We start from the raw sequence: 55,822 nt of genomic DNA on the forward strand, positions 1-55,822 counted from the left end.
CCTTTGAGCTTGCCGATCATGCAAATGGTCCGTTCGGTGGGTTTTCAGTGAAGATTAGCCGGCAAGCGCCGCCTGCCGCATGCGGCTGCTGCCGCGGTTATGAGCGTGGCAGATGGCGATGGCCAGCGCATCAGCCGCGTCGTTGCCCTTGAATTCGACCTTGGGCATCAGGATTTTCAGCATCATGTGGATCTGCTGCTTCTCGCCGTGGCCGACACCGATGACCGCCTTCTTGACAGCGTTTGGCGCATATTCGGCGACGGGCAAACCGGCGCGGGCAGGGACCAGCATGGCAATGCCGCGTGCCTGCCCGAGTTTCAGCGTTGCAACGGCGTCCTTGTTGACGAAGGTTTGTTCGACGGCAGCCTCGTCAGGCTGATAGCTGTGCACGACTTCCGCCAGGCCATCGTGCAGCTGGCAAAGGCGCGAGGCCAGGTCCAGGTCGCCGTCCGAGGTGACCGTACCGGACGCGACGAAGCGCAAGGAATTGCCGAGCGTGTCGATAATTCCCCAGCCCGTGCGGCGCAGGCCCGGATCAACGCCGATGATGCGAATCGTATTTTGCATGCTTCACCCTATTGCACTCGCCAAATAACTGCCATCGATATGTGAACAAAACAAAAACATTCCTTGTTTTTGCCACGCGCTGTTTACGGCAATTTAAGCTCCATAGCCGACTTTTGATCCACAAAATGTCAGAGGAACTCCCTTCTCAGGAAGGCAAGGTTCCCGTTTTCTGTTTTCAGGTCAGCCGGCAGGATGTTCCACGCTCTGCCGGTATGAGCCGTTCCGGAAGGGTTCATCGTTCATGGTTCAGAGATTTAAATCCCTGTCCTTCAAGGTCATCGCGACATTTATACTGCTGACCGCACTGTCGATTGCGGTCATCAACGTGCTTGCTTACTTCGCCAGCAGCCGCATTTCCGGTGAGCAGGCACTCAAGGCCAAGGAGAGCGTCCTGATCTTCCGCGGCGACATGCTGCAGGATCAGCTTGAGCAGTTGGAAAACCAGGCGAACTCGATTGCGCGCATCGAAGCGTTGCAGATGTCGATTACAAGCCTGAAGAGCGGTTGGAAGACAATCGAGAAGACGTCGGGTGATGCGCGCGCCGAATTGAAGAAGGTGTTCATCACCAACAATCCGAACCCGGCCGACCAGCGCGAAAAACTGGTGAAGCCGCAGGCACCAAGCGGCTTCTACTACTCCAACCATGAAACGACGCAGGGTGAAGTGGCCCGCGACCTGGAGAATACCGCCTTCAGCGACCTGCTGATCGCCGATCTCGATGGCAACGTCCTCTACTCCTACGAGAAGAACGACGATTTCGCGGAGAACCTGAAGACCGATGCATGGAAGGCGACCGGCGCCGGCCTTGCCTTCGCCAAGGCGATCGCCAACACCGCAAAGGCGACTGACGATTCCGCCCCCACCGGCTTTTCCGGTCTTCGCGTCGACGCGGCGAACGGCAAGTCGGCAATCTTCTATGCCGTGCCGATCGTCAAGCTCGGCGCGGCGAAGGGCGTGATGCTCTTCAAGGTCCGCGACAACATCATCACCAGCATTCTCGCCAAGGGCATCGTGTCCGGTAGCACGGCGCAAGCCGCTATCATCTCGGATGACGGATCGGCGATCGGCGTAAGCTCGTCCGGCCAGCTGGCAACGCTCGATACCACGCCTTTCACCTTCGCGAAGGACGCGCTGTCGGCCAAGGGCATGACGGTCGACGACTTCGATCGCGCCGATGGCTCGGCACGAGCCTATGTTCGCGGCATCGATTATCAGGGCTCCCGCTTCCTCGTCGTGGAAAGCGTCCGCATCAGCGAACTCAATGCTGGCTCGCTGGAGATCGCCACGCTCCTGACGATGATTGCGTTTGGTGTTCTGATCATCATGGCCGTGGCAACCTGGGCCATCACCAAGCTGCTGTTCTCGCCGCTTGCCCGGCTCGCGGACGTCACGCGTGACGTCGCCGACGGCAACCTCGAAGTCGAGATCGGCAGCCAGAACCGCGGCGACGAAATCGGCACGATGGCCAAGGCATTGGCGCGGTTCAAGCAGTCGCTTGTCGAGAGCCGCGACCTGGAAGCTGCCAGCAACGAAACGCGGGCTCGCGCGGAGCGGGATCGCCAGCAGCACATGGCTGAGCGCGAGGCGGAAGCACGGACCCTGCAGGAAGTCGTCCAGGCGATCGACGAGGGCCTGCATCACCTTGCCAACGGCGATCTTGCCCATCAGATCGAGACCCGCTTCCCGAACGAACTCGAAGGCCTCCGGGTCAACTTCAACGAGGCGCTGGCTACCCTCAGCGAAACGATGACGGCGATCGGCGGCAACTCCATGGCCGTGCGTTCGGGTTCCGAGGAAATGCGCACCGGTGCCGATGAGCTTGCCGGTCGGACCGAGCGGCAGGCCGCCTCTATCACCGAGACCGCGAATGCGATCGATGCGATCACCCAGTCGGTCCGCGTTCAGATCGAGCGTGCGGAGCAGGCCGAACGCATCGCCCGCGACGCCAAGCGGGAGACGACCGGCTCCAGCCAGATCATGCGCGAGACAATTGCCGCGATGGAGGCGATCCAGGCGTCGTCGCGCCAGATCAATTCGATCATCGCCGTTATCGATGCGATCGCCTTCCAGACCAACCTGCTGGCGCTCAATGCCGGCGTCGAGGCTGCACGGGCAGGCGAGTCCGGTAAGGGCTTCGCCGTGGTCGCCATGGAAGTGCGCGAACTGGCACAGCGTTCATCGAGTGCCGCAAAGGAAATCTCGAGCCTCTTGCAGAAGTCCACGCATGAAGTGGAGATGGGCGTGTCGCTCGTCGAGCGTGCCGGCGACGCGCTGACGGGGATCGGCAGCCATGTGGAGGCAATCAACGGCCAGATCAGCGAGATCATGGAAACGACGCGCGAGGAAGCCGACACCCTGCGTCAAATCAACTCCGCGGTCTCAGAGCTTGATGCGATGACGCAGCAGAATGCCGCCATGGTCGAGGAAACGACGGCTGCGATCCATCGGCTCGCGACCGAAGCGGTCGAAATGGACCGGCAGCTGGCGAATTTCACGCTGGCGCAGGCGGAACATCACCAGGGCGCCGAGGTACACCTGCTGCGACGTCGGGCTTGAACCGCGATCGGCAGATGAACGAGGGCCGGGAGACCGGCCCTTTTTCTTTCCCGCTCGTTTGGAATGGGCCGAGCGGCCACCTACATAGACCTGTCCTTCCAATTACCGACAGGCATCGTCATGGTTCCCTTCTCCATTCTCGATCTCTCTCCTGTTCCAGAAGGCGGGACGATCCGCCAGTCGCTCGAGAGTTCGGCGCGCATGGCGCAGAAGGCCGAAGGGTTCGGGTACAACCGCTTCTGGCTTGCGGAACATCACGGCATGCCGGGTATTGCCAGCGCGGCGACGGCGGTCGTGATCGGCCACGTCGGCGCGGCAACCAAGCGGATCCGCATCGGCTCGGGCGGCATCATGCTGCCGAACCACTCGCCGCTTGTCATTGCAGAGCAATTCGGAACGCTGGAAGCGCTGTTTCCGGGCCGCGTCGATCTCGGCCTGGGGCGTGCGCCCGGCACCGACATGCGGACCGCCCAGGCCCTGCGGCGCAATCTCGATGCGGGGGCCCAGAGCTTTCCGAACGACGTGGTCGAATTGCAGCAGTTGCTGGGCACGCCGATCGAGAACCAGGCGATCCTTGCGGTTCCCGGCATGAATTCCAACGTTCCGATCTGGCTTCTGGGTTCCAGCCTCTACAGCGCGCAGCTCGCCGCGATGTTGGGGCTGCCTTATGCCTTCGCCTCGCATTTTGCGCCGGACTCGCTGCTTGATGCCATTGACATCTATCGCAGCCGCTTCACACCTTCCGCCATGCTCGACAAGCCCTATGTCATGGTTGGTGTCATGGGGTCCGTTGCCGCAACGGATGAGGAGGCGCAATACCATTTCACCTCGGCCCAGCAGCAGTTCGTCAATCTGCGCCGCAATGTGCGTGGCCAGTTTCCGCGGCCGGTCGCCGATATGGGGAGCTTCTGGTCCCCGATGGAGAAGCTGACGGTCGAGCACACGCTGCGCTATGCCGTCGTCGGGTCGCCGAAGACCGCGGAGGCAAAGCTCACCGAATTCCTTGCCGAGACGCAGGCGGATGAAGTGATCATCTCCATGCCGATCCACGATATCGAGGCGAGATTGAAATCGGTCGAGCTTTTCGCCGGGCTTGGAAACTTCCTTCGCGCTGCGGCCTAATGCCGCGCATCGCGGGCGCTTCGTGGCCTACAGCCATTTGTGCGAATTGACTTAACGCAGCCGGACCATAGCTTTGCTTGATCACACATGTCGTTTACACAGCGTTGTGGCGACGCAAGTGTGATGGACGGCGCACGCCGCAAATCGCGCGCGCGGCCGGTTTCGAGCAACCTTTGGAGGATGAGGATTGCTATGCGTTACCACGGTCTTGCTGCTTTGATTTCACTGATCTGTCTTTCCGCCTCGTCTGCAATCGCCCAAGAGGGCGACGTGGCGGCCGGGGAAACGGTCTTTAAGAAGTGCGCGGTCTGTCATATTGCCGACACCGACAAGAACAAGGTCGGGCCGTCGCTGAACCACCTGTTCGGCCGAACAGCCGGGACGCATCCGGATTTTGCCTATTCAGCGGCGATGAAGGCGGCGGGCACAGCCGGGTTGGTCTGGGACGAAGCGACTCTGCGCGATTATCTTCACGACCCAAAGTTGAAGGTTAAGGGTACGAAGATGGTGTTCGTCGGGCTGAAGGACGACGGCGATATCACCAATCTGCTAGCTTATCTCAAGCAATTCTCGAAATGAAATCAGCTTATTGATGTAGAGGCAGACGGCTCGTTGGCGTCATTTCGCGCCATTGCCGTGATGTTTTGTTTATGAGATAGTCCTAACGCAAGTGCCAGCGGATTGCGGGTAATTTCCACAGCCGGCCGGGCATTGGGAGGAACGCATGGTTGTCGTGCTGGTTCTCGGTCTGATCGTCATCGGGTCGGTGGTTTTCCACCTGCTCAGCCCGTGGTGGTGGACTCCGATCGCTTCGAACTGGAACTACATCGACAATACCATCATCATTACATTCTGGATCACCGGCATCGTCTTCGTCGCGGTGATCTCCTTCATGGCCTACTGCATCTTTCGTTTCCGCCATCGGCCGGGCAATCGGGCCGCCTACGAGCCCGAGAACAAGCGTCTGGAATGGTGGCTTGCCGGCAGCACGGCCCTTGGTGTGGCAGCGATGCTGGCGCCTGGTCTCGTCGTCTGGAACCAGTTCGTGACGGTGCCGCCGGATGCTGGCGAAATCGAAGTCGTAGGGCAGCAGTGGCTGTGGAATTTCCGGTTGCCGGGCGCCGATGGCAAGCTCGGCAGGGCAGACAATCGAGCGGTGACCGCCGACAATCCGCTCGGCGTGATCAGGAACGATCCGGCTGGCCTCGACGACATCATCATCTCAGGCGCCGAACTGCACTTGCCGATCGGCAAGTCGGTCCGCGTACACCTGCGCTCGATCGATGTGCTGCATGATTTCTACGTTCCCGAGTTCCGGGCGAAGATGGACATGATCCCCGGTTCGGTCACCTATTTTTGGTTCACGCCGACGCGGACGGGCACCTTCGAAGTGCTGTGCGCGGAGCTTTGTGGCGTCGGACATCCGCAGATGCGAGGGACTGTCGTCGTCGACGAGCCGGACGCCTACCAGGCGTGGCTCGCGCAGCAGCAGACGTTTTCGCAGCTGATGGCAGCGGTTGAACCGGCCAAGTAGGCCGGCGTTGCGGCCGGGGGAGCGGCCGTAACGGGAGGAGGAAGGAAGGCATGCGATGGTTGATATTCCAACCAGTGCCGGCGATGTTATCCCACCCGCCGAGGTGGCGGATGTTGAGCTCTATCATCCGAGGAGCTGGTGGACGAAATACGTCTTCAGTCAGGATGCCAAGGTCATTGCCATTCAGTATTCGGTGACGGCCTTTTCGATCGGTCTGGTGGCGCTGGTGCTGTCGTGGCTGATCCGCCTACAGCTCGGTTTTCCCGGCTATTTTTCCTTCATCGATGCGGATCATTATTACCAGTTCATCACCATGCACGGGATGATCATGGTGATCTATCTCCTGACCGCGCTTTTCCTCGGCGGCTTCGGCAATTACCTGATTCCGTTGATGGTCGGCGCCCGCGACATGGTGTTCCCCTATGCGAACATGCTGAGCTACTGGCTTTATCTGCTGGCCGTGATCGTGCTTGTTGCGGGCTTCTTCGCCCCTGGCGGACCGACGGGGGCCGGCTGGACGCTTTACCCGCCGCAGGCACTGACGTCAGGTACGCCAGGCGGGCGCGACTGGGGTATCATCCTGATGCTCTCGTCCCTCATCATCTTCATCATCGGCTTCACGATGGGTGGCTTGAACTATGTCGTCACCGTGCTGCAAGGGCGGGCGCGCGGCATGACGCTGATGCGGATGCCATTGACAGTATGGGGCATTTTCACAGCAACCGTCATGGCGTTGCTGGCTTTCCCGGCGCTCTTCGTCGCCGCCGTCATGATGCTGTTTGACCGGCTGCTCGGCACCAGCTTCTTCATGCCTGCGATTGTCGAAATGGGAGAGCAGCTGAAATCCGATGGCGGTAGCCCGATCCTGTTCCAGCACCTCTTCTGGTTCTTTGGGCATCCGGAAGTCTACATCGTCGCGCTTCCGGCATTCGGCATCGTCTCCGATCTTATCAGCACGCATGCGCGCAAGAACATCTTCGGCTACCGCATGATGGTCTGGGCGATCGTGATTATCGGGGCGCTGAGCTTCATCGTATGGGCGCATCACATGTATGTCAGCGGCATGAACCCGAATTTCGGGTTCTTCTTCGCCACGACAACGTTGATCATCGCCGTGCCGACCGCGATCAAGGTCTACAATTGGGTGCTGACGCTGTGGCGGGGTGATATCCACCTGACGCTGCCGATGCTGTTTGCCATCGGTTTCATCGTGACCTTCGTCAATGGCGGGCTGACCGGACTGTTCCTCGGCAACGTCGTGGTGGACGTGCCACTGTCCGATACGATGTTCGTGGTAGCGCATTTCCACATGGTGATGGGCGTCGCGCCCATCATGGTGGTCTTCGGCGCAATCTATCACTGGTATCCGAAGATTACCGGGCGGATGCTCGACGAGGTTCTCGGTCGGATCCATTTCTGGGTTACCTTCATCGGCGCCTATGCGATCTTCTTCCCCATGCATTATGTAGGCCTGGTGGGCGTGCCGAGGCGCTATTTCGAGCTTGGCGACACGGTTTTCATTCCGCCTTCGGTGCATGACCTGAACATGTTCATTTCGGTCGCGGCGCTTGTCGTCGGGGCGGCGCAGATGGTGTTCCTGTTCAATGTCATTTGGAGTCTGTTCCGCGGCCGCGAGGCCGGTGGCAATCCGTGGCGAGCGACGACGCTCGAGTGGCAGACTCCTCAGACGCCGCCCGCCCATGGCAACTGGGGCAAGGAGCTTCCGATCGTCTATCGCTGGGCCTACGACTACAGTGTACCCGGCGCTCCCGAAGACTTCATACCCCAGAACCAGCCGCCTATGGCCGGAGTGTCGAGGGCGCACACATGAGTGTGGTTCTTGTCTTTCTCGCGGGAATAGCCGCAATCGTCATCTGGTGGCTGTCCGGGCAGAGGATGATGTCGAAGCCATGGATGGAGGTCGGCACGCTTGATGATATCGCGGGACCGGCGAAGCCGCCGATCCCGACCGCCAAGATCGGCCTCGGCATTTTCCTCGCGGTGGTCGGCGCGCTCTTTTCCCTGTTGGCCAGTGCTTATCTTTCGCGAATGAGCGGTGCGGATTGGTGGGCAATGCCCGTTCCTCGGCTTCTTTGGGCGAATAGCGCTGTCTTGATCGCCAGCTGCGCGGCTCTGCAATGGGCGGTGGTTGAAGCGCGCCGGGGCGCCGATGACGGCCTGCGGCTTGCGCTTGATATAGCGCTGGCGACCGCAGTGCTCTTTCTTGCCGGGCAGGTCGTCGCCTGGCTGCAGCTGGTCGCGGCCGGATATGTCCTTGCCGATAACCCGGCAAACAGTTTCTTCTACATGCTGACGGGATTGCATGGCCTGCATATCCTCGGTGGGCTGGCAGTGCTTGCGCGAACCAGATTGCGCTTGCTCGCAGGCGGCACCGCCGCTTCCGCCAGGCTGCGCCTCGGTGTCGAGCTCTGCGCCACCTACTGGCACTTCATGCTCGTCGTGTGGCTGCTTCTCTTCGCGCTTTTTACCGGCTGGGCAAACGACTTCGTCGATCTCTGCCGCCAACTCGTTTCTTAAGGGGTGGAAGATGGCCGAACTGACCCGAATGCAAACCGACGACGTCGCCATGGGGCCGCCCGCCGGCCTGCGCGGCGTGGCGGCCGACTTTGCCTCGGACCAGCGGGCGTTCAAGAACGTCTCCTGGGGCAAGGCCATGATGTGGATCTTTCTCCTCAGCGATACTTTTATCTTCGGCTGCTTCCTGCTGGCCTATATGACCGCGCGGATGTCGACGCCGGTTCCGTGGCCTAATCCGAGCGAGGTCTTCGCGCTCAATATCGGCGGCCAGGAGGTCCCGCTGATCCTCATCGCGATCATGACCTTCATCCTGATCAGCAGCAGTGGCACGATGGCCATGGCTGTCAATTTCGGTTATCGCCGCGAGCGCGGGAAAACGGCCGCTTTGCTGCTTCTGACCGCCGCGCTCGGCGCGACCTTTGTCGGAATGCAGGCTTTCGAATGGACGAAGCTCATCACCGAAGGCGTGCGCCCCTGGGAAAACCCGTGGGGCGCGGCACAGTTCGGATCATCCTTCTTCATGATCACCGGTTTTCACGGGACGCACGTGACCTTCGGCGTAATCTTCCTGCTGGTTACCGCGCGCAAGGTATGGCGCGGGGACTTCGATACGGGCCAGCGCGGCTTCTTCACAAGCCGCAGGGGCAGCTATGAGAACGTCGAGATCATGGGCCTGTACTGGCACTTCGTCGACCTCGTCTGGGTCTTCATCTTTGCCTTCTTCTATTTGTGGTGAGGTCGCATCCATGGCACAGGCACAAGCACACTCCGGCCAACAGCATCCGATCAGGCTCTACCTCGTCGTCTGGGGATTGCTGTTCGTCCTCAGCACCTTCTCCTATCTCGTCGATTATCTCGGTATCCAGGGCTATCCCCGCTGGACGCTCATCATCGTGTTCATGATGCTAAAGGCCGGACTGATCGTTGCCATTTTCATGCACATGGCCTGGGAACGGCTGGCGCTCGTCTACGCGATATTGCTGCCGCCGCTGCTCGTCCTCGTCTTCGTGGCGATGATGGCGTCGGAGTCGCACTACACGATCTTCACCCGGCTTGCCTTCCTCGGCGGGGCCGGTCCCTGAGTCGGCCGTTGCAGGGCTACATGATCTTCTCGTTCGGATAGACGCCCGATAGGGCGGACTGGCGAACGAACCCGCCGACGTCATGGCCGGTCACCTCGACATTGCACCATGTACCATCACATGAGCGGACGGCGACCCGGACGCGCGCCGCGAGCTTTGCAACGGCATTCGCCGAGGCGCGCGGTGTAGCGCGGATCGGCACCGGCGAGGCCATCCAGGGGCCGATCAGCGCACTACGGTGGCTGGATAGCAGCGCGCGATGCATGCAGCCGGAGATGCCATCGGCGGATGTCATTTGGCTGGAGAGCACGATGCCGAGCAAGCAGCCGGCAGCCAGCACGCCCAGCCGGTGTGCTGCACGGTATCGACGGCGTGCCATGGCCTAGTTGCAGGATGCCATGCGCTTCAGGGCAGCGGTCACCCCGTTCAGCGAATAAGTATAGGTGGTCGCCGTGCCGCGCTGGGAGACCGCTTCGACCGTCATGTCGCTACCGGAGCGCATGGCGCTGATGACATCATGCTCGCGCGATTCTTCAAGCACCCAGGCGGACTTGCCCCTGGTGAACATCGTAAACGTCTTGTCGCCGATTGCGATCTTGGCCCGGGAGCCGGGCTTCAGTTCGTAGTCCATGATCGCTTGCGGCTCATATCCGGCGCCCGGCGCCCGACCGATCACGAAGTAATTGCTGCCATGATCGACGCTTGCCGGTTGCTTGCTTGTCGGCACTGTCAGCAAATAGCACACCCTCTCGCCGCCCTTGCTGTAGGAATAGACGCCCCAGTCCTCGAACTGCTTGACCATTGTCGGCTGCGCATGGGCGGCAATTGCACCGGCAAGAGTGAAGGAGAGTACGAGAGCTATTCTTTTCATGGGCATTTTCCCCGCCGAAAGTGTGAGAGACGCTGGTCTTGGAAAAGACCGGCTGGAGCGAACGCGGCGCATTCAAGTCGGCGAGGGTTACCGAGACCTTAATGGCGGGCTGGGGGTAACGAACGTGTGACCGATCGATCGCCTGATGTGAATGGACGGCCAAAACGAAAGGCCGGTCATGTCTTCCATGGCCGGCCCGCAGGCCTAAGGCTCCTCTTCGCCTGATGTTCCGGATGTCAGTTGCCTGTCTGCCGCACCGTCTTCTGAGCGATCGCCTTGGCAAGATCGTCACGCTCCTCGCAGCCGTTCGGGCAAAGCGTCGTCAGTCGTGCGAGCTGGTCGTTCGCCTTGGCCATGTCGCCGGTCTCGACGTAGAGTTCGCCCAGATATTCGCGGGCGGCCTTGTGGTCGGGCTCGAGCTCCAGCGCCTTGGTGTAATAGGTCAGCGAGGTCCGGTAGTCTCCGGTCTTGCGCAGGGTAAAGCCAAGCAGATTGTAGACGTCTGCCTGCTGCGTATCCTCGGCAAGGCCGCGAAGCTCGTCCCGCGCCCCCTGATAATCCCCGGCAGCGATCTTGGCGCGCACCGACGTCAAATCTGGCGCGTTGGTGGATTCGATATTGTCGATGGCGAAGGCCGGAACGGCTTGGATCGCGGGAAGGGCAGCGGTTGCCGCGATCAAGGCGATCGTGCCTGCCAGAACATGTCTCTTCATGATCGTTTCTCCTTCAGTTTCTCATGCCTGGATCTTGGGGGTGAAGCCGTAGACGTTGCCGTCCTTGACGAAGGTGCCGGAGCCCGGGAACGGAAAATGCGAGCCGCAGATCGCGATCTTGTCTGCGATGACGCGGTCGATCAGCTTGCGGCGCGTCTCGATCGCCATCGGCCCGTCCTGGTCGTAGGCGCCCTGCCATTCCGGATGCGGGGCGAGCAAGGCGGGCACGTACATGATGTCGGCCGACACCATCAGCTGTTCGTTTCCGCCGTCGACGAGATAGACGGAGTGGCCGGGCGTATGTCCCGGCGCTGATATCATGCGGATGCCGGGCGCTACCTCGGCGCCGTCCTCGACGAGTTTCCAGTTCTGCCATTTCGGGAAAACATTGGCGATGCGCTGGCCGGCGGCCTTACGGCTTTCCGCAAGCTTTTCGACTCGGCCAGACTCCGTCCACCAGCTATACTCGGCTGCGTTGACGATCAGTTCGGCATCGGGAAAGACGGCCGCATTGGTGCCCTTGTCCATCAGGCCCCAGACGTGGTCCGGATGGAAATGTGAGAGCATGACCGTGTTGATCTTCCTGTAGTCGATGCCCGCCGCCGCCATGTTGGCGGGTAGGTGTGTCGCATTCGCCTGCCACTGGCCGACGCCCGATCCGGCATCCATCATGATCAGCCGGTCGCCCATCTTGAGGACGACGACGGTGAGGGGGATCGGCATGAAACCGGTCGGCAGGCCGGCCTTGGCAAGCGCCTCCTTGGTGTCTTCGATTGAGGCGTTCTTGATGAAGCCTGGGTCGTGCGGCTTTCGCCAGATACCGTCATAGATGGCGGTGACCTCGACCGATCCGACCCTATATCTGTAGAAGCCGACGCTCGGCTCGTCGGGCGTTTCGGCAAAGACGGGTGAAACGAATTCCAGTTTCGAGGCAAGGCCGAAGGCGGCGCCTGCGGCGGCGGTGCCGAGAACGGTACGGCGTGTCATGGTGAACATCGCAAGTCTCCTCTTGTCGGGTGCTATGATGCAGCGGCAACCCGACAATGGGTGCCGCCGCTGCCAGACAAGATCGAGGCCGGCCGGCAGTTATTCCCGGCATGCCGGGCAATCTTCCTAAGCCGATGAAACCGATGAGAGATTTTTCGCGACGGCATCCAGAACCCTTCCCGTGAACGCTTTTCCTCGAAAAAAATCGCGCCGGGACGGAATAAAATGACGGTCAGGACGATCTATCTTGCGGAAGGCATAAGGGCGATCCGATGCGGTCGGCCGAACCCGGGGAAGACGATGACAGAGGCTGAGATCGCGGATTTCCTTTCATTCGAATGCCAGCGCACGCCATTAGGTGCCGATCGGGCGATTGCCGGTACCGGGCGGATGGCGGCTCGCCTTCTGAAAGCCCTCTCCGCCATGATCGGCATGTCGTTGGCGATGACGCGGCCGCTGCTCGACCCGCAAGCGGCCACGATGGGGACGCCTGCCGCATCGGCCGAAACGATGCAACGCTTCCAGAAGGCCATCCTTCCGCAGCTGGACGACGCCTACAATTTCGCCCGCTTCCTCAGTCGCGATCCCGATGCTGCTGGAGATATCGTCCAGGAAGCCTTCCTGCGCGCCTATCGGAGCTTCGAAGGCTATCGCGGCGGCGATCCGCGCGCCTGGATGTTTTCGATCGTCAGAAATTGCTACCGCGCCTGGCTACTCGACGGCCGCCGGAAGGCGCATTTCGAAGTGCCGATGGCCGAGGACGTCTCGACCGGTGAAGCGGATATCGCGACTTGCCAGATCGCGTCCGACGACGACACGCCGGAAGCGTCCGTGATCCGCAAGAGCGAGTCCGAGCGCGTACGGCGGGTCATCGGCGATCTTTCCGACCCGATGCGGGAGGTGCTGGTGCTGCGGGAACTCGAGAGCCTGTCCTATCGGCAGATCGCCGAAATCATCGACGCGCCGATCGGCACCGTCATGTCCAGGCTCGCGCGGGCACGGGAGGAGTTCGGCAAAGCCTGGCTGGCCCTGGAAAAGAGCGGGGTGGCGCCATGAGCGATGAAAGCCATAGAGCCTGTCCCGAATGGAGCGACATGCTGCACGGTTTCGTCGACGGTGAGCTCGATTCGGTCCATTCGGCGCAATTCGAGGCGCATCTTGCCGGTTGCGCCTCCTGCAGCGCCGCGCTGGCAAGGGTGACTGCCATGCGGAAGGTCATCGGTGGAAACGGGGTCAAATGGCGCGCGCCGGAAGAAGTGCGTTCTCGGGTCCTAAGTAGCCTGTCCCTCGAGACTGCCGCCACCGTGGATCCGGAGAAGGCAGCTGCGGCCGAAAACGGCATCTGGCCGCGGATCTTCGCGTTCATCCGGCAATGGAGCCTTGTGCCGTCGCTTGCTGCGCTGGCCGCAAGTCTCTTCCTGTTCGTCAATCTGCCGCGTGGGATAGATATCCAAGATCAGATCGTCGCCAGCCATGTCCGCTCGCTGCTTGCCGATCACCTGGCTGATGTGCAGACCTCGGATCGACACACCGTCAAGCCCTGGTTCAACGGCAAGATCGACTTCTCTCCGCCAGTCGTCGATCTCGCGGCCCAGGGGTTTCCCCTGATCGGGGGCAGGGTCGACTACGTTGGCGGACGGGTCGTCGCGGCTCTGATCTATCGGCTCCGCGGACACGTGATTAATCTCTTTATATGGCCGGGTACGTCGACGGCACCGGGCAGCGCGGAACGCGAGGGATACAATATTAGTCGATGGTCGAGCGGCGGACTGGTGTTCTGGGCGATAACCGATGCCAGCGCCGAAGATCTTGCCGCATTCCGCAAGAATTTTATAGCGCAGGCCGGCTTGGCGCCCGAGGAAGAGCGTCCTTGAAACGAAAGCGCCGGCGGGAACAATCCGGCCGGCGCGATAACATGATGCTTCCTTGCAGGTCTCAGGCCGAAAGCTTGGCCAGAACCTCTTCGTCGACTTCGAAATTCGAGTAGACGTTCTGGACATCGTCATCGTCTTCCAGGCTGTCGATCAGCTTCAGCAGCGACTGGGCACGTTCTTCGTCGACGGGCACGTTGTTCTGGGCGCGCCAGACCGCCTTGACGGTTTCGGCTTCACCGAGCGAGCCTTCGAGGGCCTTGGCGACTTCGCCGAGGGATTCAAAGGCGCAGGTGATGTAGTGGCCTTCTTCGTCGGTCTCGACGTCGTCGGCACCGGCTTCGATCGCCGCTTCCATCATCTTGTCGGCATCGCCAGCGGACAGCTTGTAGGTGATCTCGCCAACGTGGTCGAAGGAGAAGGATACCGAGCCCGTTTCGCCAAGTGCGCCGCCGGCCTTCGTAAAGATCGAGCGGACGTTGGAGGCAGTGCGGTTGCGGTTGTCGGTCAGGGCTTCGACGATGATCGCCGTGCCGCCCGGGCCGTAACCTTCGTAACGGACTTCATCGTAGTTCTCGGCGTCGGCGCCAGCAGCCTTCTTGATGGCGCGGTCGATGTTATCCTTCGGCATGGACTGCGCCTTGGCGTTCTGGATTGCCAGACGCAGGCGGGCGTTCATCGCAGGGTCGGGCAGACCGGCCTTGGCCGCAACCGTGATTTCACGTGCGAGCTTGGAGAACATTTTCGATCGCACGGCATCCTGACGGCCCTTGCGATGCATGATGTTTTTAAACTGTGAATGGCCAGCCATGGCACCCCTGTTCACGTCGTATTGTTAGGAATGGGCCGCCTTATAAGAGCGAAATTGGCTGCATTCAAGGGAAAACGGCTCTGTCGCGCCGGTCGCCCGTGTATCCGGAATGGCGGAACAAACCCCAGGAAGTTGACGTTTCACCCACGGACCCTCGAAATGGAAGGAAGTGCTATGGCTAGTTTCAACGAGGCGCGAGAACACCCGGCACGCCAGCTCTGGGACCAGGTGAACGACATTCATGCCGGTATGCTCGGCGTGGACGGGGCCGACATGCACATGCAGCCGATGGCGCCGAACGCCGATCCGAAGACCAACACGATCTGGTTCTATACGAAATCCGATGCGGCGATCGTACGTGCGATCAAGCCGGGGACTCGGGCGCATTTCTGCGTGGTCGGCAAGGATCACGACTACCATGCCTGCCTTGCCGGCAAGATCGAGGTGCGGCCCGACCAGTCAAAGGTAGACGAGTATTGGAACTCGCTCGTCGCCGCCTGGTATGACGACGGCAAGAAGGATCCGAAGCTCACGATGCTCGCCATGCATGTCGACGACGCCGAGATCTGGGTTTCGACAGGCAATAAGCTGAAGTTCGGCTGGGAGATCGCCAAGGCCAACCTCGACGATGACAAGATGCCCGATGTCGGCATCAGGCAGCACTTGCAGTTCGCCTGAGGAGAATAGGCCCGGTGCAGTCCGGGTCTTTTACTGCATGCCCTTCGCGACATAGATCAGCGGCTTTTTCGGCAAGGCGCGCAGCGAGACGGAGATCGTGTTCGTCGGCGCGTAGCTGATGTCGAAATCGGGTCCGAACATCGACAGGAAGCTTTGCAGTGGGCGCGGCTGATGCATCGGCAGGATCAGCGAGGCGCGCAGGCGCTTGATGACGCGGCTCATGCTGTCGGAACCCATCGTCAGCCCACCATCCACCGGCACCATCACGACATCCAGCCGGCCGATGTCCGTGTAGTGGGCCTCCGTCAGTTCGTAATGCAGATGGCCGAGATGACCGATGCAGAGACCGGCAACCTCGAAGATGAAGATCGAGTTCCCATCTTGCTGCGGCGCGCCGAAGCCGCCCCTGATATCGGTTGTGACGTTGCGGATGTAGGTGTCTCCGACTACGAGGTTGATCTTGGCCTTTTCGCCCGGGACGTCGCTCCATCCATGCAGTACATATTTGATGGCCGGGTCGGTCACCAGAGTATAGTGCGAGGAATGGGCGCGGTTCATGGTGACGACCATTGGCGCCTGTGGCGGCGAGTACCAGCCGCTGTAATCGGTCGCGATCGTTACGCCGCCTGGCGTTTCAATGAGGAAGGTGGAGTGCCCGATGTAGGTCAGCGCAACCGATTGGTCGGTGGCGCCGGCACCGATGATCGGTGACGGGCCTGTGAAGCTGGCAAAGGTCGCTTGCGGGATCGATTGGGCGATGGCCTGGCACTGGCTGACGTTTCGCTGTTCCTCCTGAGCGGCGGCGGCTTCCGCGGCAACCAGGACCATCAGGCAGGCGATTGCGAAAACAAGAAAACGCGGCTTCATGCCACTTCCTCCAGCGCTCTCACGGATAGGCTCGGGAGGATGCGGCAAGGCGCAGCAGCGGTCCAGTTGAAATCCGGAGTCGCTTCTCACGTTTGCGTCATGGCGGGAAAGGCTCTAGCGCCAGAACTCCGGAATAGTCTCGGCAAGCCGGGGACCGAGACGCAGCGGAGCGATCTTTTCAGCCAGGCCGGTCGCATCGGAGATCTCAACGCCGACACCGCAGATGGTGGCAGGGCCGGTCGCTGCTTCCATGCGGCCCTTCGGCATCTTGGAGATGAACCGGTTCAGCGGCTCCTCCTTATCCATGCCGAGCGAGGAGTCGTAGTCGCCGCACATGCCGGCATCCGACATGTAGGCGGTACCACCGTTCAGGATCTGGTGGTCGGCGGTCGGCACATGTGTGTGGGTGCCGACGACGAAGCTGGCGCGGCCGTCGACGAAATGACCGAAGCACTGCTTCTCGCTTGTCGCTTCGGCATGGAAGTCGAAGATGATCGCATCGGCCTGTTCCTTGAGCGGGCAGGCATCGAGGATCGCTTCTGCAGACTTGAAGGGATCGTCGAGTTCGGGATGCATGAAGACGCGACCCATGACATTTGCGACCAGCACGCGTGCACCGTTGCGGGCGTAGAACAGCCCCGAGCCGCGGCCTGGCGTGCCCTGCGGATAGTTGGCCGGTCGCAGGAACTGGTCGTGACGCCCGGCAAATGCGACCGCTTCCTTCTGATCCCAGACGTGGTTGCCCGTCGTGACGACATCGGCGCCGGCGTTTATCGTCTCGAGGAAGATATCCTCGGTGATGCCAAAACCGCCGGCGGCGTTCTCGCCGTTGACGACGACGAAATCGAGCTTCAGGTCAGAAATGAGGCCGGGGAGGCGGTTCCAGACGGCGGTGCGTCCGGTCTTACCCACCATGTCACCCAGAAAAAGCAGTCGCATTGCTATCCAATCCAAGAGGCAAAAAAGCGCAGCCCGCTTTCCGTCAGAAGGGCGTCCAGGCTGACATCGTGCGGCTCGTCGGGCACATGTGCCACTTCCTGGCAGTCGAATGCAATGCCGATCAGCTTGGGATGCAGGCCTTTTTGCCGCAAACGGTCGATGGCGCGGTCATAATAGCCGGCACCGTAACCGATGCGGTGGCCGCGATTGTCGAAGGCGGAGAGGGGAACCAGCATGATTTCGGGATCGAGCACGGCGGCGTCCGCCGGCGGTCCCGAGGTGCCGAAGCCTGTGCTGACCAAAGGGACACCGCGCACGAGTTCGCGAAACACGATTGTCTGCTTGTCGAGGATGGCGGGCACGCAAAGCCGTGCTCCGCGCGCCTGGAACCGCGCCAGAAGCGGCCGGATGTCGGCCTCCGAGCGGATCGGCAGGAAGCCGGAAACAACGGTGCCGGGATCGAACGCGACGGCCTCGCCGGCATGCTCGGCCATGGCCAGGCTCATCTCGATGCGGGTGGCTTCCGGGATGGCGTCGCGCAGAGCGAGCCGGCCGGCACGCATTTCGGCTTTCAATTCTTTCGGGGTCATACGGTCCATCGCGCTGTTTTCAGCAGACGATAAAGGTCTTGCTGATCATTTCAACGGGACAATGCGACCTTTGACCACCCACCGGAGCCAACCAGGTCAAATCGTGATGCTGGCCGGTACGGTTGAGGCGTCGGCCTGTGCCTCAAACGCATAGGCGTTCGCGCCTGGTGCCTGCTGACCAGTCCTTGCGCGCAGCTCGCGCATGGCCTTGTCCATCAACTGCCGGACCTCCTGCAGGACGGCCTTGAACTCTTCCATCGTCTTGCGATCCTCGGCGGAGATGCCTACGGACGCCTGCTGTCCGTCTTCGACGATGCTCTTGTAGGCGTTGCGCGCAGCCGTTGCGCCGTCGGGTTCGTCTGCCTCGGTTGCGCTCGTGTCGGTGCTATCCGAAGACGTCGTTGCATCTGCGGCGGATGCGTGAGCTGTGGCGTCTGCCGAGGCTGCTCCGGTATCTTCAGTTGCGACAGAGGCATCGGCTGTGGAAGCAATGTTTGTGGCGCTGGCCGCAACAGCCGAGGCAAATTCCGCAGCAGCGGCGCTGATCTTGTGAGCGAGTTCGGCAGCAAGCCGGGCGACGACCTCCGGCGGGTAGCCGCCGCTCTTCAGCATTTCGAGTTGCTGCTTGGCTTCCTCAAGCTTGCGCGCCGCTCTGGCCTTCGCCGCTTCGGCCGAGGTGGCCATGCTCTCGCGCAGGCTTTCCTGTGCCTTTGCCGCATTCTGCAATATCTTCAGGCGCGCGCTGGTGCTGTCGGCCGATATATTGAGATTGTCGGCGGAATAGGTGTTGCGCAGGATGTTGAGCGCTGATGCGGAACCGACTTGCATACTATCCTCCGGATTGCACTATCCGGTGCAGTCTGCAACTTCAGGCTTGAGTGGGCCTGTGCCACCTATGCAAGCGTAGCGAGCGCATGGATCGTTTCATTGAACAGCGGCATGCCGCCCGGCGACCAACCGAGAGCACGGATCTTCGCCGTGTCCATCGGCGTAAGCTGCGCCTTGTCGGCGGGAAGCGGGAGCCTGTTCACGCAATCGCGCTCCCAGCGAATGTGTTCCAGGATGTCCCAGGTATCCAGCGTGACATCGGAGACGTTGAAGGTCTCGCCGGAGATACGCGCGGCGTCCGCTTCCAGCATGAGCCGTACGGCCTTGCCGACGTCTCTTCCGTGGACCTCGGTTCCGGCGCGTGATGGCAGGTGGCGGCCGGCTAGGTAATCTTCGATCAGTCTGTCCCATTTGTTCGGTCGGAGGTCGCCATAGACGCCGGTCAATCGGAGGCTGGCCGTTGTGAAGACGGGCGCCGCGAGGTGTGCGAGACTGCGCTCGGCATCAAGCTTGACCTGGCCGTAGAGGGTCTCGGGCTTGTCGGGCATGCCCTCTTTCAGTGTGGTTCCCGGTGCGTGCTCGCCGTAGGCGGCGCGGCTGGAAATGAAAACGCAGCGGCGCGTGCCGGCGCGTTTGGCTGCTTCGAAAAGCCGGACGCTGCCGTCGAGGTTGAAGCGCTTGAACGTCTCCGGGTCGTCGCCCTCGCCGCCGCGGTATTTGCCGGGCAGGTGGTGGAAGGCGGCGTGCACGAAGAAATAGGCGTCCTCGAAGGCTTCGATATGATCGTGCGCCGGATCGAGCGAGAGCGGGGCGAACTCGACCGGTCTCGAAAAGAAGCGGGGCAGGGGAGCGTGGCGGCCGCCGATGATCACGGTATAGCCGGCGGCGAGCAGTTCTTCGACGATATAGCGCCCGACGAGACCTGTTCCCCCCGATACCAATACCTTCATGCTGCCTCTTCCGGGTTCGCCATGGTCGATAGATCCGGCAGGTCATCGCCGGCATAGAATGCATGCCAAAGGTCGATCAGCGGCCGCAGTTTATCGACCTTCGGATGATTCGTCTCCCACGGCTTCTCATACTGGTAGTGCAGGACGGAAATGCTGTGCCAATCCCAAAGCTGGGGCATGGTAAACCAGACATATTGGAGCATGTTGAAATAGATCGGCAGGCCGTGCCAATCCGGGAAAAATTCCTGCAGGAAGGTCTGGTCCGTCCGCTTCCAGAACACTCCCGGCTGATCCAGTCGCTCCAGCATGCGTTGGAATGTGTCTTCAGACGGTTGCGCGACGAAGACGCCGGAGTTCAGCCGCTGGAAGTCCTCGAGGGATTCATAGACGTTCGGGGCGGCCGAAAACTCGGGATAGCGGAAGAGCTTGTCGATGTTGTGCAACACGATCGCATCGGCATCGATGAAGACGCAACTGGTGTATTCGGTCAGCTGCCAGAGGCGCAGCTTGCAGAAATTGTCGAGCGGCGAGTGAAACGCCGGCTTGCGTCCTTTCTTGAAGGGAGCCGCGGCGTGCAGATTGGATCGAGCATGACGCTGATTGAACTCGGCTGACAGCGGCAGATGCTCGACCGGCACCAGGCGGCAGTCGAGCTTTAGGAGTGGGTCGAGGCTGGCTTGGTCAACGCCCGCGGTATGGAGGACGACGATGACCGCTGGGGTAGCGGTTCGGCGCAAGGATGTTGCAAGCGCCTTGGCACCCTTGGCGTAATCGTCGTTGGTGACGAGAGTGACATAGGCGTGCCGGGGCTCACTCATGAAACGGACTTCAGCCTCTTGCCTTCCGGATCATGGTTAATCGTGGCGGCAATGTCCTTCGTCCAAGCGGAAACGGCAGGCACGCGCGACCGGTCAACGCGATAGGCAAATTTCTTGGCGACATCGACGATCTCGCTCAGAAGACCTGCCTGGAGGGTGATCGGATCGAGGCCGAGATGGCGAAATTTCTCGTTCTTGACGATGAGTTCGTTTTCCGGTGCTTCCTTGCGCGGGTTCGGTAGCCAGGCAATTTCGGCGCCGCTCATCTTTGCGATCATTTCCGCGAGATCGCGCACGCGATGCGTTTCGGTCATCTGGTTGAAGATTTCGACACGGGCTCCGCGGGCAGGCGGGTTGTTCAAGGCAAGCTCGATGCAGCGTACCGAGTCCTGAATATGGATGAAGGCGCGGGTTTGGCCGCCGGTGCCATGGACGGTCAGGGGATAGCCGATCGCCGCCTGGATGAGGAAGCGGTTCAGCACGGTGCCGTAGTCGCCGTCATAGTCGAAGCGATTGACGAGTTGAGGGTGCCGGCGTGTCTGCTCGGTATGCGTTCCCCAAACGATTCCCTGGTGCAGGTCGGTTATGCGCAGGCGGTCGTTCTTGGCGTAGAAATGGAAAAGCAACTGATCCAGGCATTTGGTCATGTGATAGATCGAGCCGGGATTGGACGGATAGAGGATTTCCTGGCAGACGGTCTCGCCGCTCGCCGTCTCGATGCCAACGGGCAGATACCCCTCGGGGATCGCCGCCCCGACCGTCGAATAGCCGTAGACGCCCATCGTGCCGAGGTGGATGAGATGTGCGTCGAGCTGGAGTTCGACAAGCGCATTCAGGAGGTTATGGGTGGCGTTAACGTTGTTGTTGACGGTGTAGTTCTTGTGGCGGTCGCTCTTCATCGAGTAGGGGGCGGCACGCTGCTCGGCAAAGTGAATGACGGCATCCGGACGGTTCTCGGCGAGCCACTTCTTCAGGAGCTCGTAGTCCTTGGCGAGGTCGATCAGGTTGAAATGAATGCGCCGGCCAGTTTCGGCGTGCCAGATGCGCGTGCGCTCCTGGATCGAGTCCATCGGGGTCAGCGACTGGACCCCGAGTTCGGTGTCGATCCACCGCCGCGAAAGATTGTCGAGGATATGGATCTCATGCCCCGCGTCCGAAAGATGCAATGATGTCGGCCAGCCGATGAATCCGTCCCCGCCCATCACTGCAATCTTCATCGCGGTGTCTCCTGCTTGAATGTCTCTGTCAAAAATTACTTAGGAAGCGTGACAATTGTTCAATGCTTGCAAGGCGGAAAGTCTTCCGCCAAAGAGGGCGCGTGGCTTTGGAGAAAATTATGGCGGACAACGGTTTTTCGATTTCGGGTGAACTCACGGAAACGGGTCACCGGCTCCTGCAGCGGGTTTATTACGAGGACACGGATTTTTCCGGCCTCGTCTACCATGCCCGCTACCTGCACTTCCTCGAGCGCGGCCGCACAGATTACCTCCGGTGCCTCGGCGTCGAGCAACGAGAGCTTATCAATGCGGACGAGGAGGGGCTTGTCTTCGTCGTCCATCGCATGGAGATCGACTTCAAGCAGCCGGCACGGATGGATGACATCCTGACGGTGCTGACCCACACCGAAAGAGCAGGCGGCGCCAAGATGGTCCTCAATCAGGAAATCCGGCGCGGCGAAACGCTGCTGATCGCCGCCAAGGTGATCATCGCCGTCATTAACGCCAATGCGAGGCCCCGAAGACTGCCGGAGACACTTGCCGAGAAGTTTCTCGAAGGCAGCAAGCCGCTCCGCGGGCCGTGAGCCGTTGCCGCGCGCAGTGCGATCAACATCCTTTGCGTGCAGCGATTCGCCCGGGTTGATCGCGAACGCTGAAAAGACACGGGATTCCGGCCTTGCATAAACATGAGTTTTGTGTGAAGGAATTCGCGCGCTGGAAGATATGCGCTGTTGTGGTCATCGAGCTAGATCTGACCAAGTAATCCAAGGGATAAATCTTTCGCCGATAGTTTCGCTGTCATGATCCGGCGCTAACGAACTGTTAACCATAATAGTGTCTTACTCGGATTGTCAGAGTTTGTGCGGTGCACGCCTTCCTTTGACCAAATTTGACGGCAAGGAAGGCGGATAAGAGCTTGGAAGCTTGACCAGGGCTTTGGGCGGCGGCCGCCAGACACTTCTTGCGAGATCACTTTGTGCCGCCCGGTCAAGTGCCGGGCGTTTGGATTCGGGGATTTTGGATCAATGGAACAAGTAGGATTGGCAGCAGCAACGGCCGACGTCAGCCTCTGGTCGCTGTTTATGCAGGCAGGTCTCGTCGTCAAGCTGGTCATGCTCGGGCTCATCGCAGCCTCGGTCTGGACCTGGGCGATCGTCATCGACAAGTATCTGGCGTATGGTCGCGCACGGCGCCAGTTCGAGAAGTTCGAGCAGGTGTTCTGGTCGGGCCAGTCGCTGGAAGAGCTCTATCGCACGCTATCGGAGCGCAACAACACCGGCCTTGCCGCGATCTTCGTTGCGGCGATGCGCGAATGGAAGAAGTCGTTTGAGCGCGGTGCGCGCTCCCCGATCGGTCTGCAGATGCGTATCGACCGCGCCATGGACGTTACGCTGGCGCGTGAATCCGAATTTCTCTCCGCCCGTCTCGGCTCGCTGGCAACGATCGGTTCGGCCGGCCCGTTCATCGGCCTCTTCGGTACGGTCGTCGGTATCATGACCTCGTTCCAGGCAATCGCCGGCTCGAAGTCGACGAACCTCGCGGTCGTTGCTCCCGGTATCGCCGAAGCGCTGCTTGCAACCGCAATTGGCCTTGTTGCCGCTATCCCGGCCGTTATCGCCTACAACAAGTTCACTGCCGACGCCGGCAAGCTTTCGGGCCGTATGGAAGGCTTCGCGGATGAATTCTCCGCCATCCTTTCGCGCCAGATCGACGAAAAACTGCAGCCGCGCCAGGCCGCGCAGTAATCGACGGGAACGGAGTCAACGATATGGGTATGGGTGCTCCAAGCGGTGGCGGTAGCGGCGGTGGTCGCGGTGGTCGTCGTCGCGGTGGCCACAGAGGTGGTGCCATCTCCGAAATCAACGTGACGCCGCTCGTCGACGTCATGCTGGTGCTTTTGATCATCTTCATGGTGGCAGCACCGATGATGACGGTCGGCGTGCCCGTCGACTTGCCGGAAACACAGGCCAAGGCGCTGAATTCCGAAACGCAGCCGATCACGATCTCGGTGAAGAACGACGGCCAGGTGTTCCTGCAGGRAACACCGATCCCGGTCGAAGAGATTGCCGCGAAGCTCGAGGCGATCGCAACGACGGGCTACAATGAACGCATCTTCGTTCGCGGCGACGCGACCGCGCCCTATGGCGTGATCGCCGACGTCATGGCTCGCATCCAGGGTGCTGGCTACAAGAACATCGGCCTCGTGACGCAGCAGAAGAAGGACCAATAGCGAACGCTATGAAGGCCAGTATCGTCACATCTGCGGCTCTGCACTGTGCACTGCTTGCCTGGGCGCTGATCTCGATCGGCTCCCCGGAGCAGTTCAAGGTCGAGGATTTCGAGGCGATGCCCGTCGACCTCGTGCCCGTCGAAGAAATGACGCAGATGCAGCAGGGCGACAAGACGGCCAAGCCGAGTGAAAAGCCGGCGCCGAAGCCGACGGCCAAGCCGACCAATGTCGAAAACGCCGAGAACATGGGCGAGAACAAGGTCGACCTCAAGGCGCCGCCGGTCCCGAACGCCAAGCCCAGCAATAACGAGAGCGCTGCTGCCCCTAAGGCCGTCGAAAAGCCTCTTCCTCAGAATGATCCCGTCCCCAACGAGGTGAAGGAGATAATGAAGGAGGAGACGGACGTCGAGCCGAAGCAGGTCGCGTCCATTACGCCGCCGAAGCCGGAAATCACCCCGCCGACGCCGCCAAAGCCAGAGGAAACGCCACAGGAACAGCCGGAGCCACCGAAGCCGGACGCCGAGGCGCTGCCGGACAAGGTTCCGACTCCGGTCGTGAAGCCGCAAGCCAAGCCGCCGGAACAGAAGCCGGCCGAAAAGCCCCCGGAGAAAAAGACCGAGGATCAGGCGAAGGCGGACGAAAAGCCGACGGACAAGAAGAAGGCCGACAAGAAGCAGGAGAAAGCGAAGTCCGCCTCCTCTAAGCAGAGCGACTTCAACGCCGACGATATCGCGGCGCTGCTGAACAAGCAGGACCCGTCGAATGGCGGAGCCAAAAGTTCGACCGAGGTTGCTTCGCTCGGTGCCAAGAAGGCCACCGGTGGCTCCAAGCTCTCGATGAGCGAGATGGATGCGCTGCGTAGTGCGATCGCCGGCAACTGGTCGGTTATCCCGGGGATGGAAGGTGCTAGCGACGTTCGCATCAAGGTCCACATGAAGCTGGACCCTGACGGTAACATCATCGGCTCACCCGAGGTCGAAGCGGTTGGCGGCACCAACGAGGCGACGCGCATGGCGTTGGCAAGCGGTGCCAAGCGTGCCGTGATGAAGTCGTCGCCCTTCACCAATCTCCCGAAAGACAAATATGACGCCTGGGGCGAAGTTATCGTCAACTTCGATCCCAGCGATCTAGCACTTTAAAATGCTGAAAGGCTTGTCCTCCATGACCAAGTGTTCCCTCATTCGCGCCTTGATGGTCGCCGTCGGCATGATAACCACTGCGGTTGTCGCCACGCCGGCCAACGCGCTTGTCGAAATCAACATCAACAAGGGCAATGTCGAGCCACTGCCGATCGCGATCACCGATTTCCTGCAAGGCGACATGGGCGCCCAGGTGTCGCAAGTGGTTGCCGCCGACCTTCAGCGCTCCGGCCTCTTTGCGCCGATCAACAAGAACGCCTTCATCGAGAAGATCTCCAACCCGGATGCCGCTCCGCGCTTCGAAGATTGGAAGGTCATCAATGCGCAGGCCCTCGTTACCGGTCGCGTGACGCAGGAAAGCGACGGGCGCCTGCGCGCCGAGTTCCGCCTTTGGGATACATTTGCCGGCACGCAGATGACGGGCCAGCAGTTCTACACCCAGCCTGAGAACTGGCGTCGCGTTGCCCATATTATCGCCGATGCGATCTACAAGCAGATCACCGGCGAAGAGGGCTACTTCGATACGCGCGTCGTCTTCGTATCCGAGTCCGGCACGAAGCAGGAGCGCAAGCGCCAGCTCGCCATCATGGACCAGGACGGCTACAACGTGCGCATGCTGACGAACGGCAGCGATCTCGTGCTGACGCCGCGCTTCTCGCCGAACCGCCAGGAAGTCACCTACATGTCCTTCGCCAACCAGCAGCCGCGGGTTTACCTGCTGCAACTGGAAACTGGACAGCGCGAAGTGGTCGGCAACTTTCCGGGCATGACCTTCTCGCCGCGCTTCTCGCCTGACGGACAGAAAGTCGTCATGAGCCTTCAGCAGGAAGGCAACGCAAACATCTACACGATGGACCTGCGTTCGCGCACCACGACGCGCCTGACGTCCACTGCTGCGATCGATACCTCGCCGTCCTATTCGCCTGATGGCAACCGCATCGTCTTCGAAAGCGACCGTGGCGGCCACCAGCAGATCTACGTGATGAATGCCGATGGCTCCGGCCAAACCCGTATCTCCTTCGGAGACGGCAACTACTCGACGCCGGTCTGGTCTCCGCGCGGCGATCTGATCGCCTTCACCAAGCAGTCGGGCGGCAAGTTCTCGATCGGCGTCATGAAGCCTGATGGTTCGGGTGAACGCATCCTGACGACGGGCTTCCACAACGAGGGCCCGACCTGGGCGCCGAACGGCCGCGTTATCATGTTCTTCCGCCAGGCAGCTGGTGCCGGCGGTCCGCAGCTCTACTCGATCGATCTGACGGGCTACAACGAGCAGCTCATCAAGACGCCGAACTTCGCTTCGGACCCGGCCTGGTCGCCGCTTCTCGAGTAGGAAAGCCTGTGGATGTGCCTTTTTGTCGCCGCAAAAATCCCTGATTGGGGCGACTGAGGGACAAATCAACCATCTGTTAACCATAATTCTTGAATGCCGATTAACCCAACGAGGTTACAGTCCGGCAACCTTAATCAAGTCGCAAGGAGACCGGCCATGAGCCGAATTCACACCCCGGCAATGAGCCGCATGCAGAATTTCGCCCGTAACCCCGTCATGATCGCGCTTGTCGCCGGTCTTGCCTTGGCCGGTTGCGCCAACAAGAAGAACATGGCGAACAGCGCTGGTGACCTGGGCCTCGGTGCCGGCGCCGCAACGCCCGGTTCTGCACAGGACTTCACCGTCAACGTCGGCGATCGTATCTTCTTCGACACCGACTCCACCTCGATCCGCGCGGACGCTTCCCAGACCCTCGACCGCCAGGCTCAGTGGCTTGCCCGCTATCCGAAGTACGCGATCACCATCGAAGGCCACGCCGACGAACGCGGCACGCGCGAATACAACCTTGCTCTCGGCGCTCGCCGTGCAGCGGCCACCAAGGATTACCTTGCTTCGCGCGGCGTTCCGGCACAGCGCATGAAGACGATCTCCTACGGCAAGGAACGCCCGGTTGCCGTCTGCGACGATATTTCCTGCTGGTCGCAGAACCGCCGGGCCGTTACAGTTCTCGGTGGCGCCGGCATGTAATTGCTGGGAAATATTACAATTTCGAAAGGCGGCTCCAACGCGGGCCGCCTTTTCTTTTTGAACACACTTTGGCCAGTTTCCGTTGCTTTTTGAAAGCAATTGGAAAAATCTCCTGTTCGTGCCAATGGGTGCGAAGAATCACAGGGACAGGACAAACCATATGAAGAAATTTGTCGTTGCGGGCATGCTGTGCCTCGCGGCCGTGGCCGGGGCGGGCCAATCGGCGAATGCGACGTCGCTTTTCGGGTGGCAGATCGGCGGCAAGGCTGCCAATCGGCAACCGCAGGCACCGGTTGTAAACGTGCAGGCGGGCGGCCCTGAGGTTCGCATCCAGCAGCTGGAAGAACAGCTGCGCCAGCTGAACGGCCGCATCGAAGAGATGAGCTTCCAGCTCCTGCAGATGCAGGAAACGATCCGCAAGGCGCAGGAAGACAACGAATTCCGCTTCCAGGAGCTGGAAAAGGGCGGCGGCAGTAGTGCCGGCAGCAGCTCCAAGACGATGAAAAAGAGCGAAGCCGATGTGCCTCCTCCGGCGCAGGGCCGGAGCGGTGGTGACGATGTCGCCCGCGTAATCCAAGCACCGCAGGGAGCCGAAACGGCTCCCTCGACCGACGTTCCGGCAAATGATGGTCTCGGCCAGCCGCCGAAGCAGCTCGGTTCGATGCAGTTCGACCAGAGCGGCAATCCGGTCGGAGGCTCGGTCAACGAGAATGCCACGGTCGGATCCGGCCCGGTTCCTGGCGTCGATTCCGGCCGTTCGTCGCAGACGGCCTCGCTCGGCAGCGAAGCCGACCAGTACAAGGCCGCCTACGGCCACGTGCTTTCCGGGGACTATTCGACGGCCGAGCAGGAGTTCACCCAGTACATCGCTCAATACCCGAGCAGCGCACGCGCGGCGGATGCCAATTTCTGGCTTGGCGAAGCGCTCTACTCGCAGGGCAAGTACAATGAGGCCGCCAAGACGTTCCTCGATGCTCACAAGAAGTATGGCAGCTCCGAAAAGGCGCCGGAAATGCTTCTCAAGCTGGGCATGTCGCTTGCGGCGCTCGACAATACGGAAACCGCATGCGCCACGCTGCGGGAAGTCTCGAAGCGTTACCCCAAGGCTTCGCGTGCCGTGATAACCAAGGTTGCCAGCGAGCAAAAGCGTCTCGCCTGCTAGGGCCTTCCGGTTTTGCGCCCGGATGGCCCCCTTCTACCTGAGACGGCAGCGCGCCGTTTCCTTGACTCGCTGATCGGGCCCTCGCGCATCCTTGTTGCGACTTCGGGCGGAAGCGATTCAACAGGCCTGCTTTTGGCTCTTGTCGAAGCGAGCAAGGCTGTACCCAACTCGAAAATCTCTCTTTGCGCTGTTACAGTGGATCATGCACTGCGGACAGAATCGGCCGAAGAGGCGCGCCAGGTTGCTGCCCTCTGCGGGTCGCTCGATATCCCGCACGTCGTTAAAGTCTGGCAGGGCGAAAAGCCCAAGGCCGGCCTCATGGCGGCTGCGCGCGACGCCCGCTACGCGCTGCTTGCCGAAGCCGCCGAGAACTTCAACGCCGACATCGTTGTAACCGCGCATACGGCAGACGATCAGCGCGAGACGCTCGCCATGCGGTGGGAGCGCTCAGAACAGCCAAGCACCGGCATCGCCGATCTCGTGCTCTTTGATCGCCGTATTTGGGTTGCCCGACCGCTGCTTAGCTGTCGGCGAGAGGCGATCCGCGAATATCTTCGCACAAGACATGTCGGCTGGATCGACGACCCAAGCAATGATGACCCGAACTATGAACGTGTGCGGATGCGATCCCGCCTCGCCGAAGAGGCGGATGCCGTCCCGGATGCGGGCGAGGCCGGTGACTTGCGCACGAGCGTCGCCGCTTCGGCGGCTAGATGGCTGGATCAGCATTTCGTTCTGCATTCTCCCTTGGTCGGCCAGGTACTCCCGGCCGGACTCACCGCGGAGAGGGGCATTCTTGATTATGCCATTGCGCGCCTTGCTGCGGTTTTCGGCGGGCAGGCGTTCCCGCTCGGACGCAAGCAGACGGACGATGTTCTGGCGCTTATCAAAAGCGATCAGCCAAATCGGATGACCGCGGGCAGGGTAGTGTTTGACCTTCGGCGCGACGGGCTTTTTCTCGTTCGTGAAAACCGTGGGATCCTGCCGTTGACGCTTGCGCCGGGCGCGCGCGGCGTCTGGGACAGGCGGTTCCTCGTTGAAAATGCAGCCCCGACGGATATCGGCGTCGTTGCCGGCGGAGCTGAGATGCAGAGCGACCGGCTACCGAGGGGCGTGCTCAGGCAGGCCCGGTCAGCGGCGCCATGCGTCGTCGACGCTGCTGGGTCCGAAGTTCCCTCTCGTGTTGCCGAGAAAGTCAGGATCAGTCCCTATTTCTCGCCGTTCGACCGTTTTTTGACACGATTTGACTTCATCTTTGCCGACAGGCTTGCGGCTGCCTTTGGAACGCGCCCCTATCCAAAACCGCCATTAGGTCTTATTGACGGAAAATCTATCTAACAGTCCAGTTTTCCTTGGCATTCACCCAAGGCAATCCTATGTTAGAGACCAAATAAGACGGTCGCCATGAGGTGGCTGTTCCAGTGCTGGGGAGTTCGATGAACCCTAACTTACGTAATTTCGCCTTGTGGGCAATCATTGCGCTTCTGCTGATTGCCCTGTTCAGCATGTTCCAGACGTCGCCGGCGCAGACCAGCTCCCGCGAGATCCCTTACTCGCAGTTCCTGCGGGAAGTGGATGCGGGCCGCGTCAAGGAAGTCGTCGTCACGGGCAACCGCGTCACCGGCACCTATGTTGAAAACGGCACCACCTTCCAGACCTATACGCCTGTTGTTGACGGCAGCCTGCTCGATCGGCTCCAGCAGAAGAACGTCCTCGTTTCGGCGCGCCCGGAGACCGATGGCTCTTCGGGCTTCCTGAGCTATATCGGTACGCTGTTGCCGATGCTGTTGATACTGGGCGTCTGGCTCTTCTTCATGCGGCAGATGCAGGGGGGCTCACGCGGTGCGATGGGCTTCGGCAAATCCAAGGCCAAGCTTCTGACCGAAGCTCATGGCCGGGTGACCTTCGATGACGTCGCAGGCGTCGACGAGGCCAAGCAAGACCTTGAGGAAATTGTCGAATTCCTGCGTGATCCGCAGAAATTCCAGCGCCTCGGCGGCAAAATTCCGCGTGGCGTTCTGTTGGTTGGCCCTCCGGGCACCGGCAAGACGCTGCTCGCCCGCTCTGTTGCAGGCGAGGCCAATGTGCCGTTCTTCACGATCTCGGGCTCCGACTTCGTCGAAATGTTCGTCGGCGTCGGCGCAAGCCGTGTCCGCGACATGTTCGAACAGGCCAAGAAGAATGCGCCCTGCATCATCTTCATCGACGAAATCGACGCTGTCGGTCGCCATCGCGGCGCCGGTCTCGGCGGCGGTAACGATGAACGTGAGCAGACGCTGAACCAGTTGCTGGTCGAGATGGATGGCTTCGAAGCAAACGAGGGCATCATCCTGATCGCGGCGACGAACCGCCCTGATGTTCTCGATCCCGCACTTCTGCGTCCGGGCCGCTTCGACCGTCAAGTGGTCGTGCCGAACCCCGACATCGTCGGTCGCGAGCGTATCCTGAAGGTTCATGCCCGCAACGTTCCGCTGGCACCGAACGTCGATCTCAAGGTTCTGGCTCGCGGTACGCCCGGCTTCTCCGGCGCGGATCTGATGAACCTCGTTAACGAAGCTGCGTTGATGGCTGCGCGCCGCAACAAGCGCGTCGTGACCATGCAGGAATTCGAGGACGCCAAGGACAAGATCATGATGGGCGCCGAGCGCCGCTCTTCGGCGATGACCGAGGCTGAAAAGAAGCTCACGGCCTATCACGAAGCCGGTCATGCGATCACCGCACTCAATGTGGCGGTCGCCGATCCGCTGCACAAGGCAACCATCATCCCCCGGGGCCGTGCGCTTGGCATGGTCATGCAGCTCCCCGAGGGCGACCGCTACTCGATGAGCTACAAGTGGATGGTCTCGCGCCTCTGCATCATGATGGGCGGCCGCGTTGCTGAGGAACTGACTTTCGGCAAGGAGAACATCACATCGGGTGCATCCTCAGACATCGAGCAAGCCACCAAGCTTGCTCGTGCGATGGTCACCCAATGGGGCTTCTCCGACGAGCTCGGCCAGGTGGCCTACGGCGAGAACCAGCAGGAGGTCTTCCTCGGCCACTCTGTTTCGCAGTCGAAGAACGTCTCCGAGGCCACCGCCCAGAAGATCGACAACGAAGTTCGCCGCCTGATCGACGAGGCCTATACCCAGGCCCGCGATATCCTCACCGACAAGCATGACGAGTTCGTCGCGCTGGCCGAAGGATTGCTCGAATACGAGACGTTGACGGGCGAGGAAATCAAGGCGCTGATTCGCGGCGAAAAGCCTTCGCGCGATCTCGGCGACGACGCGCCGCCCAGCCGCGGCTCGGCCGTTCCGAAGACCGGTAGCCGACCGGTGGCTAAGGGTGACGAGCCTGAAGCCGGCCTAGAGCCGCAGCCGCATTGATTTATCTTGAGAATGCCTGAAAGGCCGGGGTCTAGTCTGGACTCCGGCCTTTCGCGTCGGTAACGCGATGTAATGGGTTTTCTCGCGAATTTACGTGATGGTGACAGCGATTTATGTCATGCCGGTGACATAGGGAGGCTTCACTCGAAGCTCTTGTAACGACATTCGCCCGTGGCGACGTGATTTTTGCAAGTAATAATGCGCAGCCTGAAGGCGCGCTAAGGCACAGGGGTGCATATGAAAAGACGCTATTTCGGTACAGACGGTATTCGCGGTCAATCCAATGTGTTCCCAATGACACCCGACCTTGCGATGCGGGTCGGGATTGCAGTCGGAACGATCTTTCGCCGAGGCAACCACCGTCATCGCGTTGTCATAGGCAAGGACACCCGCCTTTCTGGTTATATGCTCGAAAACGCGATGGTCGCAGGCTTCACTGCTGCGGGCGTCGATGCCTTTGTTCTCGGTCCTATCCCGACGCCAGCCGTGGCGATGCTGACGCGGTCCTTGCGCGCCGACATCGGCGTCATGATCTCGGCGTCCCACAATCCCTACCAGGACAACGGCATCAAGCTATTCGGGCCAGATGGCTATAAGCTGTCGGACGATCTGGAATCGCAGATCGAGGATCTGCTTGAAAAGGATCTCTCGACGCAGCTTGCCAAAGCCGACGACATCGGCCGCGCCAAGCGTGTTGACGGCGTGCACGACCGCTATATCGAGCATGCCAAGCGCACGCTGCCGCGTGACGTCACGCTACAAGGCTTAAGGATCGCGATCGACTGCGCAAACGGAGCCGCCTACAAGGTGGCGCCCGCTGTTCTCTGGGAACTCGGCGCCGACGTCGTGACCATCGGCAACGAGCCGAACGGCACGAACATCAATCTCAATTGCGGCTCGACCAGCCCGGTTGCTCTGCAGAAGAAGGTCGATGAAGTCCGTGCCGATATCGGCATTGCGCTCGACGGCGACGCCGATCGCGTGATCATCATCGATGAGAACGGCGCTGTTGTCGACGGCGACCAGCTGATGGCTGTCATTGCCGAGAGCTTTGCCGAAAGCCAGCAGCTTCGCGGCGGCGGTATCGTTGCGACGGTGATGTCGAATCTCGGGCTGGAGCGCTTCCTCGAGGATAAGGGCCTCGGCCTCGTACGCACGATGGTCGGTGACCGCTATGTCGTCGAGCACATGCGCCAGCACAACTACAACGTCGGTGGCGAGCAGTCCGGTCACATCGTGCTGTCGGACTACGGTACGACGGGCGACGGTCTAGTGGCCGCATTGCAGATCCTTGCTGCGGTCAAGCGGACCGGCAAGACGGTGAGCGAAGTTTGCCGCCGCTTCGAGCCAGTGCCGCAGCTCCTTCGCAATGTGCGCATTTCCGGCGGCAAGCCGCTTGAAGACGCCCGTGTGCGGAAGGCAATCGCCGATGCAGAAGCCGAGCTCGGTCATAGCGGCCGCCTTGTTATCCGCCCGTCCGGCACCGAACCGCTGATCCGGGTCATGGCTGAAGGCGATGACCGCGGCCAGATCGAACGCATCGTCAATGATCTGGTTGGTATAATCGGTGGTGCGCGCGACGCCGCGTGACGTCCGTATTTGTGAACATGGCGGGCATTGTTTCGGCGTCCGGCCATGTGCGCAAGATCATGCTAAAGATTTTCTGAATTTAATCTGACATTAACTCTAATTTGTAAGACTCTGGGATGAATAAAAGCCGGGCGTGGTCGAATGACGCACGCCCGGGCATCGATTGTTTCTGGAGCATACTATGAAGAGATTTTTGATTGCCCTGGCTGCGGCGTTGACGGCAGGTGGCCCGGTTCTCGCTGCCGATCTTTATGTCGATCCGGCTCCTCCGCCCCCTCCCGCCTTCGGCGGATGGTACCTGCGCGGGGACTTGGGCATGACTAACCAGCGTCTTGGCAGTATGCAGCACGAATTGTTTGACGACGTGGAACTCCACGAATTTCCGGATGAGGGCTCATTTGACAGTGGCCTGCTCGGTGGGTTGGGCGTCGGTTATCAATTTAACCAGTGGCTCCGCGGCGATGCGATCGTTCAGTATCGCGGCAAGACCGATTTTTCCGCGCTCGATCGTTACGGTCATACCGATGCGACGGGACCCGTCTGGGATGGTACGAATGACTACGATGCTGCCAAATCGGAATGGCTGTTGATGGCGAATGCCTATGTCGACATCGGCACATGGGAAGGTATTACGCCTTATGTCGGCGCCGGCATCGGTGCCTCACGCAACACGATCTCTCGGTTCAGGGATGTCAACGTCCCGACCCAAGGCGTTGCTTATGGTGACAGTGAATCCACTTGGAACTTTGCTTGGGCGCTCCATGCCGGTATCGGCTATCAAGTGACAGATCGCCTCACCGTCGATTTTGGCTATAGCTACGTCGATCTTGGCGACGCAAAAACCGGCCCGCTCCGTTCCTACGACAACACGGTGAACACCGGCCCGATGCACTTCGACAACATTACCTCGCACGATTTCAAACTCGGCCTGCGCTATTCGCTGCAATAGCCGACACCCCATTGTTGCGAGCGCTTCGACTTCACGGCCGCCGTCAGGGCCGCCTTTTTCGTTTCTCCCCGTCCCCGATCGAAGTTAACAAACATAGTTAACCGCGCGTTAGCATCTGGTTGGAATAATGCCCGGATGGTCAGTCATGCGGGCATTTCTCTGCCCGGTCGGGAATTGCAATGAAATCGTCCACCATCATCCGCGCCACGGCGGCAAGCTTCGCTCTGTTCGGCGGTCCGGCGATGGCGGAGGAACCCCCGATTACGCAGGCACCCGAGGTCACCATTGCCGGCGATGCATCGGCAAGGGGCTGGTATCTTCGCGGTGATCTTGGCTATGCGCCGTGGACAGGAAACGAAGCGCCGGCCTACCGCTTTACTGACGCAGGGGGCGCCACTGCTGGCGGCGAATTCGATCCGGCACGTTTTTCCAGGCCGATCTCAGGCGGTGCCGGTATCGGCTATCAATTCACCGACATCTGGCGCGCCGACTTCACGGGCGACTTTTTCAAAAGCAAGTTCACCGGCACAGCCCGCACCGATTTGCCTTGTGCTGCATCCGCAGCCGTCGGAACCGGCTGCGCCTTCGGTGCGCGCGGCGATCTTCGGGCCTATGGCGTGATGGCGAACGGCTATGCCGACCTCGCGACGATTGCCGGTTTCACCCCTTATGTCGGTGCCGGGATCGGGGCGACCAATGTAAAATGGGGGAACGTGCATGCGCAACCCGCGTGCACGGATGGTGCTTCGACCTGCTCGGGAGCGGCGTTCTCCCAGCAAGAACTCAATGGCGAAAGCAGCTGGCGCTTCACTTATGCGCTGATGGCCGGCCTCAGCTATGAGGTCACGGATACCATCAAGATCGATGTCGGCTACCGCTTCTCCGACATTGCCGGCGGCAGCATGTTTACGGGTCCTTCGGGATCAAGCGGTCGCGACGACGGACTGACGCGATACGAAATCCGTGTCGGCTTGCGGATCGCTGGCTGGTAAGTCCGCGGCGCAATGACGCGCATACGCTAAAAATCTCTCTCCTAGCGACAGCGGCTGCTTGACTTCGATCCCACCGCCCTATAACGACGGCGGCGGGACACTCCTCCCCAACGAGGAGCTATCTATCTGGAAGGATAGCACATGGCGAAGACCGCAAAGCCGGACGTACGTCCGAACAATACTCATTTTTCCTCTGGCCCTTGCTCGAAGCGCCCCGGTTGGTCGCTCGAAGCCCTTTCCGATGCGGCTCTTGGCCGTTCGCACCGCGCGAAGATCGGAAAGACGAAGCTCAAGCAGGCCATTGATCTCACCCGTGACGTTCTGGAAGTGCCGGCGGATTATCGCATCGGTATCGTTCCTGCTTCCGACACTGGCGCCGTCGAAATGGCCCTCTGGTCGTTGCTCGGTGAGCGCGGCGTCGACATGGTCGCCTGGGAAAGCTTCGGCGCTGGTTGGGTTACCGACGTCGTCAAGCAGCTGAAGCTGAAAGACGTCCGCAAGATCGAAGCTGGCTACGGCGAGCTGCCGGATCTTTCCACCATCGATTTCGACCGCGACGTGGTCTTCACCTGGAACGGCACCACCTCCGGTGTTCGCGTTCCGAACGCCGATTTCATTCCGGCTGATCGCAAGGGTCTGACGATCTGCGACGCCACCTCGGCCGCTTTCGCACAGAATCTCGACTTCGCCAAGCTCGATGTAGTCACCTTCTCCTGGCAGAAGGTTCTGGGCGGCGAGGGCGCACATGGCGTCATCATCCTGTCTCCGCGCGCTGTCGAGCGTCTGCTCACCTACGCGCCGGCCTGGCCACTGCCGAAGATCTTCCGCATGACTTCGGGTGGCAAGCTGATCGAAGGCATCTTCAGCGGCGAGACCATCAACACGCCGTCCATGCTCTGCGTCGAGGACTATATCGATGCACTGCTCTGGTCGAAGGAAGTCGGCGGTCTCAAGGCCCTGATGGCCCGCGCCGATGCCAACGCCAAGGTAATCGCGGACTTCGTTGCTGCCAACGACTGGATCGCCAACCTGGCGGTGAAGCCGGAGACGGCATCCAACACGTCCGTCTGCCTGAAGATCGTCGACAAGGACGTTCTGGCGCTCGACGCCGATGGTCAGGCGAACTTCGCCAAGGGCGTCGTCAGCCTGCTCGACAAGGAAGGTGTCGCCTATGACATCGGCCACTATCGCGATGCACCGTCGGGCCTGCGCATCTGGGCAGGTGCCACGATCGAGACTGCCGACATGCAGAAGCTGATGCCGTGGCTCTCCTGGGCGTTCGCGACCCAGAAGGCGACGCTTTCCCAGGCTGCTGCCTGAGCTGATAGCATCCGGCTCCGCCGAACGGGCGGAGCCTCGTATCCCTGATTTCATCCATCGCTGAACTTTTTGAAGGAAGCCCCGCAATGGCACCTCGCGTTCTCGTATCCGACGAACTGTCGGAAACCGCTGTCCAGATCTTCCGTGATCGTGGCGTCGAAGTCGATTTCCAGCCGCAGCTCGGCAAGGACAAGGACAAGCTCTCCGAAATCATCGGCAACTACGATGGTCTCGCCATCCGCTCCGCCACCAAGGCGACGGAAAAGCTGATCGCCGCTGCGACCAATCTCAAGGTCATCGGCCGCGCCGGCATCGGCGTCGATAACGTCGATATCCCGGCCGCCTCCAAGCGAGGCATCATCGTCATGAACACGCCGTTCGGCAACTCTATCACCACGGCCGAGCATGCCATTGCGCTGATGTTCGCCGTTGCCCGCCAACTGCCCCAGGCCGATGCATCGACGCAGGCCGGCAAGTGGGAAAAGTCGAAGTTCATGGGTGTCGAAATCACCGGCAAGATGCTCGGCGTCATCGGCGCCGGAAACATCGGCGGCATCGTCTGCAAGAAGGCTATCGGCCTCGGCATGCATGTTCTGGCCTACGATCCCTTCCTGTCGGCCGAGCGCGCGCAGGAAATGGGCGTCACGAAGGTTGAGCTCGACGAGCTGCTGGCCAAGGCCGACTTCATCACGCTGCACGTTCCGATGACCGACAAGACCCGCGGTATCCTCGGCAAGGAAAACCTCGCCAAGACGAAGCCCGGCGTTCGCATCATCAACTGCGCCCGTGGTGGCCTGGTTGACGAAGCAGCGCTCGCAGAAGCCATCAAGTCCGGCCACGTCGCCGGCGCCGGCTTCGACGTCTTCGAGGTCGAGCCCGCCAAGGAGAGCCCGCTGTTCGGCCTGCCGAACGTCGTCTGCACGCCGCACCTGGGTGCGTCGACCACGGAAGCACAGGAAAACGTCGCCCTTCAGGTCGCCGAGCAGATGTCGGATTACCTCGTCAAGGGTGCGGTCTCCAACGCCATCAACATGCCGTCGATCACTGCTGAAGAAGCACCGATCCTGAAGCCGTTTATCCGGCTTGCCGACGTTCTCGGTGCTTTTGTCGGCCAGGTGTCGGAAGATCCGATCAAGGAAATCGAGATCCTGTACGATGGCGCGACGGCCACGATGAACACCAAGGCGCTGACCTCGGCTCTGCTCGCCGGCCTCATTCGCAACCAGGTCGCCGACGTCAACATGGTTTCGGCGCCGATCATGATCAAGGAAAAGGGCATCGTGCTCTCCGAGGTCAAGCGTGACAAAACCGGCGTCTACGACGGCTACATCAAGCTCACCGTCAAGACCGACACGATGACGCGTTCGATCGCCGGCACGGTCTTCTCTGACGGCAAGCCGCGCTTCATCCAGATCAAGGGCATCAACCTTGATGCCGATGTCGGTTCGCACATGGTCTACATCGCCAACACCGACGTACCCGGCATGATCGGCTTCATCGGTACGACGCTAGGCGCCGCTGGCGTCAACATTGCGAACTTCCAGCTCGGCCGCGACAAGCAGGGGGGCGATGCTATCGCGCTGCTTTACGTCGATGGTCCGATTGGCGATGAGGTTCTGGCCAAGCTGACAGCACACTCGGCGATCCGCCAGGCAAAGCCGCTGGTCTTCGCAGTCGATTGAGTTTTGCTCCCAAGGCAATGAGAAAACCCGGCGTGGGAACCTGCGCCGGGTTTTCTCGTTTTGTCTTTCGGTCGACCACGTTGATCACTGCCAGGGCGACCATCGGTCTCTTTCTACGGTTGTTGAACAACCAATTTGGGAGCTTTCATGACAAAGTCAGTCGTCGCTATCGGCCTTGCGCTCGCATCACTCATCAGCCTGTCAGCTTGCGCAAACACGGCGAACGGTCTTGCCAAGGACGGCAGGGAAGCGGGCAATGCGCTGGATGTCAGCACGCATCGCATCCTCAAGGCCGGCGCGAACTAAGTCGAGCGGCCGGCCTTGCAGGTTAAACCCGCCTGAGCAAGCGGTCTCGCGACTACTGCGGGTTCGCTGGAGCCGGAGCGGCTGGCGCCGGGGCGGCTGGCGCCGGGGCGGCTGGCGCCGGGGCGGCTGGCGCCGGGGCGGCTGGCGCCGGGGCGGCCGGAGTCTCGGTAGCCGGGGCAGCAGGAGCTGGAGCGGCAGGAGTCTCAGCTGCTGGCGGTGTCGCGGGTGCAGTCGATGCAGGTGGCGGTGACGCCGGCTCGGAAGTGGTCGGAGCCGGTGCGTTCGGTGCCGTCGCGGTCGAACCGGTTTGTGTTCTCGGCCAATAAGTGGCTGCTAATGCTACGATAACGACAATGGCTGCCAAAACAATCCATAGCGTCCTGCTCTTGGACGCCGAGGTATTCGTTGGGTTTGGTCTGTTGAAGTCATTCGTCATGTTACTCCTCCTCTCAACGTTAACGCCCCAGCGAGCGAAATGTTCCCACTGCGTGCAAATTGCGCAGCGAGACTAACGCAGAGGTTTTGTACCTGACCCGGTGCCTTTGATAATCGTAGGCGTATGAAGGGCGGGCGATGCGCAAATTTTACTGTAACGTACTTCTAATTTGCGTTCTTTCGTGGCTCGCTTCGGACCGCTGGCCAGGCCGTTGCCCAGGACTAGGCAGCCTTGGCGCGCGTTTCTTTTCGGAGTTGGAGGCTTGTGAGAACGGGTATCGTGGCAGTCTCCGTTGCAGCGTTTGCGACTGGCATACGTGGGTGGGTGCGCACTGCGGGCCGCCATATCCGGGGCGCGCTTATCGCTTTTTCGGCCTTCAGTGGAACTGCAGTCGGCTGCGCCTATGTCTATGGGCAGGTTCCGCAGCAGACCGACAGGCAAGATTTCCCTCAGCGCGAACTTGTTATCGGCACCAAGCAGGCACCGCCATTTGCGATGAAGGATGCCGATGGCAATTGGAGCGGCATTTCCATTGAGCTCTGGCGCGAGGTCGCGCAGAAGCTAGGGCTGCAGTTTCGCCTCGCCGAAGAGCCCGATGTTCAAAAACTCATCGAAGCCACATCGCGGGGCGACTACGATGTTTCCGTCGCAGCGATCACCATCACGGCCGACCGCGAACGCCGCGTGGATTTCAGTCAGCCCTTCTACGATACCGGTCTGGGGATCGCTGTGTCGGTCAACAGCGTGTCGGTGTGGCGCGAAATCACCCGGACAATGATCTCAGCGGGATTCCTGCAGGCGGCGGGAGCGCTGATCGGTATCTCCCTGCTGGTCGGCGCACTGGTGTGGCTGTTCGAGCGGCGCCACAACGACGACTTCGGCGGACCGGTCGGACGCGGTTTGGGAGCGAGCATCTGGTGGTCCGCGGAGGCCATGACGCAGGCAAGCACCGGGCATCGCGGGCCGATCACCGTTGCGGGGAGGGCGCTTGCGATCATCTGGATGGTGGTATCGATCATCACGATCGCCGTGTTCACCGCCAGCGTCACTTCCGCACTGACGACGAGGCAGATGCGCGGGCTGGTCAATGGCGTGGAGGATCTGCCGGGCGTGCGCGTTGGCACGCTTGCCAATTCGGCGACCATCGGCTTCCTGGACGGCGAGCGCATCAAGCACCGCACATTTGCCCAGGTTGCCGACGGGCTGAAGGCGCTCGAAACAGGATCGATCGATGCCTTCGTCTACGACAAGCCGCTTTTAGCGTGGACTGTGGAGCAGCATTTCTCCAGCAGCGTGCAAGTCCTGGATGTCGATTTCGAGCCCCAAAGCTACGGGCTCGCCATGCCGCTCGGCAGACCGTATCGAAAGGCAATCGACGTCGCCGTCCTTCAGGCGATTCACGATCCGCGTTGGAAACGAACGATCTTTCAGTACCTCGGAGAAAAACGATGAGCGAAAGAGCGGTGCCTGCTTAACCCCTTACCTGGCCGGCTTCAGCAGTCTCAGCGCATTGATGGTGACCAGCACCGTTGCGCCGGTATCGGCCAGGATCGCCGGCCAGAGGCCAGTGATGCCTGCGATGGTGGTCACGAGAAATGCCGCCTTCAGGCCGAGCGCGATGGTGATGTTTTGGACGATGTTGCGCATGGTGCGCTTGGAGAGCGCGATCATCGCCGCAACGTCGCTGACGCGACCATGCAGGATCGCGGCATCGGCAGTTTCGAGCGCCACATCGGTGCCGCCGCCCATGGCGATACCGACATCGGCGGTCGCAAGGGCAGGGGCGTCGTTGATGCCGTCGCCAACCTTGGCAACGATCAGGCCGCCGCGCTTCAGCTCGGTCACGATGCGTTGCTTGTCCTCCGGCATCAGTTCGGCGCGTACCTCGATGCCGAGCTGTGTGCCAATTGCTTTTGCGGTACGGTGATTGTCACCCGTTAGCATGACAGTCTTGATGCCTGCCTCGGTTAATCTCTCAAGGCCGGGCTCGGCGTCATCGCGCGGTTCGTCACGCATGGCGATGGCTCCTGCCAGCGTGTCGCCGACGATTAGTACCGAAACTGTTTTTCCATCGTCGTTGAGCGCCGTGATGCGCGCGACCTGATCCGATGAAAGAGGGATTTGTTCGCTGGCGGCTTTGGGAGACCCGAAGAATACGGGTTGGCCCTCGACGGTCCCGGTGATGCCTTTTCCTCCCAGAGCCTTGGCGTTGCTTGCTGCGGGGAGGGTGATCTCGGCGGCGGTTGCTCGCGCCAGAATTGCAAGCGCCAGCGGATGGCTGGATCCTGTCTCAAGGGCAGCGGCATATTTCAGGACTTCGCCTTCGTCCTTTCCAAACGCGATCACATCGGTCACCTGCGGCTTGCCTTCCGTCAGCGTGCCTGTTTTGTCGAATGCTACGGCAGTGACTTTGCCGAGGGTCTCGAGAACCGCGCCGCCTTTCAGCAGCAGACCGCGGCGCGCTCCAGAAGAAAGCGAGGCGGCAATCGCGGCCGGGGTCGAGATCACGAGGGCACAGGGGCAGCCGATCAGCAATATGGCGAGGCCCTTGTAAATCCATTCGTTCCAGGCGCTGCCGCCAAGAAGCGGCGGCAGGATCGCGACAAGGGCGGCAACCACGACGACGCCGGGCGTATAGTAACGAGAGAAACGGTCGATGAAGCGCTCCGTCGGCGCCTTTGATTCCTGCGCCGCTTCGACCAGCCGGACGACACGCGCAATCGTGTTGTCCGCCGCCGCTGCCGTCACCTTGACCCGAAGAGCCGCGTCGCCGTTGACGGTACCTGCAAAAACGGTGTCGCCCACGCCTTTTTGCACGGGCGTACTTTCGCCGGTGACCGGCGCTTCGTCGATTGCACTTTCGCCGGACAGGATGGTGCCATCCGCTGCGATGCGGTCGCCTGGACGAACCAGAATCGTCGAACCGACGGCGAGGCTCTCGGCGGGCACTTCCCGGGTCTTGCCATCCTCTTCGAGGAAGGCGCGTTTCGGGACCAGGGTCGCCAGCGACTGGATGCTTGCGCGTGCCTTGCCGGCGGCGATGCCTTCCAGCAGTTCGCCAACCAGAAACAGGAAGACCACGGCGGCGGCTTCCTCGCTGGCCTGGATGATCACCGCGCCAACCGCCGCGATCGTCATCAGCATCTCGATCGAAAAGGGCGTGCCAGCGAAGGCAGCGACGATTGCGCGTCGGGCGATTGGAACAAGGCCGACGAGCACTGCCATGATGAACGCGTAGGGCGCAATTGCCGGCACGAGGTGGCCGATGACGTAAGCTATAACGAGGGCTGCGCCGGCAAAGATTGTCAGCCGGCCCTTCTTGCTGTGCCACCAAGGTCCGGCCATAGGGGCCTCGTGACCGTGGAGCCCTTCCAGCGCGTCAGGCACTCTTTCCGCTACATGCTCATGACCTGCGTGATTATGCCCCGCGTGGTCGTGATTACTGTGGTCATGGTCATGGTGGGAATGGTCTGCCGGCTGTGTATCCACTGGCATCCTTCCGGTCACCTGCGAGACGGAATAGCCAAGGCTCGTCACTTTCTTTTCGATGGCGACAAGATCGCTGCTGCCGTCGTGGCGTACAGTCATCGTCCCCGCGGTCACGGAGATAGAAACGTCTTCGACACCTGGGATGCGTCGGACGGCGGTGTCAATCTTGGCTGCGCAGCTGGCGCAATCCATGCCGCCAACCCTGTAACGTTTCTCGACCGTTTCACCCATGATCCGCTTCCTTGTCAGACAGAAGCATCCTCCCTACATCCTCTAGCGACTAGAGGTGCAAGAGGAAAATCATGAAAACGATCACGATCGGCGAAGCCTCCCGGAAAAGCGGCGTCAAAGTGCCGACGATCCGCTACTACGAGAGCATCGGCCTCCTGCCGGAGCCGAACCGGAGCGAAGGCAACCAACGTTCCTACGAGCCGGCGGATCTGCGCAGGCTCGCCTTCATCCGTCATGCCCGCGAGCTTGGCTTCGAAGTGGAGGCGATCCGCACCCTCCTGACCCTGCAGGACGACCCGCACCAGTCATGCGCCTCTGCAGACGCGATCGCCAAGGCCCGCCTAATCGAAGTCGAGCAGAGGATCCGAAGCCTGATGGCGCTGAAAGCGGAGCTGGAGCTGATGGTGGAAGGCTGCGGTCACGGCCGTGTCGATCAGTGCCGTGTCATCGAGGTGCTGGCGGATCACGGCCAGTGCAGCCATGCCCATCACTGATGGGGAGGGGAGGCAGAAATACCGCAATGCACAATCCAAAGGCGTTGCGCCTAAAGTTTGTGCGAATTATGATTCTGTTTTTGTTTAGCTTTTCGACCTATAACCCGTCGATCCGCTGCCATTACTTCTTGTGATCTAGTATGACCGGTTTCCAGAAAGCATTTGCTCCGATCGATGCGCCGAACGATGATTTTCAGTCGCTGTTTGCAACCCATCCGTCGCCGATGTGGGTCTACGAACCCGGCAGCCTTCGCTTCCTGATCGTCAACAATGCTGCCGTCGATCTCTACGGCTATTCGCGCCAGGACTACGCGCGCATGACGGTCCTCGACATCAGGCCGGAGCAAGAGCGCAAGCGAATGCGCGATGCCGTGCAGGCCCGTACGGATATGGAGCGTGCGGAGCGCTGGACGCATTTGAAGGCCAATGGCGAAACCCTGGAAGTGCTCACCTACGGACGGGCGGTTCGCTTCGACGGACGGGATGCGATCCTCGCGATCGTGCAGGACCGGACCGAGGTCAACGCAGCCCAAAGGCAGGTGAGCGATACACGCTCAATGCTGGACAGTATCGTCGACAACCTGCCCGTAGGCGTCTTCGTGAAGGACATGGAAGAAGACGGACGCTACATCCTTTTCAACGAAGCGTGTGGGGTCATCGTCGGCCACGATCCAGAAGGTATCATCGGTCAGAGCGACTCCATCATTTTCGAGGAGAAGCAAACGGCGATCTTTCGCGAGCAGGATTCCCGAGCTCTCGGGGCAGGTACAACCATCAGCTTCGAAGAGACGATGCAGCGCGCCGATGGGACGCCGCGGATTCTGCGGACGATCAAGCGGGCTCTGCCCGCACCGGACGGCGGCGTGCCGCGCTATGTCCTGGGCATTTCCCAGGACGTGACCGAGGAGCGATCGGTCGAGGCTCGTCTCGCTTACATGGCAATGCACGATGCGCTGACGGGCCTGCCGAACCGCGCCTCTTTCGCCGATCATATCCAGCGGGAGGCACCGGTCGCCACGACGGAAAACCCGCTGGCGCTGCTTTACCTCGATGTCGACCACTTCAAGCATATCAATGACAGCAAAGGGCATGCCGCGGGCGATGCGCTGCTATGCCAGGTCGCAGGGCGCCTGATGCAGCTTGTCGCCGATGGCGACCTCGTCGCGCGTCTCGGCGGCGACGAGTTTGCGCTGCTGCTCCGACTGGAGCGACGTGAGAACATTGAACGCTTTGCCGAACGGCTGCTCCGATCGTTATCGGCCCCATTTGATCTTGATGGCGTCGACGAGCACGTCACCTGCAGCATCGGCATTGCGCTTGCGCCGGAGCACGCCGAGGACGACGATGTCCTGATGCGAAACGCGGACCTTGCGCTCTACGCAGCGAAGGAAAGTGGTCGCTCGACCTATCGCTTTTATCTTCCTGAAATGCGCCTCGAAGCCGAGCGCAGGCACATGCTCACGGCCGAGCTTCACGAGGCGCTGCTAAAGGGCCAGTTTGAACTGCACTACCAGCCAATCGTGCAACTTGACGACGATGGTCTGGCGGGCTTCGAGGCCTTGATCCGCTGGCGCCATCCCGTACGAGGGCTGGTCCCGCCGATGGAATTCATACCCCTCGCCGAGGAGACGGGCCTTATCATTCGGGTCGGCGAGTGGGTGCTGCGCGAAGCCTGTCGGGCGGCGGCGGCCTGGCCCGATCACCTCAAGATCGCCGTCAATCTCTCCGTGTGCCAGTTTCGCCACAACAGCCTGCTTGCGACCGTTGTTGCGGTACTGGATGAGACCGGTCTCCGTCCTGAACGCCTTGAGATCGAGATCACCGAGTCAGTCTTCCTCGCCGACGTTGAGCAGAGCCTGCCGCTCTTGCGGGCGTTGAAGGAACTCGGCATCCGCATCGCCATTGACGATTTCGGCACCGGTTATTCCTCCTTCAGTTATCTGCGCGCCTTTGCCTTCGACAAGATCAAGCTCGACCGCAGCTTTGTCTCCGGCATCGAAACGGATCCGGGTAACTTGGCGATCGTGCGGGCGGTCGTCGGCATCGGCTCTGGTTTCAACGCGACAACGCTTGCGGAAGGGATCGAGACCGAAGAGCAGTTACGGAAATTGCGCGCCGAAGGCTTCAGCGAAGTACAAGGCTTCCTGCTTGGCACGCCTATGCAAYAGGCCGAGGCGGAGGCCCTGATTTACGGCGGAGCCTCTCCCTTGCTTGCCGCGACCGGCTCCTGAAATCATTACCTCGAAGGTGTCAGCTTTGCTGCGTGGATCGCTGACGGGGCAAGCTCCTGATTTATAAAGCAGTTCTAAGCCGCCTTTTCAACGGAAGCAGCGAAAGGCCGGCGAGCGAGGCAAAGGCTGCGCCGGCGAGAAAGGTTATCTGGTGTCCGCCCCAATCCCAGAGGGCGCCGGCGAGCACGCTCGCGGCGAGAAGAGCGACACCCGCAATCAGGTTGAAGATGCCGAAGGCGGTTCCGCGCAGTTCGGCGGGTGCGGCATCCGCAACAAGGGTCGCCAGCAGGCCCTGTGTAAAGCCCATGTGGAACCCCCACAGCAGTACTCCAATCCCGAGGCCTGCCAGCCCGGGAAGAAACGCAAGGCTGAGGTCGGCGAGAACGAGAAGCGCCAGCCCGACCATCAGCAGGGTTATCCTGTCGACACGATCCGCCATGACGCCTACCGGATAAGCCGAGATTCCATAGGCAATGTTCATGACGATCAGGACGATCGGAACGAACATGACGGGAAGTCCCATCTGTTGAGCATCAAGGATGAGGAAGGCCTCGCTGAACCGTGCAAGGGTGAAGACAGCAGAGACGGCAACGACCAGCCAGTAGATCACAGGCAGTCGAACGAGTTCCGAGGCTCGGAGCGGCACCCGAGCGCGCCCTTGGTCGGCATGCGGCGGTTCCTTGACGACAAAGAGGATGATCGCGACCGAGCAGAACGCCGGTATGACGGCGATCCAGAAGACCGTCGCATAGTGGTCGGCGGTCCACCACATCAGACCCAAGGCCAGTGCCGGCCCAAGGAAGGCGCCGACCGTGTCCAGCGACTGACGCAGACCGAAACTTGCGCCGCGGATTTCCTTCGGGCTGATGTCGGCTATCAAGGCGTCGCGCGGTGCGCCCCTGATGCCCTTTCCAACGCGGTCAACGAAACGCGCGGTCACGAGCCAGCCCAGCGACGGTGCCAGGGGAAACACTGGCTTTGTCAGCGCGGCCATTCCGTAGCCCAGGGCCACGAGCAGCTTTCGCTTGCCAAGCCAATCGCTGAGCGCTCCGGAAAACACTTTGGTGATGGCGGCGGTCGCCTCGGCAATGCCTTCGATCACGCCGACTGCAAATGCCGAAGTGCCGAGGATGGCAACCATGTAGACCGGAAGCAGCGCGTGGATCATCTCGGAGGAGATGTCCATGAACAGCGAAACGAAGCCGAGAGCCCAGACGCCTTTCGGGATCGCCCGCAGGGCTGCGGGTCGCGAGCCGGCAACGTCGACCATATCGAACTACCTTTCACAAACGAACCCGCCAGGGTCTTCTGCTTTTGAAATCTGACGGCGACCTGAAAAAGCGTCCGAAGCCTAGCGTGATATCGTCCTCCTCGTGCGCTCGGACACTTCAGTCTAGCCGCTGCGGGATCAATCGTTACATCTCAATTGTTTGCCGGCAGCGCAAGCAGGCGGAAAATGTTGACATAGCCGATTCACGCGTGGATCATATGGTCCATGGGGTCGCGATCACCCCACGAGGCGCCAGCCGAAGAGTCGCGTCCAACGAAGCCGCTAAAACGGAGGACGCGCGATGCCGTCATTCACCGAAATCTCAGCCGACAAACTGAACCGCCTCATCGGCACGCCGGGTGCGCCTGTCTTGATCGATGTGCGCAATGACGAGGACTTTTCCGCAGATTCTCGTCTCATTCCCGGATCGATCCGCAAGCCATTCAAGGATGTGGAGGAGTGGGGTGCCGAAATCCACGGTCCGGCCGTCATTGTCTGCCACCACGGCGCCAAGCTTAGCCACGGCGTTGCCGCGCATCTTCGCGTCATGGGTACGCAGGCCGAAACACTGGAAGGCGGGTTCGAGGCATGGATCAAGGCAGGCGGTCTCGCCGTGCCGGACGATAAGCTGCCGCCGCGGGACGCGAAGGGGCGGACGGTTTGGGTCACGCGCGCGCGCCCGAAGATCGACCGTATCGCCTGCCCCTGGTTGATCCGCCGCTTCGTCGATCCATCGGCTGTCTTCCTGTTCGTTCCCACCGCTGAAGTGCTGATGGTCGCCGACCGGTTCGGCGCAACACCGTTCGACATCGAGGATGTCTTCTGGAGCCATCGTGGCGAGCGTTGCTCCTTCGATATCATGCTGGAGGAGTTCACCCTTCAATCCCAGCCGCTCCTCAGGCTTGCGACGATCGTCCGGGCTGCCGACACCGCAAGGCTCGATCTCGCACCCGAAGCAGCGGGATTGCTGGCGGCTTCGCTCGGGCTCTCGCGGATGTTTGCCGATGACCTCGAGCAATTGCAGGCCGGCATGACCCTTTACGATGCCTTCTACCGATGGTGCCGCGACGCGACCGACGAAACGCACAACTGGCCCTCGGCGAAGAAGGGAAGTTAGATGACCAATCTTGCCACGAACAGGCCCGCCGACGACACGACGGGCGGGACGGGTCACGGTGTCTCCTTCGGCGAGGCCCTTCGCGTCTGGTTGCGCGTGGCGGCGTTGAGTTTCGGCGGCCCGGCCGGGCAGATCGCCGTCATGCACAGGATCGTCGTCGACGAAAAGAAGTGGATCGGCGAACACCGTTTTCTGCACGCCCTCAACTACTGCATGCTGTTACCCGGGCCAGAGGCGCAACAGCTCGCCATCTATATCGGCTGGCTCATGCACAGGACGGCAGGAGGCCTTGTGGCCGGCATCCTTTTCGTCTTGCCCGGCTTCCTCTCCATCCTGGCCTTAAGCTACGTCTACGTGATATTTGGCAACGTCGAGGCCGTCGAAGGCATGTTCTTCGGCCTCAAGGCCGCCGTGCTTGCGGTCGTCGTGCAAGCGGTCATTCGGATCGGGGGCAGGGCGCTCAAAAATCCCGCGATGGTCGTTATCGCGCTAGTGGCATTCTTCGCGATATTTGTGCTCCACGTCCCATTCCCGCTCATCATTCTGGCGGCGGCGATAACAGGCTTCCTCGGTTCCAAATCCAGTTCAAGGCTCTTCCAGGTGGGTAATGGCCACAAAACTGCGGCGGGTCACATCCTTGCCGATGCCGACTCCGCGCTTGGTGAGGAAACGCCGGTTCATGCGCGGCCAAACCTGGTGTGGTCGCTTAAGATCTCGGCTGTGTTGCTGGCACTCTGGCTCGGGCCGCTTCTGCTGCTCTACGTCTTCCGTGGCGGAGATGATGTGTTCACGCAGATCGGCATCTTCTTTAGCAAAATGGCCGTGGTGACTTTTGGCGGCGCATACGCCGTCCTCGCCTATGTCGCGCAGGAGGCGGTGCAGCACTATGGCTGGCTGCGGCCGACGGAGATGCTAGATGGACTCGGCATGGCCGAGACGACGCCGGGGCCGCTGATCATGGTTCTACAGTTCGTCGGGTTCATGGGCGCCTATCGCGACCCGGCTGGCCTCGATCCGATGACCGCAGCCACGCTGGCGGCGATGCTGACGACCTGGGTCACGTTCGTGCCGTGCTTCCTCTGGATTTTTCTCGGTGCGCCTTTCATTGAAAAGCTCAGGGGAAATGCGGCGCTCGCAAGTGCAATGTCGGCGATCACCGCTGCCGTGGTGGGTGTGATACTGAACCTCGCCATCTGGTTCGGTCTGCACTTTCTATTTGTCGAGGCTCGCGTCCATCAGTTCGGTCCACTATGGGTCGAACTGCCGGTCTGGTCGTCGCTCGCCCTGCCGTCGCTGGCTCTCAGCCTTGCCGCAGCGGTTGCGATCTTCCGGTTCAGGATGTCGGTGATCCCCACACTGCTTGGATGTGCTGCTGCCGGAATGGCGTGGAGGCTGATCGCGTCGTCCTGATCGAGCCGCGCTGCGAACCAGGGCGGCGCGAGTGATGAAACTTGCTTCCTCTTGCGCCGGACCCCAATCCTTTCTATATCCTCGCCACGAAAGTCCGGCGGCCGATCCCGCTCGGACGCAGGAAATCCGCCGGCTCAGATGGGCGGACCGCAACAAGCTTAGAATTGGCAGCCACCCGTGAATACACTGGATTTTGACAAGAGGCCGGAAGATACCCGCGTTGTCGTCGCCATGTCCGGCGGCGTTGATAGCTCCGTGGTGGCAGGCATTCTCAAGCGCCAGGGCTATGACGTGCTCGGCATTACGCTGCAGCTTTACGACCACGGCGCGGCCGTTCACCGTGCCGGTTCCTGCTGCGCCGGCCAGGATATCGACGATGCGCGTCGCGTTTGCGAAACGCTCGGTATTCCTCACTATGTCCTGGATTACGAAAAGCGCTTCCGGGATACGGTGATCAACCCCTTCATGGAAAGCTATGTGGCCGGCGAGACGCCGATCCCCTGCGTCTCGTGCAACCAGACGGTCAAGTTCGCGGATCTCCTGGCAACGGCCAAGGAGCTTGGCGCCGACGCGCTGGCGACTGGCCACTACATTCGCTCCCGCGCCAATCCGGCCCCCGGCAATCCCGGTCGCCGCGCCCTTTATCGCCCTGCTGATGCCGATCGCGACCAAAGCTACTTCCTCTTCGCGACGACGCAGGAACAGATCGATTACCTGCGCTTTCCGCTCGGCGGTCTGCCCAAGGCAGAAACCCGCAAGCTTGCCGAAGAGATGGGGCTTGTCGTCGCCAAGAAGGCCGACAGCCAGGACATCTGTTTCGTGCCGCAGGGCAAATATTCCGACATCATCAACAAGCTGAAGCCGAATGCGGCACTCGCAGGCGAGATCGTCCATCTCGACGGCCGCGTGCTGGGCCAGCATGAAGGCATCCTGCACTACACGATCGGCCAGCGCCGCGGCATCGGCGTCGCCACCGGCGAGCCGCTCTATGTCGTCTATCTCGATGCCCGCTCGCGCCGGGTCATTGTCGGGCCGAAGGAGGCGCTGGAGACGCACCGCGTCTATTTGCGGGATGTCAACTGGCTGGGTGACGAGCCGCTTGTCGAGGCGGCTTCGGGCGAGGGCTTCGTGTGCTTTGCCAAGGTTCGCTCGACGCGCGCGCCGACGCCTGCCGTCTTGCATGCCGATGCGACCGGCATCTATGTCGACCTCGCGGTTGGCGAGGCTGGCGTTGCGCCGGGCCAGGCCTGTGCGCTCTATTCGGCACCCGGCGACGACGCCCGCGTGTATGGCGGTGGTTTCATCGAACGCTCCGAGCGCGAACCGGCGGCGGAAGCTTCGCTGAAGGCGCTGTTGGCCAGCCCGGTCGCGGCCTGAAAAAGCCTGTGGTATTTTCTCGATCATGCGCTTGACACAAAGCCGAAGCGCACCTTATAAGCCGCTCATCCCACGGGCCGAGCGCATCGCGAACGGCACCGTTGACCAGTGGCGGAGTAGCTCAGTAGGTCAGAGCAGAGGAATCATAATCCTTGTGTCGGGGGTTCAAATCCCTCCTCCGCTACCAGTCAAATGACGCATTTTCTTCTGTGGACTTTCCCATAAACCTTGGCTGCGGGCCTTTCTCCGTTGCTTACCCCTGTGCACCATGGGTCTGCGCTGTTGTCATCATTGTCGCTTAGACTGCTCGGCGAAAATCACGGATCGGATTTGAGAATGGCGAAGAAGCCGAAACGGGAACATTCCGAGCTTGCCGGTGAGTTTACCGATGATGGCGTGACCGTGCTCGTCGACATCTTCCGTCCGGCGGGTACGAATGGCGACTGGAAAATGGAAGTGGTGACCCAGCACGAGGATCTCATCGAATGGGAAGAGCCCTTCGCGACCGATCGCGAGGCCTTTGACGAGTTCCTGGCGACGATCGCACGCGAGGGGATCCGAACATTTCTGGAGGAAGAGGACCCGTCCGTCCACTAGCCCTTGCATCGTCGCGAAGGCTCGCGGCCGGCCGGCAAGCGGAGAATTGCTCGCAGCGCTCTACGTTCCGGAATATTGGTCCGCTCCGAAAGCGCCAGTTTGTTCGACGCAAAGCCGGCGCCCAGAAAGGTTTTCAGCTTCAGTAGGGCATAGTCTTCGCAGTCGCCTTTGTTGTTGATGGGAAGCGACCAGTATTCGGATTTCCCCGATGTCTGTGCGTCCGTCGCCAGCGTTGACCTGCCTGTTCACCTTTTGAAGCAAAGGCATAGCCTTCTCGTCGGTCATCTCGTGGCCGCCGTTGCCATGGCAAAGCCAAGTATAGCGCGTGCAAGCCGAGGGGAAGCCTATCGGCGCTCCAATGGCGCCTGATGCGCGCAGGGCGGATCCTGCATAGCTCTCACCAGAAAACGCTGTGAAAACAAGCGTGAACGCTGCGAAAGCTGCCAAGGTCCGCGTCGAAAACATCCTATCGGCTGAGTGCTGCGCAACCAAGGTGGCGGTAACGAAGGCGGCGGTAACCAGGGTGGCGGTAACGAAGGTGGTGGCAACCAAGGCGGTGGCAACCAGGGTGGTGGCCACCAGGGTGGCGGCAACCAGGGTGGCGGCAACCAGGGTGGTGGAAACCAGGGTGGTGGAAACCACCACTAAGGCTTATCTTACACGGCGACCAGCCTCAGTTCAGAGAAGCAAAGCCCGGGCGTATGTCCGGGCTTGGTCATTTCATCGTTGAGCAGTCTCAAAATCTGAAGCCAACGCCGACGGTAACAACCTTCTGATTGAAAACGGTGTCTATGCCCAAAAGGACTTTGCTGCCGTAGTCGTTGTAACGACATTCCACGCGCCCGAAGATGTTGTACGTGAAGGCGTAGTCGAGACCGGCTCCGGCGGTCTACCCTGAGAACTGGCATCGAAGCCGTTCCAGGTGAAAACTGGGGCTGCTGGTACAACCGCGGCCGCCCCCTCATAAGATCGGGGGGCGACGCCGCCCCTGCAAGACCAATGAAGGCCGCCGAGGCGGCAGCGATACGAAAATGCGCGATAAATCCCTCTCCTATGACAAGGGTCCACTCACTTTGCGCACCGATCGGGCTAGGTCCGATCGGTGATCGCGGTCCATGCTGCGTGAGCGAACGTGGCCCTGTCTGAACGGGTCCATTACGAAGTTCTGATGTAGAGGACTACTGGAGAGGAGTGCGGAGCGCTTATCCGTTGGCCAATGTCTCGTGACGGTCAAGGGCGAACGAGCGCGTTTCTTCGGCGGGCATCGCCTTGCCGAAGAGATAGCCCTGTCCGACATCGCAGCCGAGTTGAAGCAGGTGGCCGAGTTGGCGATGCTCTTCGATGCCCTCGGCGGTGGTCTGTATGTTGAGGCTGCGCCCGAGCCCAAGCATGGCGCGGATGATTTTTTCCTGACGCTCATCATCGCGGTACGTTGCGATGAAGCTCTTGTCGATCTTGATCTTGTCGAAGCGATAGCGGGCGAGCTGGGCGAGGCTGGAGTAGCCGGTGCCGAAATCGTCAAGCGCGATCTGAACGCCTGCATCGTGGAGTTCATCCAGGATGATTGCGGCAACCGCCGGATCCTGGATCAGGGCATTTTCGGTGATCTCGATCTCCAGACGACTTGGCGGAAGACCATTTGCCGACAACACCTTGAAGATGCGCGAGGCCAGCAGCTTGTCCTCCATTTGCACCGGAGAGACATTGAAGGAGAGGGTAACGTGGTCGTCCCAGGCCAGGGCGTCTCCGCAGGCCTGCGCCAGAAGGTCTTCGAAAAGCTCGGTGATCAGTCCGGTCTCTTCGGCAATGCCGATGAACTCCGGCGGCGGAATGGCGACGCCTTCTTCGTCCGTCCAGCGAGCGAGCGCTTCGAAGCCGCAGACCGTGCCTCTCTTGAGATCGATCAACGGTTGATAGAAGGGGCGGATGGCCTTTTGCTGAATTGCGACGCGCAGCTTGGATTCCAGCGTCGCGCGCTTTGCCACCTTGTCCTGCATCGAGGCTTCGAACACCATGTGGTGGTTGGGGCCGCGTGACTTCGCCTCGTACATGGCGAGGTCGGCTCGGTGGGCCGCGTCCTCGAGCGGCTCTTGACCCTGCTCCCAGCGATCGTGGCCGACGCTGGCGCCGACTTCGACCGCGAACCCGTTGATGTGAATGGGCCGTGTTACGGCTTGAATGAGCAAACGCGCGAAGCGTTCTTCATGGCGGGAGGAGAGGCCAAGCGCAACGACGACGAACTCGTCGCCGCCGAAGCGATAGACGCAGTCCGCGTTTCCGATTGCGCAGATCCGTTTTGCCACCTCGATCAGAAGGGCGTCGCCGCCATTGTGGCCGACAAGGTCATTGACCTTCTTGAAGCCATCGAGGTCTATCGAGAAGATTGTCACGTTCTGCTCCCACTCGTCACCTTCGACGTCGGTCTTCGTCCTTCGCGGCGGGACTTTCCGTTCGAACGCATAGCGGTTGGGAAGTTTGGTGAGGTGGTCGTGGGTTGCTGTCCAGTCGGCCTTGGCCTGAGCGGTGGCCCGCAGCTCCATCTCCTTGCGCAAATCGACAATGCGCAGGATCGAATAGACGAAGCTCATCGCCCCGCCGATGCCAAGGGCGAGGACGAGCTTGTCTGCACCATAGCTTTCGTAGGCGCCGACGAAGGCGACCACACAGTTATCCAGTTCCAGGATTGCACCGACGAGCCATAGCGTTACCCCCAACGCCATGACCAACAAGCATTGCCTCCCGGCCCTGCTCTGGAAGAATACCGGCATGCTTTACTCCATCTCCACCCGGGCGCTGATGTATCATGGAAGTCTGAAGCGTTTGTTGAAATCAAAGGGCGATTTCTTGTTATCGAATCGCTATCACGGCGTGTGAACTGGCTCGAAAGCCGCGGTGAAAAACGAGGCGAGCGCTTGTCGCTCGCCTGTTGTTCTCAAAGTCTGGTTAGAAGGGTGACGCTGACGACGAGCAGGAGAAGCATCCCGGCGCCAGTCATACGTAGCAGACGCGTGCGTCGCATCCGCGCGCCGCTCCAATCATAGGGCATGCAAAGTCCTCCTTGGGGCAAGGATTGACAGCCCGACGGTGTCGGGTCGAAAAACTATCGCATCGATTGCTTGCGTAAGGCTGGACTAAATTATCGCCCTGAAAATTAGGTGGTTTGTCCTTCGAAGCGCAGGGACCAGCGGCTTCCGTTGCTGGTCATGTGAGCGACGGCGAGCGGTTCGATATCGGTAATCCAGAATGATGACAGGGGGGCATTCAGCGTGCCGATGATGGCTGCTCGGATGACCGCCGCATGGGTAATGGCGATGATGTTACCGCCGGACTGCAAGTGCTCGCGCATCCAACCGTTTACACGCATGCACACGGCAGCGATCGCCTCGCCACCATGCGGTGCTTCCTCCGGTTGCGCCATCCAGGCGGCAAGGTTCTCGGGTTCCGCTTGCTGGATCTCGGCGATCGAACGGCCCGCCCACCGGCCAAAATCGCAATCGGCGAGCGCCTCGGAAACTTCCGGCTGCAAGCCAAGCGCGCCGGCCGTCTGCCGCGCGCGCAGCGTCGGGCTGGCGAAGACGCTGTCGGCGTGCCGCAGGCGTGGGGTGATTGCCCGTGTGGCAATGATTGCCTTTTCATTCAGCGGTTCGTCCTGCGGGAAGCGCGCCTCGCGGTTGGCGGCCGTCGGGCCGTGGCAGATCCAGGTAAGGCGCGTCATCACGTTCGTTGTCTCCGGATATAGGGGAGCGTGGCCCGCCGCTGCATGAAGTTTCGTTGACAGGTTCGAAGCGGCAGATATAACGGTGATGTTGTGGGTTTGGAAACCGGTGAAATTCCGGTGCGGTCGCGCCACTGTGATCAGGATGAGGATACCTCGGACTGGAAGTCAGACCCTGCCACGCAACGATTCTCGACTGAACGCGTCATTCCAGGAGGAATACATGTCTGACACTACTTTTGCGCCCGTCGCCGCACCGGCTCCGATTCCGGTTGGCGAGCTTTTGCCTTGGGCCATCTTCGGCGGTCTACTGATGCTCATCGCCATCTATTTCGTCGGTACCGAAGAGGGCGCGATGGCGCTTTTCAACGGTATGTACGTGCACGAGTTCGTGCATGACGGCCGGCATCTCCTCGGCTTTCCCTGCCACTAAGGGAGTTCCGGACATGGTTGGAAATCTTTTGCTTCGCGGCATGCTCGCGGGGGTGGTCGCTGGCGTCCTCGTTTTCGCCTTTGCGCATACTTTCGGCGAGCCGCTTGTCGACCAGGCGATCGCGTTCGAGGAGGCGGCCGCCCAGGCGGCGGGTGAAACTGCTGAGCCTGAAATCGTCAGCCGCGCCACGCAGGCGGGCCTTGGCCTCTTAACCGGTGTAATGGCCTACAGCATTGCTGTCGGCGGCCTGTTTGCCCTCGTATTCGCCTTTATCCAGGGGCGGTTCAGCAATCTGAGCGCCCGCGGGACCTGTGCCGTCATCGCCGCTGCGGCGTTTGTCGCTATCGTGATCGTACCCAACATAAAATATCCGGCCAATCCGCCGGCAGTCGGCAATCCCGACACCATTGGCGTCAGGACCGAGCTGTTTTTCCTGATGATCGTCGTTTCGATCGCTGCGCTTGTAGCTGCAATTGCGCTTGCACGCCGCCTCACGCCGCGGTTCGGTATGTGGAATGCGGCAATCGCGGCAGGTCTGGCCTATGTCGGTTTCATCGGCCTCGTGCAGTATCTGCTGCCGCCGATCAACGAGGTTCCGGAGAACTATTCGGCTATGGTTCTCTGGCGTTTCCGTACGACCACGATCGGGATGCACGCCATCCTATGGGGCGTTCTTGGCCTGGCCTTTGGTGCTCTGGCCGAGCGCAAGCTCGGTGCCGCACCC

Annotated in this window: 54 protein-coding genes, 1 tRNA gene and 1 pseudogene (2 of these 56 cut by a window edge); 36 read left to right on the top strand and 20 right to left on the bottom strand. The window is 60.8% G+C overall.

Going from position 1 to position 55,822, the window contains the following annotated elements:
• Together ruvA and ruvC are read right to left on the bottom strand one after the other, a co-directional pair.
• A protein-coding gene (gene ruvA, locus AC1DE4_RS18080) for a Holliday junction branch migration protein RuvA (RefSeq protein WP_477882369.1) crosses the window boundary here: on the bottom strand, positions 1-20 show its start. The gene continues 598 nt to the left of window position 1, outside the view; only the first 20 of its 618 coding nucleotides appear in the window; its start codon is at positions 18-20; its stop codon lies off the left edge, out of view.
• 34 nt (positions 21-54) lie between these two features.
• A complete protein-coding gene (gene ruvC / locus AC1DE4_RS18085) occupies positions 55-567 on the bottom strand; it encodes a crossover junction endodeoxyribonuclease RuvC (RefSeq protein ID WP_018858852.1) in 513 nt (170 codons plus the stop codon).
• A gap of 241 nt (positions 568-808) precedes the next feature.
• Here ruvC and AC1DE4_RS18090 point away from each other — a divergent pair, with 241 nt between their 5' ends.
• The 8 genes from AC1DE4_RS18090 (at position 809) to AC1DE4_RS18125 (ending at position 9,400) form a co-directional block, all read left to right on the top strand.
• Positions 809-3,124 (top strand): methyl-accepting chemotaxis protein, encoded by a 2,316-nt coding sequence (locus tag AC1DE4_RS18090; RefSeq protein ID WP_113472028.1) that lies wholly within the window; start codon positions 809-811, stop codon positions 3,122-3,124.
• 120 nt (positions 3,125-3,244) lie between these two features.
• A complete protein-coding gene (locus tag AC1DE4_RS18095) occupies positions 3,245-4,246 on the top strand; it encodes an LLM class flavin-dependent oxidoreductase (protein WP_026372006.1) in 1,002 nt (333 codons plus the stop codon).
• Between the two features lie 192 nt (positions 4,247-4,438).
• Positions 4,439-4,825 (top strand): c-type cytochrome, encoded by a 387-nt coding sequence (locus tag AC1DE4_RS18100; RefSeq protein WP_026372005.1) that lies wholly within the window; start codon positions 4,439-4,441, stop codon positions 4,823-4,825.
• A gap of 145 nt (positions 4,826-4,970) precedes the next feature.
• Positions 4,971-5,780: a cytochrome c oxidase subunit II gene (locus tag AC1DE4_RS18105; protein WP_018858848.1), complete on the top strand. Its 810-nt coding sequence runs from the start codon at positions 4,971-4,973 to the stop codon at positions 5,778-5,780.
• A 55-nt stretch (positions 5,781-5,835) separates the two neighbouring features.
• Entirely contained in the window at positions 5,836-7,611 is a 1,776-nt protein-coding gene (ctaD, locus tag AC1DE4_RS18110; protein ID WP_062371766.1) for a cytochrome c oxidase subunit I, read from the top strand.
• The gene (locus AC1DE4_RS18115) at positions 7,608-8,318 is read left to right on the top strand and encodes a cytochrome c oxidase subunit 3 (protein WP_477882372.1); all 711 of its coding nucleotides are present in this window, start codon (positions 7,608-7,610) and stop codon (positions 8,316-8,318) included. The genes ctaD and AC1DE4_RS18115 overlap by 4 nt, the downstream gene beginning before the upstream one ends.
• A gap of 10 nt (positions 8,319-8,328) precedes the next feature.
• A complete protein-coding gene (locus AC1DE4_RS18120) occupies positions 8,329-9,054 on the top strand; it encodes a heme-copper oxidase subunit III family protein (RefSeq protein WP_018858845.1) in 726 nt (241 codons plus the stop codon).
• 10 nt (positions 9,055-9,064) lie between these two features.
• Complete coding sequence (locus tag AC1DE4_RS18125; RefSeq protein WP_018858844.1) at positions 9,065-9,400, top strand: cytochrome C oxidase subunit IV family protein; 336 nt, start codon at positions 9,065-9,067, stop codon at positions 9,398-9,400.
• Positions 9,401-9,416: 16 nt separating this feature from the next.
• On the opposite strand, the gene AC1DE4_RS18130 is transcribed toward AC1DE4_RS18125, so the two are convergent.
• The 4 genes from AC1DE4_RS18130 to AC1DE4_RS18145 all read right to left on the bottom strand — a co-directional run bounded on the left by AC1DE4_RS18130 (position 9,417) and on the right by AC1DE4_RS18145 (position 11,980).
• Entirely contained in the window at positions 9,417-9,779 is a 363-nt protein-coding gene (locus AC1DE4_RS18130; RefSeq protein WP_477882374.1) for an SH3 domain-containing protein, read from the bottom strand.
• A 3-nt stretch (positions 9,780-9,782) separates the two neighbouring features.
• Positions 9,783-10,271: an invasion associated locus B family protein gene (locus tag AC1DE4_RS18135; protein ID WP_477882376.1), complete on the bottom strand. Its 489-nt coding sequence runs from the start codon at positions 10,269-10,271 to the stop codon at positions 9,783-9,785.
• A gap of 236 nt (positions 10,272-10,507) precedes the next feature.
• Complete coding sequence (locus AC1DE4_RS18140; RefSeq protein ID WP_018858840.1) at positions 10,508-10,984, bottom strand: tetratricopeptide repeat protein; 477 nt, start codon at positions 10,982-10,984, stop codon at positions 10,508-10,510.
• A 21-nt stretch (positions 10,985-11,005) separates the two neighbouring features.
• Positions 11,006-11,980 carry an MBL fold metallo-hydrolase gene (locus AC1DE4_RS18145; protein WP_018858839.1) on the bottom strand — a complete coding sequence of 325 codons (975 nt, stop codon included), beginning with the start codon at positions 11,978-11,980 and terminating at the stop codon, positions 11,006-11,008.
• Positions 11,981-12,196: 216 nt separating this feature from the next.
• On the opposite strand from AC1DE4_RS18145, the gene AC1DE4_RS18150 reads away from it, so the two are divergent.
• Together AC1DE4_RS18150 and AC1DE4_RS18155 are read left to right on the top strand one after the other, a co-directional pair.
• On the top strand, positions 12,197-13,027 hold the full coding sequence (locus AC1DE4_RS18150) for a sigma-70 family RNA polymerase sigma factor (protein ID WP_477882379.1): 831 nt from the start codon (positions 12,197-12,199) through the stop codon (positions 13,025-13,027).
• Positions 13,024-13,845 (top strand): anti-sigma factor family protein, encoded by an 822-nt coding sequence (locus AC1DE4_RS18155; protein WP_477817685.1) that lies wholly within the window; start codon positions 13,024-13,026, stop codon positions 13,843-13,845. Before AC1DE4_RS18150 ends, AC1DE4_RS18155 begins: the two co-directional genes overlap by 4 nt.
• Positions 13,846-13,906: 61 nt before the next feature.
• Here the strand turns inward: AC1DE4_RS18155 and AC1DE4_RS18160 are convergent, their stop codons facing one another.
• The gene (locus AC1DE4_RS18160) at positions 13,907-14,653 is read right to left on the bottom strand and encodes a YebC/PmpR family DNA-binding transcriptional regulator (RefSeq protein ID WP_477882381.1); all 747 of its coding nucleotides are present in this window, start codon (positions 14,651-14,653) and stop codon (positions 13,907-13,909) included.
• A 174-nt stretch (positions 14,654-14,827) separates the two neighbouring features.
• On the opposite strand from AC1DE4_RS18160, the gene AC1DE4_RS18165 reads away from it, so the two are divergent.
• A complete protein-coding gene (locus tag AC1DE4_RS18165; protein WP_018858835.1) occupies positions 14,828-15,331 on the top strand; it encodes a pyridoxamine 5'-phosphate oxidase family protein in 504 nt (167 codons plus the stop codon).
• Between the two features lie 30 nt (positions 15,332-15,361).
• Here AC1DE4_RS18165 and AC1DE4_RS18170 read toward each other — a convergent pair whose 3' ends face one another.
• The 7 genes from AC1DE4_RS18170 to AC1DE4_RS18200 all read right to left on the bottom strand — a co-directional run bounded on the left by AC1DE4_RS18170 (position 15,362) and on the right by AC1DE4_RS18200 (position 21,540).
• Positions 15,362-16,198 (bottom strand): MBL fold metallo-hydrolase, encoded by an 837-nt coding sequence (locus AC1DE4_RS18170; RefSeq protein ID WP_192241693.1) that lies wholly within the window; start codon positions 16,196-16,198, stop codon positions 15,362-15,364.
• A 114-nt stretch (positions 16,199-16,312) separates the two neighbouring features.
• Positions 16,313-17,137: a TIGR00282 family metallophosphoesterase gene (locus tag AC1DE4_RS18175; RefSeq protein ID WP_016557201.1), complete on the bottom strand. Its 825-nt coding sequence runs from the start codon at positions 17,135-17,137 to the stop codon at positions 16,313-16,315.
• A gap of 2 nt (positions 17,138-17,139) precedes the next feature.
• Entirely contained in the window at positions 17,140-17,727 is a 588-nt protein-coding gene (locus AC1DE4_RS18180) for a 5-formyltetrahydrofolate cyclo-ligase (RefSeq protein WP_477882383.1), read from the bottom strand.
• A gap of 96 nt (positions 17,728-17,823) precedes the next feature.
• Entirely contained in the window at positions 17,824-18,555 is a 732-nt protein-coding gene (locus AC1DE4_RS18185) for a hypothetical protein (protein ID WP_018859203.1), read from the bottom strand.
• 65 nt (positions 18,556-18,620) lie between these two features.
• A complete protein-coding gene (locus tag AC1DE4_RS18190; protein ID WP_018859204.1) occupies positions 18,621-19,505 on the bottom strand; it encodes an NAD-dependent epimerase/dehydratase family protein in 885 nt (294 codons plus the stop codon).
• Positions 19,502-20,323: a glycosyltransferase gene (locus AC1DE4_RS18195; protein WP_477882385.1), complete on the bottom strand. Its 822-nt coding sequence runs from the start codon at positions 20,321-20,323 to the stop codon at positions 19,502-19,504. Before AC1DE4_RS18195 ends, AC1DE4_RS18190 begins: the two co-directional genes overlap by 4 nt.
• On the bottom strand, positions 20,320-21,540 hold the full coding sequence (locus tag AC1DE4_RS18200) for an NAD-dependent epimerase/dehydratase family protein (RefSeq protein WP_192241692.1): 1,221 nt from the start codon (positions 21,538-21,540) through the stop codon (positions 20,320-20,322). The genes AC1DE4_RS18195 and AC1DE4_RS18200 overlap by 4 nt, the downstream gene beginning before the upstream one ends.
• Before the next feature lie 119 nt (positions 21,541-21,659).
• Here AC1DE4_RS18200 and ybgC point away from each other — a divergent pair, with 119 nt between their 5' ends.
• From ybgC to AC1DE4_RS18280, 16 genes are all read left to right on the top strand, one after another.
• Positions 21,660-22,124, top strand: a complete 465-nt coding sequence (gene ybgC, locus AC1DE4_RS18205) for a tol-pal system-associated acyl-CoA thioesterase (protein WP_112646151.1) — start codon at positions 21,660-21,662, stop codon at positions 22,122-22,124.
• Between the two features lie 441 nt (positions 22,125-22,565).
• Positions 22,566-23,285, top strand: coding sequence for a protein TolQ (gene tolQ, locus AC1DE4_RS18210; RefSeq protein WP_016557208.1), 720 nt, complete (start codon positions 22,566-22,568; stop codon positions 23,283-23,285).
• 29 nt (positions 23,286-23,314) lie between these two features.
• Positions 23,315-23,770, top strand: a complete 456-nt coding sequence (gene tolR / locus AC1DE4_RS18215) for a protein TolR (RefSeq protein WP_477882398.1) — start codon at positions 23,315-23,317, stop codon at positions 23,768-23,770.
• A gap of 8 nt (positions 23,771-23,778) precedes the next feature.
• Positions 23,779-24,909 (top strand): cell envelope integrity protein TolA, encoded by a 1,131-nt coding sequence (locus AC1DE4_RS18220; RefSeq protein ID WP_018859209.1) that lies wholly within the window; start codon positions 23,779-23,781, stop codon positions 24,907-24,909.
• A 22-nt stretch (positions 24,910-24,931) separates the two neighbouring features.
• A complete protein-coding gene (tolB, locus tag AC1DE4_RS18225) occupies positions 24,932-26,242 on the top strand; it encodes a Tol-Pal system beta propeller repeat protein TolB (RefSeq protein ID WP_018859210.1) in 1,311 nt (436 codons plus the stop codon).
• 156 nt (positions 26,243-26,398) lie between these two features.
• Complete coding sequence (pal, locus tag AC1DE4_RS18230) at positions 26,399-26,929, top strand: peptidoglycan-associated lipoprotein Pal (protein WP_007802639.1); 531 nt, start codon at positions 26,399-26,401, stop codon at positions 26,927-26,929.
• Between the two features lie 160 nt (positions 26,930-27,089).
• Positions 27,090-28,091 carry a tol-pal system protein YbgF gene (ybgF, locus tag AC1DE4_RS18235; RefSeq protein ID WP_026372052.1) on the top strand — a complete coding sequence of 334 codons (1,002 nt, stop codon included), beginning with the start codon at positions 27,090-27,092 and terminating at the stop codon, positions 28,089-28,091.
• A gap of 12 nt (positions 28,092-28,103) precedes the next feature.
• Positions 28,104-29,429 (top strand): tRNA lysidine(34) synthetase TilS, encoded by a 1,326-nt coding sequence (gene tilS / locus AC1DE4_RS18240; RefSeq protein ID WP_018859213.1) that lies wholly within the window; start codon positions 28,104-28,106, stop codon positions 29,427-29,429.
• 98 nt (positions 29,430-29,527) lie between these two features.
• A complete protein-coding gene (gene ftsH, locus AC1DE4_RS18245) occupies positions 29,528-31,459 on the top strand; it encodes an ATP-dependent zinc metalloprotease FtsH (protein ID WP_025660918.1) in 1,932 nt (643 codons plus the stop codon).
• Positions 31,460-31,696: 237 nt separating this feature from the next.
• Positions 31,697-33,049, top strand: a complete 1,353-nt coding sequence (glmM, locus tag AC1DE4_RS18250; protein WP_112661269.1) for a phosphoglucosamine mutase — start codon at positions 31,697-31,699, stop codon at positions 33,047-33,049.
• Positions 33,050-33,230: 181 nt separating this feature from the next.
• The gene (locus AC1DE4_RS18255) at positions 33,231-33,998 is read left to right on the top strand and encodes an outer membrane protein (protein ID WP_018859216.1); all 768 of its coding nucleotides are present in this window, start codon (positions 33,231-33,233) and stop codon (positions 33,996-33,998) included.
• A gap of 179 nt (positions 33,999-34,177) precedes the next feature.
• Positions 34,178-34,990, top strand: coding sequence for an outer membrane protein (locus tag AC1DE4_RS18260; RefSeq protein ID WP_112646141.1), 813 nt, complete (start codon positions 34,178-34,180; stop codon positions 34,988-34,990).
• 141 nt (positions 34,991-35,131) lie between these two features.
• Entirely contained in the window at positions 35,132-36,310 is a 1,179-nt protein-coding gene (locus tag AC1DE4_RS18265; RefSeq protein ID WP_018859218.1) for a phosphoserine transaminase, read from the top strand.
• 86 nt (positions 36,311-36,396) lie between these two features.
• Positions 36,397-37,992 carry a phosphoglycerate dehydrogenase gene (gene serA / locus AC1DE4_RS18270; protein ID WP_113471094.1) on the top strand — a complete coding sequence of 532 codons (1,596 nt, stop codon included), beginning with the start codon at positions 36,397-36,399 and terminating at the stop codon, positions 37,990-37,992.
• 147 nt (positions 37,993-38,139) lie between these two features.
• Entirely contained in the window at positions 38,140-38,298 is a 159-nt protein-coding gene (locus tag AC1DE4_RS18275; protein WP_018859220.1) for a hypothetical protein, read from the top strand.
• A 700-nt stretch (positions 38,299-38,998) separates the two neighbouring features.
• Entirely contained in the window at positions 38,999-40,186 is a 1,188-nt protein-coding gene (locus AC1DE4_RS18280; RefSeq protein WP_245268003.1) for a transporter substrate-binding domain-containing protein, read from the top strand.
• 27 nt (positions 40,187-40,213) lie between these two features.
• Here AC1DE4_RS18280 and AC1DE4_RS18285 read toward each other — a convergent pair whose 3' ends face one another.
• Complete coding sequence (locus tag AC1DE4_RS18285; RefSeq protein WP_018859224.1) at positions 40,214-42,454, bottom strand: heavy metal translocating P-type ATPase; 2,241 nt, start codon at positions 42,452-42,454, stop codon at positions 40,214-40,216.
• A 71-nt stretch (positions 42,455-42,525) separates the two neighbouring features.
• Between AC1DE4_RS18285 and AC1DE4_RS18290 the strand changes: the two genes are divergently transcribed.
• Together AC1DE4_RS18290 and AC1DE4_RS18295 are read left to right on the top strand one after the other, a co-directional pair.
• On the top strand, positions 42,526-42,948 hold the full coding sequence (locus tag AC1DE4_RS18290) for a MerR family transcriptional regulator (RefSeq protein WP_018859225.1): 423 nt from the start codon (positions 42,526-42,528) through the stop codon (positions 42,946-42,948).
• A 140-nt stretch (positions 42,949-43,088) separates the two neighbouring features.
• Positions 43,089-45,179, top strand: a complete 2,091-nt coding sequence (locus tag AC1DE4_RS18295) for a putative bifunctional diguanylate cyclase/phosphodiesterase (RefSeq protein WP_477882390.1) — start codon at positions 43,089-43,091, stop codon at positions 45,177-45,179.
• A 61-nt stretch (positions 45,180-45,240) separates the two neighbouring features.
• Here the strand turns inward: AC1DE4_RS18295 and AC1DE4_RS18300 are convergent, their stop codons facing one another.
• Positions 45,241-46,449 carry an MFS transporter gene (locus tag AC1DE4_RS18300; protein WP_018859227.1) on the bottom strand — a complete coding sequence of 403 codons (1,209 nt, stop codon included), beginning with the start codon at positions 46,447-46,449 and terminating at the stop codon, positions 45,241-45,243.
• Between the two features lie 301 nt (positions 46,450-46,750).
• Between AC1DE4_RS18300 and AC1DE4_RS18305 the strand changes: the two genes are divergently transcribed.
• The 5 genes from AC1DE4_RS18305 (at position 46,751) to AC1DE4_RS18325 (ending at position 50,950) form a co-directional block, all read left to right on the top strand.
• Positions 46,751-47,566 (top strand): chromate resistance protein ChrB domain-containing protein, encoded by an 816-nt coding sequence (locus AC1DE4_RS18305; RefSeq protein ID WP_113471095.1) that lies wholly within the window; start codon positions 46,751-46,753, stop codon positions 47,564-47,566.
• Entirely contained in the window at positions 47,567-48,976 is a 1,410-nt protein-coding gene (gene chrA / locus AC1DE4_RS18310; protein ID WP_018859229.1) for a chromate efflux transporter, read from the top strand.
• Between the two features lie 177 nt (positions 48,977-49,153).
• Positions 49,154-50,353 (top strand): tRNA 2-thiouridine(34) synthase MnmA, encoded by a 1,200-nt coding sequence (gene mnmA / locus AC1DE4_RS18315; RefSeq protein ID WP_018859230.1) that lies wholly within the window; start codon positions 49,154-49,156, stop codon positions 50,351-50,353.
• A gap of 110 nt (positions 50,354-50,463) precedes the next feature.
• Positions 50,464-50,540: transfer RNA gene (locus tag AC1DE4_RS18320), tRNA-Met, on the top strand.
• Between the two features lie 149 nt (positions 50,541-50,689).
• Positions 50,690-50,950: a hypothetical protein gene (locus tag AC1DE4_RS18325; RefSeq protein ID WP_477882393.1), complete on the top strand. Its 261-nt coding sequence runs from the start codon at positions 50,690-50,692 to the stop codon at positions 50,948-50,950.
• On the opposite strand, the gene AC1DE4_RS18330 is transcribed toward AC1DE4_RS18325, so the two are convergent.
• The 4 genes and pseudogenes from AC1DE4_RS18330 to AC1DE4_RS18345 all read right to left on the bottom strand — a co-directional run bounded on the left by AC1DE4_RS18330 (position 50,947) and on the right by AC1DE4_RS18345 (position 54,665).
• Entirely contained in the window at positions 50,947-51,180 is a 234-nt protein-coding gene (locus tag AC1DE4_RS18330) for a transglutaminase-like cysteine peptidase (RefSeq protein ID WP_477882400.1), read from the bottom strand. The genes AC1DE4_RS18325 and AC1DE4_RS18330 overlap by 4 nt on opposite strands.
• 506 nt (positions 51,181-51,686) lie before the next feature.
• Positions 51,687-51,839: pseudogene (locus AC1DE4_RS18335) on the bottom strand (outer membrane protein); the annotation flags it as partial.
• 313 nt (positions 51,840-52,152) lie between these two features.
• Positions 52,153-53,718, bottom strand: coding sequence for a putative bifunctional diguanylate cyclase/phosphodiesterase (locus AC1DE4_RS18340; RefSeq protein ID WP_477882395.1), 1,566 nt, complete (start codon positions 53,716-53,718; stop codon positions 52,153-52,155).
• Between the two features lie 383 nt (positions 53,719-54,101).
• Positions 54,102-54,665: a histidine phosphatase family protein gene (locus tag AC1DE4_RS18345; RefSeq protein ID WP_113471098.1), complete on the bottom strand. Its 564-nt coding sequence runs from the start codon at positions 54,663-54,665 to the stop codon at positions 54,102-54,104.
• Between the two features lie 223 nt (positions 54,666-54,888).
• Between AC1DE4_RS18345 and AC1DE4_RS18350 the strand changes: the two genes are divergently transcribed.
• Positions 54,889-55,098, top strand: coding sequence for a CbtB domain-containing protein (locus AC1DE4_RS18350; RefSeq protein ID WP_018859236.1), 210 nt, complete (start codon positions 54,889-54,891; stop codon positions 55,096-55,098).
• Between the two features lie 13 nt (positions 55,099-55,111).
• Positions 55,112-55,822, top strand: partial view of a CbtA family protein gene (locus tag AC1DE4_RS18355; protein ID WP_018859237.1) — the 5' portion only. 33 nt of this gene lie beyond the right edge of the window; the window shows 711 of its 744 coding nt (coding positions 1-711); it begins with the start codon at positions 55,112-55,114; the stop codon falls past the right edge of the window.

Source organism: Rhizobium sp. 10N414 (genome assembly GCF_056394785.1).

What these genes read in the sequence shown, in the direction of transcription:
- ruvC (WP_018858852.1), bottom strand. Translation starts at nt 567, where the DNA reads ATGCAAAATACGATTCGCATCATCGGCGTTGATCCGGGCCTGCGCCGC.
- AC1DE4_RS18090 (WP_113472028.1), top strand. Translation starts at nt 809, where the DNA reads ATGGTTCAGAGATTTAAATCCCTGTCCTTCAAGGTCATCGCGACATTT.
- AC1DE4_RS18095 (WP_026372006.1), top strand. Translation starts at nt 3,245, where the DNA reads ATGGTTCCCTTCTCCATTCTCGATCTCTCTCCTGTTCCAGAAGGCGGG.
- AC1DE4_RS18100 (WP_026372005.1), top strand. Translation starts at nt 4,439, where the DNA reads ATGCGTTACCACGGTCTTGCTGCTTTGATTTCACTGATCTGTCTTTCC.
- AC1DE4_RS18105 (WP_018858848.1), top strand. Translation starts at nt 4,971, where the DNA reads ATGGTTGTCGTGCTGGTTCTCGGTCTGATCGTCATCGGGTCGGTGGTT.
- ctaD (WP_062371766.1), top strand. Translation starts at nt 5,836, where the DNA reads ATGGTTGATATTCCAACCAGTGCCGGCGATGTTATCCCACCCGCCGAG.
- AC1DE4_RS18115 (WP_477882372.1), top strand. Translation starts at nt 7,608, where the DNA reads ATGAGTGTGGTTCTTGTCTTTCTCGCGGGAATAGCCGCAATCGTCATC.
- AC1DE4_RS18120 (WP_018858845.1), top strand. Translation starts at nt 8,329, where the DNA reads ATGGCCGAACTGACCCGAATGCAAACCGACGACGTCGCCATGGGGCCG.
- AC1DE4_RS18125 (WP_018858844.1), top strand. Translation starts at nt 9,065, where the DNA reads ATGGCACAGGCACAAGCACACTCCGGCCAACAGCATCCGATCAGGCTC.
- AC1DE4_RS18130 (WP_477882374.1), bottom strand. Translation starts at nt 9,779, where the DNA reads ATGGCACGCCGTCGATACCGTGCAGCACACCGGCTGGGCGTGCTGGCT.
- AC1DE4_RS18135 (WP_477882376.1), bottom strand. Translation starts at nt 10,271, where the DNA reads ATGAAAAGAATAGCTCTCGTACTCTCCTTCACTCTTGCCGGTGCAATT.
- AC1DE4_RS18140 (WP_018858840.1), bottom strand. Translation starts at nt 10,984, where the DNA reads ATGAAGAGACATGTTCTGGCAGGCACGATCGCCTTGATCGCGGCAACC.
- AC1DE4_RS18145 (WP_018858839.1), bottom strand. Translation starts at nt 11,980, where the DNA reads ATGTTCACCATGACACGCCGTACCGTTCTCGGCACCGCCGCCGCAGGC.
- AC1DE4_RS18150 (WP_477882379.1), top strand. Translation starts at nt 12,197, where the DNA reads ATGACGGTCAGGACGATCTATCTTGCGGAAGGCATAAGGGCGATCCGA.
- AC1DE4_RS18155 (WP_477817685.1), top strand. Translation starts at nt 13,024, where the DNA reads ATGAGCGATGAAAGCCATAGAGCCTGTCCCGAATGGAGCGACATGCTG.
- AC1DE4_RS18160 (WP_477882381.1), bottom strand. Translation starts at nt 14,653, where the DNA reads ATGGCTGGCCATTCACAGTTTAAAAACATCATGCATCGCAAGGGCCGT.
- AC1DE4_RS18165 (WP_018858835.1), top strand. Translation starts at nt 14,828, where the DNA reads ATGGCTAGTTTCAACGAGGCGCGAGAACACCCGGCACGCCAGCTCTGG.
- AC1DE4_RS18170 (WP_192241693.1), bottom strand. Translation starts at nt 16,198, where the DNA reads ATGAAGCCGCGTTTTCTTGTTTTCGCAATCGCCTGCCTGATGGTCCTG.
- AC1DE4_RS18175 (WP_016557201.1), bottom strand. Translation starts at nt 17,137, where the DNA reads ATGCGACTGCTTTTTCTGGGTGACATGGTGGGTAAGACCGGACGCACC.
- AC1DE4_RS18180 (WP_477882383.1), bottom strand. Translation starts at nt 17,727, where the DNA reads ATGACCCCGAAAGAATTGAAAGCCGAAATGCGTGCCGGCCGGCTCGCT.
- AC1DE4_RS18185 (WP_018859203.1), bottom strand. Translation starts at nt 18,555, where the DNA reads ATGCAAGTCGGTTCCGCATCAGCGCTCAACATCCTGCGCAACACCTAT.
- AC1DE4_RS18190 (WP_018859204.1), bottom strand. Translation starts at nt 19,505, where the DNA reads ATGAAGGTATTGGTATCGGGGGGAACAGGTCTCGTCGGGCGCTATATC.
- AC1DE4_RS18195 (WP_477882385.1), bottom strand. Translation starts at nt 20,323, where the DNA reads ATGAGTGAGCCCCGGCACGCCTATGTCACTCTCGTCACCAACGACGAT.
- AC1DE4_RS18200 (WP_192241692.1), bottom strand. Translation starts at nt 21,540, where the DNA reads ATGAAGATTGCAGTGATGGGCGGGGACGGATTCATCGGCTGGCCGACA.
- ybgC (WP_112646151.1), top strand. Translation starts at nt 21,660, where the DNA reads ATGGCGGACAACGGTTTTTCGATTTCGGGTGAACTCACGGAAACGGGT.
- tolQ (WP_016557208.1), top strand. Translation starts at nt 22,566, where the DNA reads ATGGAACAAGTAGGATTGGCAGCAGCAACGGCCGACGTCAGCCTCTGG.
- AC1DE4_RS18220 (WP_018859209.1), top strand. Translation starts at nt 23,779, where the DNA reads ATGAAGGCCAGTATCGTCACATCTGCGGCTCTGCACTGTGCACTGCTT.
- tolB (WP_018859210.1), top strand. Translation starts at nt 24,932, where the DNA reads ATGACCAAGTGTTCCCTCATTCGCGCCTTGATGGTCGCCGTCGGCATG.
- pal (WP_007802639.1), top strand. Translation starts at nt 26,399, where the DNA reads ATGAGCCGAATTCACACCCCGGCAATGAGCCGCATGCAGAATTTCGCC.
- ybgF (WP_026372052.1), top strand. Translation starts at nt 27,090, where the DNA reads ATGAAGAAATTTGTCGTTGCGGGCATGCTGTGCCTCGCGGCCGTGGCC.
- ftsH (WP_025660918.1), top strand. Translation starts at nt 29,528, where the DNA reads ATGAACCCTAACTTACGTAATTTCGCCTTGTGGGCAATCATTGCGCTT.
- glmM (WP_112661269.1), top strand. Translation starts at nt 31,697, where the DNA reads ATGAAAAGACGCTATTTCGGTACAGACGGTATTCGCGGTCAATCCAAT.
- AC1DE4_RS18255 (WP_018859216.1), top strand. Translation starts at nt 33,231, where the DNA reads ATGAAGAGATTTTTGATTGCCCTGGCTGCGGCGTTGACGGCAGGTGGC.
- AC1DE4_RS18260 (WP_112646141.1), top strand. Translation starts at nt 34,178, where the DNA reads ATGAAATCGTCCACCATCATCCGCGCCACGGCGGCAAGCTTCGCTCTG.
- AC1DE4_RS18265 (WP_018859218.1), top strand. Translation starts at nt 35,132, where the DNA reads ATGGCGAAGACCGCAAAGCCGGACGTACGTCCGAACAATACTCATTTT.
- serA (WP_113471094.1), top strand. Translation starts at nt 36,397, where the DNA reads ATGGCACCTCGCGTTCTCGTATCCGACGAACTGTCGGAAACCGCTGTC.
- AC1DE4_RS18275 (WP_018859220.1), top strand. Translation starts at nt 38,140, where the DNA reads ATGACAAAGTCAGTCGTCGCTATCGGCCTTGCGCTCGCATCACTCATC.
- AC1DE4_RS18285 (WP_018859224.1), bottom strand. Translation starts at nt 42,454, where the DNA reads ATGGGTGAAACGGTCGAGAAACGTTACAGGGTTGGCGGCATGGATTGC.
- AC1DE4_RS18290 (WP_018859225.1), top strand. Translation starts at nt 42,526, where the DNA reads ATGAAAACGATCACGATCGGCGAAGCCTCCCGGAAAAGCGGCGTCAAA.
- AC1DE4_RS18300 (WP_018859227.1), bottom strand. Translation starts at nt 46,449, where the DNA reads ATGGTCGACGTTGCCGGCTCGCGACCCGCAGCCCTGCGGGCGATCCCG.
- AC1DE4_RS18305 (WP_113471095.1), top strand. Translation starts at nt 46,751, where the DNA reads ATGCCGTCATTCACCGAAATCTCAGCCGACAAACTGAACCGCCTCATC.
- chrA (WP_018859229.1), top strand. Translation starts at nt 47,567, where the DNA reads ATGACCAATCTTGCCACGAACAGGCCCGCCGACGACACGACGGGCGGG.
- AC1DE4_RS18325 (WP_477882393.1), top strand. Translation starts at nt 50,690, where the DNA reads ATGGCGAAGAAGCCGAAACGGGAACATTCCGAGCTTGCCGGTGAGTTT.
- AC1DE4_RS18340 (WP_477882395.1), bottom strand. Translation starts at nt 53,718, where the DNA reads ATGCCGGTATTCTTCCAGAGCAGGGCCGGGAGGCAATGCTTGTTGGTC.
- AC1DE4_RS18345 (WP_113471098.1), bottom strand. Translation starts at nt 54,665, where the DNA reads ATGACGCGCCTTACCTGGATCTGCCACGGCCCGACGGCCGCCAACCGC.
- AC1DE4_RS18350 (WP_018859236.1), top strand. Translation starts at nt 54,889, where the DNA reads ATGTCTGACACTACTTTTGCGCCCGTCGCCGCACCGGCTCCGATTCCG.